The sequence below is a fragment of the Pseudoalteromonas sp. NZS127 genome (genome assembly GCF_015864805.1).
Lineage (GTDB): Bacteria > Pseudomonadota > Gammaproteobacteria > Enterobacterales > Alteromonadaceae > Pseudoalteromonas > Pseudoalteromonas nigrifaciens.
The window spans coordinates 57,672-112,825 of the sequence record NZ_JADYWN010000015.1; the positions used below are offsets into that span (position 1 = coordinate 57,672).

Genomic DNA, 55,154 nt, shown 5'->3' on the forward strand with positions numbered 1-55,154 from the left:
AAATACCAGCACGTGTTGCCATACCAACGCCGTCGCCGGTGTTGATGTGCGCATTAGTAGTTGATGCAAAAATACGACCCGCACCACCTGTTGCTAATACTACTGCTTTAGATTTGAAATAAGTGATTTCACCTGTTTCAATTTCAATTGCAGTACAACCTACTACATCACCATTATCGTTTTTAACTAAATCAAGTGCATACCATTCTGAGAATACATTTGTTTTGTTTTTAACATTTTGTTGATAAAGAAGGTGTAATAGTGCGTGACCAGTACGATCGGCAGCTGCCGCAGTACGTGCAGCTTGTTCACCACCAAAGTTTTTCGATTGACCACCGAAAGGACGTTGGTAAACACGGCCATTTTCAAAGCGAGAAAATGGGAGACCCATGTTTTCTAATTCAGTAATAGCTTCTGGGCCTGTTTGACACATATATTCAATAGCGTCTTGGTCACCGATAAAATCGGAGCCCTTAACGGTATCGTACATGTGCCATTCCCAGTTATCTTCGTGCGAGTTACCAAGCGCTACTGTAATACCACCCTGTGCTGATACAGTGTGTGAGCGAGTTGGAAATACTTTAGAGATTAAAGCACACGTTTTGCCAGACTCAGTAATAGCTAAAGCAGCGCGCATACCTGCACCACCGGCACCGATTACTACGGCGTCAAATTCACGAACAGAATATTTCACTTATACACCCCATAATACGATTAGACCAATAGCTACGTAAGCAAAGGCCATTAGGTTTAGTACAAAGCCTAAAACAGCACGAAGCTTAGCGCACTTAACATAGTCTGTTAGAACTTGCCAAAGGCCAATGCGGGTATGAACCATAATGCAAACCAGGGCAATTAAAGTAAACCCTTTCATTGCTAGGTTAGAGAAGAGGCCTGTCCAGGCTTCGAAAGTGACTTCTGGCGTTGCTAAAAAATAGCCGATAATAAAAATCGCATACGCGCTTATTATTAATGCCGTGGTACGTAAAGATACGAAATCTTGTACACCATCACGTTTAAGAGTTGCTTGATTTAAAACCATATCCACACCCCTGCCAATACGGCAAACACAACGCCAAGAGCCATTGCAATTTTAGCGCTGAGGTTACCTGATTCAAGTTCTTCCCAATGTCCCATATCCATAATCATATGGCGAATACCACCAATAAGGTGATAACCCAATACAGACACGGTGCCCCAAGCAATAAATTTGGCAATGAATCCGTTAAACAGACCCTTGACGAATTCAAAACCTTCAGCAGAAGAAAGAGACTCTGACCAAGCCCAAATGACAAACGTTAAAGCAAAAAATAATGCAACACCGGTGACGCGGTGGAAAATTGACGCTTTAGCCGTTGCCGGCATAGATATAGTTGTTAGATCTAGATTTACAGGTCTTTGCTTTTTCACAGTTACTTGCCCATCTTGCCCACAGTGGGGCTCATCTACTTGTTTTTCTAAAACCCACCAAATATTTCTGATGGAACTATCAAAATAAACGTCTCTTTACAAATAAAGTTCACTATAATGCAAAAATTATAATGTAAAAATATGTTTACCTAAATACAATACGGTTAAAAACCTTCGACAGTATATATAGCCGCAGGCCTTTTTACAATTCTTGTTTAGTTAGAGCCATTTGCAAATTAGCCAATGGTATAATATTCAAACCATACCGAATATTTATTATACGTATACGCATAATGCTTATAAAAATTGACTTTATACCCCTCTTTCACGTTAAAATGAGAAGATGTGCTTAAAACAGATTTTAGAGTATAAAATCAGAATAGTTATCTTAATAGGAGATACATAGATGGCGGATAAGAAAGCCACAGTCCATATTGATGGTCTAGATCCAATCGAACTTCCAATTTATCAAGGTACTGCTGGCCAGGATGTAATTGACGTACGTACATTAGGTTCACATGGTCACTTTACTTACGATCCAGGTTTTATGTCGACTGGCTCTTGTGAATCTACAATTACTTATATTGATGGCGGCAAAGGTGTTCTACTTCATCGTGGTTACCCAATTGAGCAGCTTGCTGAAGACTCTAACTATGTAGAGCTATGTTACTTACTATTAAACGGTGAGTTACCTTCAAAAGAGCAGTATGAAGAATTTGCACAACAAATCACTCGCAGCACTATGCTAGATGAAAAAATTGCAACTTTCTTCCAAGGTTTCCGTTTTGATGCACATCCTATGGCAATGCTATGTGGCGTGGTTGGTGCTTTATCATCTTTTTATCATGAAGATCTTGATATTACAGACGCAAGCCAACGCAAAACAAGTGCAATTAAATTAGTAGCTAAGTTACCTACTATTGCAGCTATGGCTTATAAAACAAACATTGGCCAACCATTTGTATACCCACGTAACGATTTAAGCTACGCCGAAAACTTCTTACATATGATGTTCTCTGTACCTGCTGAAGAGTATAAAGTTAACCCTGTAACGGCTAAAGCTATGGATAAAATATTCATGCTTCATGCTGATCATGAACAAAACGCATCAACGTCTACTGTACGTCTTGCAGGTTCATCTGGTGCTAACCCATATGCTTGTATTGCTGCTGGTATCGCATCTCTTTGGGGCCCTGCACACGGCGGCGCTAACGAAGCATGTTTAAACATGTTAGAAGAAATTGGTTCTGTTGATCGCATTGACGAATACGTAGCTAAAGCAAAAGATAAGTCAGACCCGTTCCGTCTTATGGGCTTTGGTCACCGTGTTTACAAAAACTTTGATCCACGTGCAACGGTAATGCGTCAAACGTGTCACGAAGTACTTGCTGAGCTAAATATTCAAGATCCATTGCTTGATATTGCAATGAAGCTTGAGCAAATTGCGCTTGAAGACCCGTACTTTGTTGAGAAGAAACTCTACCCTAACGTAGATTTTTACTCAGGTATTATCTTAAAAGCGATCGGTATTCCAACAAGCATGTTCACTGTAATTTTTGCAATGGCACGTACTGTTGGTTGGATCACTCACTGGGATGAGATGCTATCTCAACCTGGTCATAAGATCAGCCGCCCACGTCAGCTTTACACGGGTTACACACAACGTGACTACAAAGCAACTGACAAGCGTTAATTCGCTGTAATATTGCTTAAGTATTTTAAAGGTCGCTATTGCGGCCTTTTTTGTTACTCAGCACTTGAGAATTATCTTAAACAGATTACAATTCTCGGCCTAAATTGACTAATTAAATGAGCTTATGTCTGTTTCCACGTTTGATATCACTAAAATACGTAATGATTTCCCTATCCTAAATCAAACGATTAATAGCCAAACTTTAACTTATTTAGACTCTGGGGCAACCACACAAAAGCCACAATGCGTTATTGATACCACGGCACAGTTTTATGCAGCGCAAAACGCGAACGTACATCGTGGACGCCATACCCTCAGTGAGCAGGCTACTTATCGTTATGAGCAAGTACGCGATAAAGCTGCAGAATTTTTTGGTGTTAATAGTAATGAAATTGTATGGACTAAAGGGGCAACTGAAGCTATAAACTTAGTCGCTAATGGCTTAAAAAATCAAATAAAAGCCAGCGATACCATCATTATTACGCCTATTGAGCATCATGCTAATATTGTACCTTGGCAGGTTTTGTCTCAGCAAACTGGTGCTAAGCTTGCTATTTTACCGCTTAACGACGATGCCACCTTTGATATACCTGCATGCTGTGAATTTATAAAGCAGCATAAACCTAAGTTATTGGCCATTAGCCAAGCCTCTAATGCGCTTGGTAATATCACTAATTTAGCGCCGTTAATTGCCAGTGCGAAAGCGGTAGGCGCATTAGTACTGGTTGATGGCGCACAAGGAGCAATGCATTTAAAAGCTAATTTAAGCACACTTAATTGTGATTTTTACGTTTTTTCTGCCCATAAAATGCTGGGGCCAACCGGTTTAGGTGGCTTATATGGCCGCTACGAGCAATTAAATGCCCTCACCCCATACCAAACCGGGGGAGAAATGATCCAAACCGTAACCTTAACGCACAGCACTTATCGCGATGCACCGGCAAAGTTTGAATCGGGGACGCCAAATATTGCCGGCGTATTAGGCTTTGGTGCAGCACTTGAGTATATAAATGCATTAAATCACCCTGCTTTAATTGAATATGAACAAACGCTATTTAATTATGCAGCCAATAAACTACAGCAAATTGATGGCATCACCCTATTTAGTGACCTTAAGCATAATATTGGCACTTTATGTTTTAACTATAAAGATGAGCATCCATACGATTTGGCAACTTTACTTGACGGATATGGGGTTGCACTGCGCAGTGGCCATCATTGCACTCAGCCTTTAATGGCGCATTTAGGGGTCAATGGCACCCTTAGAGCAAGCTTAGCTTTCTATAATAACCATACAGATGTAGATAATTTTATTGATGCACTACAAAAATGCATTGCTCTATTAGACTAATGTTGGATAAGAATATGACAAATACTTTTAATAAAGCAGCCCAAGGGATAAAAAATGCACCTGCATGGCAGCAAAAATACCGAGAAATAATGTTACTTGGTAAAACATTACCAGTACTTGCTGACGTTTTGAAAATAGACAGCGCATTAGTTCCTGGCTGCGAAAGTAAAGTGTGGCTATTTGTGGAGTTTGATTTAACCGAAAATACACTCGTGGTGATAGGTGATTCTGATACCCGTATTGTAAAGGGCTTACTTGCCTTAATATTAGCGCTATACAATGGCCTTACCCCAGAGCAAGTACTGGAGATAAACGCCTATCAAGAGTTTGAAAAACTAGGGTTAATTAGCCACTTAAGTCCATCTAGAGGGAATGGTATTAAAGCCATGGTAGAGACGATTCAAACCATGGCTAAACAAAAAATAAGTTAAATTAACCCAAGATCAGGTTAAGTTATAAGCAGCGTTATGCTTGGGAGCTAAGTAAACGCTGTTTTTTATCTAAATATTTACGAACGGCTTTTGCAGCTACAAAAAAGCCAAAGCTGCCAGTGATCATAGTCACTGAGCCAAAGCCATTATTACAATCCATATTCATACTACCATCGGCATTTTGCTTAGCATGGCAAACACTGCCATCACTGCCTGGGTATACCAGCTGCTCTGTTGAATATACGCAATCAATATTAAACTTACGCTTAGGGTTATTACTAAAATTATATTGCTTGCGTAAAATATAACGCACTTTAGCTAAGAGTGGATCTTGGGTAGTTTTAGCCACATCGCCAAACGTAATTTGCCCCGGATCAGTTTGCCCACCTGCGCCGCCGGTAGTAATTACAGCTAGTTTATTGCGTTTACAATGCGCAATTAATGCCGCTTTTTCTTTCACTGCGTCAATACAATCAATAACATAATCAAAGCCCTGAATATGCTCATGAATGTTATCTAAAGTAATAAAGTCATCAATCACCTGCATTTCACATTGTGGGTTAATTAACTCACAACGCGCTTTCATCGCCTCCACTTTAGCTTGGCCAATGGTGCCGGTAAGTGCGTGTATTTGTCTATTTACATTAGTGGCACAAATATCATCTAAATCTATTAGGGTTAATTTGCCAACCCCAGTGCGCGCCAATGCTTCTGCGGCCCAACTACCAACACCACCAATGCCAACAACACAAAAATGTGCCTGCTGTAACCAGTCAAACTGTTGTTGTCCGTATAAACGTTTGATCCCGCCAAAACGTATGTCTGTTACTTTTTCAGTCATTTACCAATCCAGTTGCCATGGTGTTTTCCATGCTTGAAAATCTTGATGTTTAATTAATTGTGTAAACTCATCCCCATTATCGGGTAAAAGAGTAAATTGTATTTGCTGCTCATTCCATAAGAAATCAAGCGCAAATGCATGCAAGTAAGTACGTGCGCTATGCGCACCTGCATAAGAGGTATCACCTAATATAGGTGCGCCTATACTTTTTAGCGCTACTCTTAATTGGTGCGTTTTACCTGAGTAAGGTTTTAAAATATACCCCCTAAAACCGGGTTTATAACTTACAGAATAAAAACGACTAATAGCAGGATTAGCTGTTGTTGTAAGTAACTTAAAAGTACCACGGCGTGATTTTGCCATATCGCCTTTTATCCAACCCTGCTTTTTTTTAGGCTTGGCGTCGCTAATAGCCAAGTAAAACTTATTAATTGTGTGCTCAGTAAACATTTGCGTAAATTTAGCGGCGGCGAGTTTATTGCGCGCTAAAATAAGCAAGCCTGAGGTCACTTTATCGAGGCGGTGTACTGCAAAGAGTTTTTCATTTAATTGCTGCTCTGCTAATACCACAAAACCTGCGGCGTCTTCTGAATGAAAATTCAGCCCTGCAGGTTTTGCTAAAATATAAAAGTCGCTATGACTATACACAACTTTTAAATAGGCTTTATTCGTAATGCTCACGCGTGTTTACTTTGCAAATAGCTAATTACTTTAGCTAAATCTTCTGGCGTATCGACACCCGCTTGTGGAGTAATATGCGCTTGCTCTATTTTAATATTGTAGCCATGGTAAAGCACACGTAATTGTTCTAGTGATTCTAGCTGCTCTAGCGGCGACACACTTAGCTCAATATATTGCTTAATAAAACCAGCTCGGTAGGCATAAATACCCACATGGCGTTGAAACGGCGTTAAATCCAGCGTGCTCTGCTCGCCCATCATGGCGCTACGATCAAACGGAATACTGGCACGCGAAAAATACAATGCATTTTTATTAATATCGCTAACGACTTTAACTGCATTAGGATTAAAAACGTCTTCTTGCTCTTCTATCGCTACACTTAAAGTGGCCATAGGTGCAGTTGATTCATTTAATAACGTGGCAACTTGAGATACATTTTCTGGTGCCAATAATGGCTCATCACCTTGCACATTAACTACAATAGTGTTGTTATCAAGCTTAAGTAAATCAACAACCTCTGCTAAACGTTCCGTGCCTGACTGATGATCTTCACGCGTCATTAATACATCACTTGTAAAGGTACTCACAGCATCAAATACTTTTTGATGATCGGTCGCAATAACAACTTTACTCGCACCCGATAAACAGGCTTTTTCGTAAACATGCTGGATCATTGGCTTACCACAAATATCGGCTAGTGGTTTGCCTGGTAAACGGCTAGAAGCGTAACGCGCAGGAATAACAACTACGAATTCCACTTTTGTACCTCATCAAGTGACAATTCACGCGCTTCATTTTCAAGCAATACTGGAATGTCATCGATAACCGGATACGCCAACTTAGCGGCTGTACTTATTAGTTCGCTGTTTTCTTTATCAAAACGTAATTTACCCTTACATACTGGGCAGGCGATAATTTCGAGTAATTTTGTATCAAAGGCCATTGAGGATCCCTTTATCTTTTAATAATGAATTTAATTTGTTTATAACGCTATCGGTAGGTTGAGCATCCACTGGTAAGTAATACCAATTTTGTTTTGCAAAAGCACTACACTTTACAGCATCTTTTTCGGTCATTAACACATTTTCATCACCAAACTGAGTAAAATCATCAGCAGTGTATGCATAATGGTCTCGATAATGATGGGTTGATACTAAGGTAATGCCTTGTGCTTGTAATGACTGCTCAAAACGCAGCGGATTACCAATAGCACTCACAGCGTGGGCTGTTAATATAGGCTCTGTTAGCATACTATTATTGAGCACAGATTTTAAAGCTGCAGGCTGCAAATTATAACGTTGTGGGTTGTTGCCGCCATTTTCTATCACTAAATCAACGCTCTTTAAACGCTTTTTAGTTTCGCGAAGCGGGCCTGCTGGCATTAACAAACCGTTGCCAAATTGACGTGCACTATCAACAATACAGCATTCAATACTACGTGCCATTTTATAATGTTGCATGCCATCGTCAGATATAATTACATCAATAGCAGAGGTTTGTTCAAGTAATTCTATATTTTGTTGTCTGTTTGGGCCAACCGCTATGGGGCACTGCAAACGATGATATAAAAGTATCGGTTCATCGCCCGCCTCAAGCGTAGTACTGTTATGATCAACAAGCAATGGATATTGCTTAGCATGCCCGCCGTAGCCTCGGCTAATAATACCTACAGATAAACCTTGCTGAGTTAAATGAGCGTGTAGCCACAGTACAAATGGCGTTTTACCATTGCCGCCAACACTAATATTACCCACTACAATTACAGGTGTTTTGCTACTAAATTGCGTTAGTATACCGCATGTATAAAGCCATTTACGTAATGTTGATATTAGCCAAAACAGTGCAGCTAAAGGCAGTAATAATATAGTAATTAAACTGACAGGCTGATACCAGCTTTGTTCAATTTTGCTCACCCTTGCTCACCAAATTGCATTTTGCATAATGCTGAATAAGTGCCATTATTTGCCAGTAAACTTAAATGATCGCCACTTTCAATAACACTACCATTATCTATAACATAAATTCGGTCGCTATTTTCTATCGTCGATAAGCGATGCGCAATTACAATCGAGGTTTTGTCTTTCATTAATGCCTCGAGTGCTTGCTGAATTAGTTTTTCTGATTCAGTATCGAGCGCAGATGTTGCTTCATCAAGGATTAAAATAGGCGCATCTTTTAATATTGCACGAGCAATAGCAATACGTTGGCGTTGACCACCAGAGAGCATTACCCCATTTTCGCCAACCATAGTATTTAGCTGCTCTGGTAAGTCTTTTACAAACTCCCATACATGCGCTTGCTTGGCTACTTTTTCCAGTTCTTGCTGCGATATTTCACGCTGTAAACCGTAACAAATATTATTGGCAATGGAGTCGTTAAATAACACCACTTGTTGCGACACTAGCGCAAACTGACGACGTAAATCGGTTAGCTTATAATCATGCAGTGCAATGCCATCGAGTAAAATTTCACTAGGCGCTTCTAAATCATAATAACGTGGCAATAGGTTAGAAATAGTTGATTTACCTGAGCCCGAACGCCCAACTAAAGCAATGCTTTCACCCGCTTTAATCGTTAACGATAAATTGTTTAATACCGGCTCATCTTTAGTTGGGTATTTAAAGGTGACATTTTTAACTTCAATCAAGCCTTTTACTTTATCTACGCTTACAGTACCTGTGTCTTTTTCTACTTCCTCGTCGAGTATTAAAAACACACTTTGCGCGGCTGAAACTCCTCGCTGCATATCACTGTTTACATTAGCTAGCTGTTTAAGCGGGCGAAGTAACATCATCATTGATGAAATTAATACTACAAAGTCGCCTGAGCTTATGGTGTCAATCATCGAAGGCATTGACACAACCCATAAAATAACCGCCATAGCGCTGGCAGCCAATACTTGAATGATTGATACACTCAAGGCTTTAGTTGCGTCCATTTTAATTCGTTGCTGACGATTATGATTATTTACTTTTGAAAACTGATCTATTTCTTGATTTTGGCCACCAAAACCATGGATCACTTTATGACCGCTTAGCATTTGCTCTGAGCTACGAGTAACTTGCCCCATAGCTGATTGAATACTTTTAGAAATGTGTCTAAAGCGCTTTGACACCACAGTGACTATGACAGCAACTAAAGGAATAATAACTAAAAATATCAGCGATAATTGCCAACTGGTATAAAACATAACTGCGAGTAAAAACACCACAAAAGCGCCTTCACGCACTACAATTAATAATGCCTTGGTAATAGCTTGTTGTACTTGTTCGGTATCAAAGGTTATTTTGGAAATAAGATCGCCGGTGGAATTTTTATCATGAAACGATACCGGTAAATGTAGAATATGTTCAAACAACTCTTGGCGCAGCGAGCGTACAACTTGTGAGCCTACATAACTCAAACAATAAGACGACATAAAGTTAAATACACCACGCCCTATTACCAAGGCAATAACTACAAATGGTGCATATTTTAGTACATCAGCATTGCGCTCATTAAGACCTTCGTCAATAAACGGCTTCATAAGCTGAATAAATAAAGCATCCATACCTGAATACCCTATCATGCCAATAATAGCGACGATGGCGACTGTTCTGTACGCACCAACGTAAGAAATAAGACGTTTATAAATTTGTGTAGTACTTTGATCCATAACACTCTCTTTATACAGTTACAGCCCCTATTGTATCCTCAGGGAGGCTAAAACAAAACGTCAATCTTTAATAAACCAATAACTTTCACACTCTCTGGCCGTTTCAACATGCAGATTAGTACTATAAAATTTAATTCTAATTTGTCCTTGCTGCCCAGTAATATATTGCGCAGCGCCAATTTTGTTAAACCGCGCAACCACTTCATCATTAGGAAAATGCCATTGCCCTTTGTAAGCACTCGAATGCACCACAACTTTAGGGTTAACAGCCGCAATAAACTCACTACTTGATGAAGTACCACTACCATGATGCGGGCTTATTAATACATTGCTTGCTAAATTATATCCTGCGGCAATTAGTGCGTGCTCTCGTTGCTTAGAAATATCACCAGTAAAAAGTACACTGTGTTGCGCGCTACTAATTTTAACTACGCAGGAGTCATCGTTGTTATTGTTAAAAGTAATTGAACTAAACGTTTGTATTTTAAGCCCATAAAAATCCATAGTCATGGTTTTACATAAACTCGGTATACCATTTGGATGAAAAGCACTAAGAGTCGATTCAAAGCCTGCCTCAATAAAATGTTTAACTCCTCCTGCATGGTCGTTATCTTGATGGCTTAAAATAGCGGTCGCAACATTCAGGTTATTAGCTTTTATATACGGCAGTAAAATACTACGTGTACGGCTAAAGCGGTTAAAATAACTAGGGCCAAAATCATAAATTAATGCATTGTTATCTTTTTCTAACAACACCATCAAACCATGGCCAACATCAAATATGTTTACTTGCCAATCACTTTTGGAAGTAAAGTAACTATCAACCAGCAATACACTTAACGGGATACAAGCAAGCCATTTAAATTTCACTAAATACAGTAGTAGCATGGTTACATAACTAAACATTACTATATCTAAAGTAATTGTTCCTACATTAAACCAACGCCAGCCGGGCGGTATTGCCATTAATTGTTGATACAAAAAATACAATACGGGGTCAAATAACGACACTATCAGGCTCATATCAAGAATACTGCTCAATATCGCAACCACTAATAATAATGGCATAATGATAAAGGCGAGCAACGGAATAGCGATTAAGTTCAAGACTAACCCTGCCAAACTCACACCATTAAAAAAGTATAAAGACAAAGGCAATAAGCCTATAAATAGTGCCCCTTGTATAGCACATAACATGCCTACTTTAGCGATAACAGAGGCCCCCTTAAAGGGTACTTTTGTAATAACAATAAAGATGATAACCACAGCTAAAAATGAAAAATACAAACCAGGATTTAATACATTAAAAGGGTTAATCATTAAAACTAAAACCAAGGCGTATAAAATACTGCGCCAACGTAGCGATTGTTTAGCTAGGTAATACAATAATAAGTAGCACCCTAACATTATTAAAGCCCGGGTCGCAGAAACAATAAAATCGCTTAAATATACATAAACAAAAGCCGCTATAAAGCCCATTAAGCTATAACAAGTTGCAAGGTTAATTGTTTGTTTTATTCTAATTCTGGCGTGGCTTACAAGTGAGCGTGTTACAAAAAAAGCAAAGCCAAAAACTAACGAAATATGCAACCCAGAAATTGCCAGTAAATGGCTTAACCCCAGCGTTTGCATGGTCAGCTTTTGTTCAAAGTTCATTAAGGACTTGTCGCCCGTCAGCAGCGTATAATAAAGCCAGTTAAGCTTAGACTCTTTAAATATGTGTTTAATATAGTGGCGATAAGCTATAACGTGTTGGTTTCTTTTTGTATCAGTAATAATTAAATTTTTATTGAGTACTTTGCCTTTAAAAAATATTTTTTGTGTAAATGCATAAAGTTGATTGTCAAAAACAGTAAAATTTTTTGTGCTTCTAAAGTTTTTTAAATGTGCGTGAGCACTGAAGGTTGCGCCTACTTCTAATATTTGCGCTGAATCAACACTTAACATAGCACTGGGGGCAGTAAAATAAGCGTAATCTTGCTCATCAAGCTTAATAATTTTTGCTTTTATATATTGCGGAGCATTAGCTGATACAACGTCTTCAACAACTAACTTTACTGAATATGCATACTTTTCACCCTGCGCTGGTAGCTCAAACGAGTAAAAAAGTGTGAAATGCACTAAGATAGCAAAAATAGCGCAAATAAAGCCTAACAAAACATTTGAAAACGGCTTAAAATAAGCACTCGCAATTAGGATTGAAATTGTGATGAGTATAAATTCGAGGGTTTGAAAATAAAATACGGTTGCAATACTTCCGCACACAAATCCAAGACTAATCCACATTGATGTAAATGGTTGCTTTAAATGGCTAAAAAAACGATCCAACGATTTTTACCCGATCCAAATAAAATTAGGCATCACAAATCACTTAAAATATTTGGCCGTTTGTTACAAGACGCGAACCTTTGGCATTTAAATAGACGCTCTGCGCGTGGTGCATTTGCTGTCGGGTTATTTTTTGCGTTCATCCCTGTTCCTTTTCAAATGGTCCTAGCTGCAGCAACCGCTATAGTGTTTAGGGTAAACCTGCCCATTTCAGTGGCCTTAGTGTGGATAACTAACCCCGTTACCATGCCACCTATTTTTTACTGCTCTTATCTTATTGGCACCCTAGTACTAAACCAGCCAGAACAACATTTTTCCTTTGAAGCAAGCTGGCCTTGGTTTATCGAAAGCTTAACGACTATTGGTCCAGCATTTTTAGTTGGCTCCTTGGTGTCGGCATCAGTTGCCGCGATTATCGGCTATTTTGGAATAGATATTGTTTGGCGGCGTTCAGTTAGAAAAGCATGGTTAATACGTAACAAGTAGCCAATAGTTATAATGACTATAGACAAAAAAAGCCCAACTTAACAAGTTTGGGCTTTTTTAGTTTCTCGGCTTAAATTTTCGATTTAAATTCTATTAAAATCTAAATACTCGTCTAAACGCAATCAGTGGTAATAATAATAATCCATACCAAGAGAAGCTTGCAGAGCGACGCTCATACACTTCGGCATCAGGTGGTGCGCAATCCTCTATCGTGCCATTAGGTATTGGCGAAAGCTTTACTGCTACAGCAACACTTTCATATTCAGTTTTACCGTTAACATCGGTTACAACTTCACCTAATGAGTTACGCTTTTCAACAGTTTTAGTGGCCACACCAAATATTTCATTGTTTTCGTTAATCACTTTAGCTTCACTCATGCTATAGCCATAACTACTTGTACCGTCCATGTCGTAACACGGCAATAAGTCATTTAAATTAGTGATTTTATCATCACCTATTTTATAAATGAACGCAGCTGATCGACGTGAACTATCAGAAATACCAACCTCACCTTCGCCAACAATATAACCTTGATTATTTATACTGTTACCGTATGAGCTTGAGCTCGTAAAATAGCTATCTGGATAAACGGTAGTACCTGTTGCTATATCATGATAGAAAAACTTATTACGTAAAGCACCATCAACACGTCTTGTGGCATAACCTGTCACAATATTATTATCGTTAATTGCTAAAGATTTACCGCCTTGCCAACCGTCTGGTTGATTTATAAATTCAACCGCTTTGCCATCTTTAAAATACACCGGCATGGTTATAATAGTAGTATCTTTATCATAATAACGCGTGTTCGATACACCTGCTGCAATACCGTTCTTATTAACCGCAAATGCATTACTAATAAACGCAAAGTCAACTTCGTCTTCATAAGGAGTAAAGGCTAAACCTAGTACCTCGGTAGACGTGATATTAAATGCGTTATCAAGCGTCCATTTAGTTGCTTGCTTATTAAATATCCCACGGGTTGTTTGATTATTAATAACTTCAATACAGGTTGAAAATGGCTGATATTTATCATCACAGTTATCAGTAATATTGGTTTGACGCGTTTGCGGTATACCAAGTGACATATTACCAACAACAATATAACCATCTGCGGTTTTTACAATATCAGAGGCTTGGCTAGTACCACCATATTCACTAAATTGGGGTACTAAAGGAACTTCCATACCGCTTTCAGATATAACAATACCGCGCTCTATAAAGTCACGGGTAAACCACGGTTTAGGATCAGTTTCGTCCTCTATAGTAAACTCTATTTTATCAAAAGGAGCACTACCCCAACCAACTGTAGTGCCATCTTCTGCAACAGCGTTGTAAAAGTTAGTCACAGAGCGGGTAACGCCTGGGTAATCAGGCGAGTTTATATCAAACAAAGTTTGCTCAACAGCAGCGCCGCTATCATATTTTATTGCCGTTAGAGAGCTTAACTTTTGAAACTGATAATTAGCCGACACATTAGCTAAAAAACGGATCATGAAGCTATGCGCATCTGCATTAGTTGCTACAGCATTGTTTTTTTCTATGTCTTCTAACGTAAAAGTAATCTCTTTATCACTAAGCTCAAATGCATTAACTTCATTAGTGTAAGCGTTTTGAATTAAACTCAGTGAAAAATCAATATGCTCAATATCTACAGGTAAATTATATAAGCCATTAGCTATACCTATAATATGACCACTTTCACTTACATCGGTAACATAAGAATATTTCGCGCCTTCAAGTGCACCCAATTCCGTTAATTGATAAGTCGCACTTAATGCTGAAGTACTCATTGTTGCTAAAATACTGGCAGCGAGTAATTTATATTTCATTTTAGTCCTTACTACTGATTTTTTAATTCTTCAAGTTCTTCCCAGCGCGAAAACGCGGCCTCAAGGTCTGACTCAAGTTTTGCCAAATGGTTCAATGCCTTAGCCGTTATATCACTGTCTTGCTTAAAAAAATCAACATCACTAACTATGGCTTGTTGAATTTCAACATCGGCTTCGAGTTGTTCCATTTTATTAGGCAGTTGCTCTAATTCAAGTTTTAATTTGTAAGAGAGTTTATTACCTTTAGCCTCTGCTTTAACTACTGGCGCAGCAGGTGCTTTTTCAACTTTTTTAGTTGCTTGCTGTGGTTGATTTTTTTGTTGCTCTGCTAAGTAATTAACATAGGCTTCGTAATCACTGTAGCCGCCAACAATATCAGTAATTTTGCCATTACCTTCAAATGCCCAAACACTAGAGCAGGTATTATCAATAAACTCACGGTCATGGCTTACTATTAATACTGTGCCTTGATACTGGTTAATAATATCTTCCAAAAGCTCTAATGTTTCTATATCCAAATCATTAGTTGGCTCATCGAGTACCAATATGTTTGACGGTTTTAAAAACAGTTTCGCCAATAACAAGCGGTTTTTTTCACCACCCGAAAGCGCTTTAACTGGTGTACGGGCACGTGCTGGCGGGAACAAAAAGTCTTGTAAGTAACCTAATACATGGCGCGAGCGACCACCCATCATTACTTCTTGCTTACCTTCAGCAACGTTGTCTTGTACTGTTGCTTCTTCATCTAATTTTTCACGGTATTGGTCAAAGTAAGCAAATTCTAAATTAACACCTTGCTTAGTTTCACCGCTATCTGGGGCTAGGCTACCAAACATTAATTTTAATAACGTTGTTTTACCAATGCCATTAGGACCAACTAAACCAATACGATCGCCGCGCATAACCAAGGTTGAAAAATCATCTGCAATCACTTTATCTTTAAATGCATGACAAAGATGCTTAGCTTCAAATACCAATTTACCCGAACGATCTGCGGTTTCAATATTAAAGTCTGTTTTACCTACTTGGTCAACACGTTGTTTACGCTCGTTACGTAGTTGCTTAAGTTCACGTACGCGCCCTTCATTACGGGTTCTTCGTGCTTTAACACCTTGGCGTATCCACGTTTCTTCTTCGGCTAAACGCTTATCAAATAAAGCATTTTGGCTTTCTTCAACTTTTAAGTCGTGGGCTTTTTGCTCTAAATAAGTAGCATAGTCGCCAGGGTATGATATTAATTTACCACGGTCTAAATCTAAAATACGCGTTGCAACAGCACGAATAAAGGCACGGTCATGCGATATAAATACAATGCCGCCTTTAAATTCTTTTAAAAATTGCTCAAGCCACATAACACTTGCCATATCTAAGTGGTTAGTAGGCTCATCTAGTAATAATAAGTCTGGCTCACTAACCAGTGCACGAGCAAGTGCAACTTTACGTAACCAACCACCTGAAAGTGACTCAAGCTTAGCATCAGGTGTTAACTCTAATTGGGTTAAAACAACTTGAATGCGACTGTCAAAACGCCAGCCATCAACCGCTTCTAATTGGTTTGATAAACGCTCAAGTTTATTTAATAACTTATCGGTACATACGGTTTGTAGCTCTGTACTCACATGATGAAAATCAATCAGTAAGTTGGCAATTTCAGGCATACCTTGAGCAACATAATCAAATACAGTGCCGCTTGCGCCTTTTGGTGGATCTTGTTCTAAACGAGAAATTCTTATACCGCCAAGCTGGTTTATTTCGCCATCATCTAATAAAACCTCACCATCGAGTACTTTTAATAACGTTGACTTACCAGCACCATTTCGACCTACAACACACACACGCTCGCCACTTTCAATCACTGCATCTGCTTTATTAAGCAATGCATGAGTACCAAAGGCCAGTTGTGCTTTTAAAATTCTAATTAAATCCATAATTCTTCTTTGCTCTTATTCTGCTTGCGCTAAAAATTCACGCACGTCTAGTGCAGTAAAAGGCCAAAATAATTGTTGGCCTTGCTCACTTTTAAATACCGGAATACTAACCTGATAATCAGCAATAAGCTGATCATCAGTCATAATATCTACTAGCAATAATTCATTGTGGCTATTAACTAATCCCTTAATTAATTGCTCAGCTTGTTCACACAAATGACAACCATCTGTGTGATATAAAATCCACTTAGCCATGGGTAATTAACCAGCTATTATGAATTTTTTTATTACGCTTAAAATCAGGCGATAAGGTTTTGTCAGAAATATTAACCGCTTTTAAGCCCAAGCCAATTAAACCCACTTCATCCATAACAAAGCCACGTTTATTATTAGAAAAAATAAGCGTACCCGACGGGCTTAATATTTTTTTAACCCAAGTTAATAACTTAATATGATCGCTCTGCACATCAAATGCATCTTTCATACGCTTAGAGTTTGAAAACGTCGGGGGATCTAAAAAGATTAAATCGTACTGCGCCGTCGCATGCTCTAGCCACTTTAAGCAATCTGCTTGCTCAAAACGGTAGCGAGTATTACTAATATTATTTAAATCAAAGTTGTCTTGGCCCCATTTTAAATAGGTTTTTGACAAGTCAACCGTGGTAATTGCTTTAGCGCCACCAAGTGCTGCATGTACTGACGCTGTACCTGTGTAGGCAAATAAGTTTAAAAAGCGCTTATCTTTGGCGTTTTCTTGAATATAACGACGCATTAAACGGTGATCTAAAAACAAGCCAGTGTCTAAGTAATCAAATAAATTCACTTTAAACTTAGCGCCAAACTCTTCAACCACCATAGTGCGGTTTTGTTTAGCCATTGGCGTGTATTGCTCTTCGCCTTTTTGCTTTTTACGTACTTTTACAGCAATATTCTCTGGTGCTATTTTGAGTTGTTCAGCGGTTAAGCTGATCACATCTTGTAAGCGTTTTTCAGACGTTTTTTCATCAATTTCTTTCGGGGCTGCGTATTCAAAAATAACCGCTGAGTCACCGTAAATATCTACAGCAACGTTGTACTCAGGAATATCAGCTTCGTATACACGGTATGCTGTAATTTCGTTTTGCTTAAGCCAGTTTTTTAAACCCTGCTTGTTCTTTTTCAATCGATTAGCAAAAGACATTGAACCTTCAAAATTCAGCGCTTTTTTATCATCGGTTGTCAGGCTTACTTGTTTGTCATCAAGTTGATACAAGTTAAGTTCAACATCTAACGGGCCATTTTTAAATTTATAACGTTTCAGCCTAACCAACTTTAACAGCTTAAATAAGCTCTCATCCATACCCAGTAAAGCAAGCTTCCAATGATTGAAGTGCTTTTTAAAGCCCACACCTAAATTACGATGTAAATCTACAAGCTCAGCCATAGAACCAATACGCTCACCATAAGGTAAGTTAGATATAACTACGCCAGGTAATTTAGCCACTGCGGTTAGTTTAGTTGCATCACTTTGTTTAAACTTAATAATATCGTCTAGCTCAGCACGTTTTGCGTTATCAATTGCCTTACCTAATACTTGAGCGTCGTAATCGTGGCCAATGAGCCATAATTTAGGGTCTATAATATTGCCCAGCAATTCTTCTTTTAGCTCTTTAAATTTCGCAGCTCTAAAACTTGGTAAGCGCTCAAATGCAAAGCCTTCGCGAAATAAGCCGGGAGCTTCGTTGCGCGCCATACCGGCAGCTTCAATTAAAATAGTACCTGCACCACAACATGGGTCAAACAAAGGCTGATTTACATTTTCAAGCCAGCCGCTGCGTTTGATTAATGCCGCTGCTAAATGCTCTTTTATAGGTGCTTTACCTTGGCCCTGTCGGTAACCACGCTCAGATAAACGCGGGCCAGAGTAATCTATATACATAGATACGCCATAACGATTTAAACGCGCAACCACACGCACATTAGCGTCTTGTTTATCAACATTAGGGCGCTGCTCGAATAAGTCGTTAAAGTAATCAACTATGGCATCTTTTATAACTAAACCAGAAAACTGCGTATTTTTTAATGAGTCGTTGGTGCCATTAAAGTCGACAGCAAACGTTTGTGTAGGCCCAAACCATTCTTGCCATGGTTGTGAGCGAGCAAAGTTATACAGGCTATTTTTGTCATCTACGCCTTCTTTTTCTTCAATAAGCATAAGCACGCGCGTAGCAAAACGAGTCGATAAACACACCTTTTGCGCCAATAATGAGTCTGCCTCAAAGCGAACAGAACCAACAGTTTGCTTAGACACAGTTGCGCCAAGTTCTGTTAGTTCATCAACCAATAAATTTTCGATTCCGATAGAAGTAAGTGCGATAAATTGCAAAGTAGTAACCCTTAATAGCTAATTGCGCAGGATTATAACATAGGTTTGCATACAAACACGCCATAAACACGGGCTGAAAATAAAATTAGATTAAGCTATTTTGCTATGAATATGCTGATTTAAGAGAGGATGTACACGATTGTTTAAAACGCGAATGGCTTCAAACTGTACTAATGATAAATTATCATCTAATTGAAAATTTTCACTTAGGTTAATACACACAGATGCATCACTGCTGTGCTCTACAATTAAAAACTCTCCCGACTGCGCTTTAGAGGTTAAATTAATAACGGCTTCAGTACTTGGAGTGTTTCCTGTGTATTGCTCAAAAAACCAACTTTTAGCAAGTACTGGCTTTAATTGAAATTTCACTGCGGTTGCATTGAGTGATATTTGACATAATTGCGCTGGATTCCACAGCTTAAATTGCACAAGATATTGATAAACTTGTTCATAAAAAGCGGCATCTTCTAAGCTAAAATAAGGGTTTTTAAATGTGCTGTCAGTAAGTTGTCTTAACTTATAAGGAGTGCAGAGCTGCATATCTTCATTTAAATCAAGTAATAAGCGGTTTTTTTTGGCGCAAGATATCCACTGCCATTGCTTTGATGCTTGTAACATATCCCCTCCACGCTTAGCATTTAAATATAATAAAAACAATAAGCACAAAGTATAGCCGCTTTTAATCATTTTTAAAATGTTTTATTAGAACATTTATTGAACGATCAAAAGCTTAGAGGGCAAGTTAGCCTTTTAGTGTTAAAACAAACTTAACTTTTAAGGCTAAGTAGCCCTATTTTTTATAAACTATCAACTATCGATTTAATTAATTGTGGGCCTTTATAAATAAAGCCAGTATAAATTTGTACTAAATCGGCACCTGCGTTTATTTTTTCTTTCGCCGATGACACATCGTCAATACCGCCTACACCTATAATAGGTAACTGCCCATTAGTTAAGCGCTTTAGCTCGCTAACTACATGCGTCGCACGCTCCCTAACTGGCTGCCCCGATAAACCACCGGCTTCGTCAGCATATTGCTGACCCGCAACCATGCTACGCTCAAGTGTAGTATTGGTAGCAATTACCCCATCTATTTTATTGCTTAGTAAAGATTCACTTACTTGAGCAATTTGGATTGGATCTAAATCTGGCGCAATTTTTACCAGCATAGGTACCTGTTTACCATGTTTAGCAACAAGATCAAGCTGCTCGTTTTTCAAACTTTGTAGTAAATCATCAAGGGCTGCACCGTATTGTAAATCACGAAGCCCTGGGGTATTTGGCGATGAAATATTAACAGTTATATACGAGGCATGTTCAAACACCTTGCGCATGCAATGTATGTAATCGTCTTTGCCTTGCTCATTCGGTGTGTCTTTATTTTTACCAATGTTAATACCTAAAATACCGGTATAGTTGGCTGCTTTAACGTTATTAACTAAATTATCAACGCCTTTGTTATTAAATCCCATGCGATTGATAATGGCATTTGACTGCGGCAATCTAAACATACGTGGTTTATCGTTACCAGCTTGTGGGCGCGGAGTAACTGTACCCACTTCAACAAAACCAAAGCCCATTTGTGCAAATGCAGTAATACACTCTGCATTTTTATCAAGCCCTGCAGCAAGACCAACGGGGTTTTTAAGTTCTAAGCCTAAAAAATTAACTGGTTTATTCACAATATTTTGTGACCAAGCAGCGCTTAATGGTGTATTGGCAAAACGACTTAAATTATTAAGAGCGAACTCATGCGCCCACTCCGCATCACGGGTAAACATAAAACGGCGAGCTAAATCGTAAAACATGAATATAATCCTCTTAAAATGCAGACAAAAAAATACCTCAGACTAGGCCGAGGTATTGTATAACAATTTTAACCATTAACTCATTATTTTCACCAAGGAAAATAATGAGTAGGCATTAATTATGGTTTTTATTCTATTACACGCAGTTATGGCTTAATAACATGAGTTCACGTAGTGCTACTGAAAACTTAGCAAAATCGTGAGTTTGTGATGTTCTAAACTCTGCAAGCATTTGCTTCCAACGTTGTAATAATAACTCTTGGCTATCCATCCATTGCTCAATTTGGCCATTAACATCTTTGTTATCATCGGCAAAACCGTTTAATACCACTTCTGCTAATGTACGTTGTTGCCAATCAAGCTCTTCGCGGTACGATGCACGCGCTAATGCCTGCCAATGGTTTGCTACTGGTTGCTTAGTAATTTGCTCTAAGAACCAATGTAAGCCCATGTTTGCACCAAGCTTGAAGTAAGTATGCGATACAGTATCGATACTTTGTTTCGAACTTGCTGAGATTTCAGCTAAGTCCATAGCAGAAAACAAGCTAGATAAACCAGTAATGCGATTAGCTAGTTCTGCAGGCACACCACTTTGTGTTAACTCTTGGGCAGCTGCAACTAAAAGCTCGCCTTCTTTATCAACCATATACGTTGTTAAATTAGCACTTAAATCTGCAAATGTTGGCGCAAAAAATTCAACTGTTTGGGTAATTGTTTGTGCTTTGTTGCGATGACGTAAGAACCAACGTGTTACACGACGAACCGTGCGACGTAATTGGTATAGCATTTCGGTTTGTACAGCAGCCGGAATTTTATTATCAAGTGCAACAACCGAGGCCCACGTATCGCTCATTTGGAACAACTCGCTGGCAATTGAATAACATAAAGCAATTTCAGCTTCATTTGCACCGGTTTCTTCATGCATACGCACCATGAAGTTAAGGCCCATATCGTTAACAATTTGATTAGCCAGTTTAGTGGCAATAATTTCTTTACGAAGTGGGTGGTTATCCATCGCTTCGTTAAACTTCTCACGCAGTGGTAACGGGAACGAATTAACTAACAATTGACGGTAATATGGATTTTCCGTAATTTCATCTGTAACAAATGACTCTTTAAGTACCATTTTAGAGTACGACACTAAAATCGCTAACTCTGGACGTGTTAAGTCTTTGCCAGCTGCTGCACGTTCTGCTAATTCTTCATCACTTGGGATAAACTCAATCGCACGATTTAGCTTGCCTTCTTTTTCAAGAGCATGAATAAAGCGAATTTTCTCTTTAAGCGTTGATGAGCCTTTAGATTGAGTAATTGAAATAGTGTGTGTTTGACGATAACAATCATTCAATACCAGCTTAGACACTTCGTCTGTCATAGCGTATAAAAGTTCATCGCGTTGCTTGCGCGTTAAGTCACCTGAGGTAACTAAACCATTAAGTAAAATCTTAATATTAACTTCGTTATCTGAACAAGTAACGCCACCTACGTTATCAATAAAGTCAGTATTAACACGGCCGCCTTTCGCTGCAAATTCAATACGTCCTAACTGAGTTGCACCTAAGTTACCGCCCTCGCCAAATACTTTAGCACCTAGCTCGCCACCGTTAATACGCAGTGCATCGTTTGCACGATCCCCTACATCGGCGTCAGTTTCTTTGCTGCTCTTAACATAAGTACCAATACCACCATTCCACAATAGATCGTAATCCATCATTAGCGCAGCTTTGATCAGTTCAGTTGGTGTCATGCTTGCTTTTTTAGTGCCTAACATTTTTTTCATTTCTGGGCTTAGTGTAATCGACTTAGCCGCACGAGAGAAAACACCACCACCGGCAGAAATTAAATCTTTATTAAAGTCTTCCCACGATGAACGCGGTAATTTAAATAAACGTTCACGCTCAGGATACGTTGCTGCTGCATCTGGTGTTGGGTCAATAAAAATATGCATATGGTTAAATGCAACTTGTAAACGAGTATGTTTAGATAACAACATACCATTACCAAATACATCCCCTGCCATATCGCCAATAGCTACCACGGTAAAATCGGTTGTTTGACAATCAATATCCATTTCGCGGAAATGACGTTTAACTGATTCCCACGCGCCACGTGCTGTAATACCCATTTTCTTATGGTCATAACCCACTGAGCCACCTGATGCAAACGCATCACCTAGCCAAAAGTTATATTCATTTGCAATGCCATTAGCAATATCAGAGAAAGTTGCAGTACCTTTATCGGCTGCTACAACTAAATAAGCATCATCGCCATCGTGGCGAGTTACATCTACAGGCGCAACAATTTCACCTTGTACAATATTATCTGTGATATCTAACAAACCACGAATAAAGATTTTGTAACACTCTTGGCCTTCTTTTAAGAATGCTTCACGCTCAGTTGGCAATTGTTTACAAACAAAACCGCCTTTAGAACCTACTGGCACAATTACCGCATTTTTCACTTGTTGTGCTTTAACTAAGCCAAGTACTTCAGTACGGAAATCTTCACGGCGATCTGACCAACGCAAGCCACCACGGGCAACACTACCGTATCGTAAATGCACACCTTCAATACGCGGAGAATATACAAAAATTTCAAACGCCGGTAATGGTAATGGTACGCCAGGAATTAAGCTTGGCTTAATTTTAAACGATACATACGATTTAAATTGGCCATTGCCATCTTTTTGAAAGAAGCTAGTACGCAGTGTTGCCACTATCATATCAACGTATAAACGTATAATACGGTCATCATCAAGATTGGCTACGTTTTCAAGTTCTAAATATATTTCTGTACTAAGCTTTTCAAGTGTTTTTTCACTTGCAGGGCTTTTAACTGAGAACTTTTTAGTAAACAAGTTAACAATTTTTGCTGCAATGTGTGGATAATTTGCAAAAGTGCCTTCAATGTAAGCTTGCGAGAAGGTAACCCCAATTTGGCGCATGTATTTAGCGTACGCACGTAATATTGACGCTTCACGCCCAGTAAGACCACCCATTAATACTAAACGGTTAAAACCGTCGTTTTCTAAGCGGTTATTCCAAACACTGGTTAACGCAGCGCGAAAACGTGCTGAAATTTTATCAAAATCTGCCATCCCTTTGCTATCAATTAGCATAGAGAAATCCATGATCCAATTAATGCTACCATCGCTAGTTTTAACTGAATAAGGTGTTTCGCCAACGACACGTAAGCCAAAGTTTTCTAGCATCGGCATCACATCAGATAAGTGAATAGGCTCATCTTTATGAAATAAGCTTAAACGCACAACATTGCTGTTAGCTTCTTCTTGCGGGCGATAAAATAACATTTCAAGTTTGTTTTCATCGTTAAGCATTTCTAGCTTTTCAATATCAACAACAGCTGCACTTGGTAATACTTCATCTTTATATGAGCGAGCAAATGCTTGAGCATACTTACGGTTTAATTCATTACCGCGTGCTTCGCCAGCTTGCTCTAGTAAGGCTGATTGTAATTTATCTTCCCAAGTACGGGCCGCTTCAACTAAATTGTTTTCAATGTCTTTCACTTTATACTCTATATTATTATCAGTCACACGCACGGTATAATGAGTACGTGCTAGTGTTGACTCAGAGAAATAGGTTGTAAATTCGACTTTTTCGTCAGAATTAAATGCATTTGCTAAAATATTTTGCGTTTCATGACGCAGTGCCGTGTTATAGCGCTCACGTGGTACATAAACCATACATGAGAAAAAACGTCCATAGGCATCTTTACGTACAAACAAGCGACACATATCACGCTCTTGTACTTGCAACACGCCCATTGCAACTTCTAGCAATTCGCTTTCGCGGGCTTGTACAAGTTCATCTCGCGGGTAGGTTTCTAAAATATTAAGCACCGCTTTATAAGCATGGGTGCCTTTGGCAAAATCACACATTTGCATAATACGGTCAATTTTACTTTTAAGAACCGGTACGTCTGCCGCACTGTAGTTATAAAAGTTTGACGAGAACAAGCCAATAAAGCGATCCTCACCAATAACATTGCCTTTGTCATCAAAACGTTTTACACCAACATAGTCGATATAAGCCGGACGATGTACGCGTGATAATGAGTTAGTTTTAGTTAAAATTAGTAAGTTACTACTACGCGCATCTTGGCGAGCAGCTTCTGGTAATTCAGAAAGTAGACGAGTGTGTTCTACACCGGCATTTTTCATCAAACCTAAACTGGTTTCCATTACGCCTTTTAACTCGTAATCACCCTGTATTGGCGATAACTCATATTGGCGATAGCCCATTAGGGTAAAGTTGTCTTTAACTAACCAGTCTAAAAACTCAACCGTTTCATCTACTTCAGCATTATTTTTGCCAGCACGACGTTTTGGTAGCTCTTTACTAACTGCAATTAGCTTTTCGCGAATTGGCTGCCAGTCTTCTACCGCTACCGACACATCTGTAAGCACAGACTCTAACTCTTGTTTGAAAGACTCAATCACAGCTGAATCTGTTTGACGGTCAATTTCAATAAAGAATACTGTTTTGGTCGAGGTTGATTCTTGCTCTGCTTTTAAACCAGATAAACCTGAGATTTTGTCATTTTCATCTCGTTGGATTTTAAGCGGGCTATGTAGTAATAAGTGAGAGGCAATATTTTCACGAGTCATGGCCATACGTACTGAATCAACTAAAAACGGCATGTCTTTAGCTATAATCTCAACAATGGTATGCGATGACTGCCAGCCATCTTTTGCCACTTCTGGGTTGAAAACGCGAATAACCGCGTCATCAGACGTGTTCTTTTCTAGCGAATTCCAAAGGCTTAGTGCAGCACCATATAAGTCACTATCGTTACGATTAGCCAAATCCTCTTTAGACATATTGCTGTACAAGGCTTTGGCGAATTTTTCAACGAGTAACACATTATCAGCGCGAACTTTTTTGTGGATAAGCTTACAAACATTATCTAAAATAACTGAGGCTTGACCTTCATTTCGTGTCATTGTTTATTCCTTAAATCTATTACTGCTTAATAGCAGAATATTTGTACAGCATTTATTAGCGTGGAGTCGAACAAATTCTAACTCGTTTACAACTAATAAACAGCCTTTTACGATGAAAACATTTTTAGCTTTTCAGCTATTTGGTCATCTATTCACAAATTATAGATATAAATGGCCTTTACAGGCCATTTAGGAGCAAACTTATTCACTTTATTTTTTCTGGTCAGTCCAGAGCAAGCTACCAATTGCTGGTAAAAGCAGCACTGCACCCAGCATATTTACTAAAAACATGAAGGTAAGCAAAATTCCCATATCAACTTGAAATTTCAAATCAGAGAAAATCCAAGTACTCACGCCAATAGCAAGTGTAATACCGGTAAATAATACTGCACTACCGCGCTCAATTAACGCATTTCGATAAGCCACACTCAGCGGTACATTTTGTTTTAACTGTCCCATCATCGACGACAATATATAAATACCATAATCAACGCCTATACCCACACCTAATGCAATAACTGGCAGTGTAGATACGGTTAAGCCAATTTCCAGCTGTACCATTAGTGCTTGTGCAAGAGTAGATACCACATACAGAGGCAACACTACTGCAATGGTTGCTTTTACGCTTCTAAAGCTTAGTAAACACAAAACAATTACAGCGCCGTAAACATACAGCATCATCGGAATTTGCGCCGCTGACACTGACTCGTTTGTGGCTGCCATTACACCTACTGGGCCTGATGCGAGTTTAAACGCAACTTTATCTGTACCCTCTTCTTGTGCAAAGCGTTTAACACTTTCAATTACAAGATCAATTGTTTGCGCTTTATGATCATCTAAAAAGATAATCACTGGCATCACTGAGCAATCGCCGTTGAGTAATCCCGTGCTGGTTTCTACCCGCGAGGTAGATTGTACTAAGCTTGCAGAGTTACGTGGCAGGCTTTGCCATTTAAGGTTACCTTCGTTATAACCGGCATTTACCGACTGCGCTACCGAGCTTAAGCTTACCGCTGATTGCACACCGGCCACATTCTCTACTTTGTACTGAAAGCGGCTAATACGCTGCATCACATCATGCTCAGTACATGCTGCAGGATACGCTTCTACAATTACCTTTAAGATATCAGACGAAATGGTGTATTTGTCCGAGATTAAAAATGTGTCTTGGTTATAGCGTGCATCTTGGTGCAATGAAGGTGCGCCAGCATGTAAGTCCCCAATACGCATTTTATCTGCTTGCCAATAACCAAGTGCAAATAACACTAAAGTAAAAGCAATTATCATTTTAGCAATTTTAGGATCGGTGGCTTTAACCAATAAATCTCTAATTGCATCAAGCATATTTGGTTTTTTAGCATCACCCGATTGAATATGTACACTATTTTCAAAGTGCATATACGACGCCCATACAGGGAGTAAAATTAGGTTAGTAAATATAATTACCGCAACACCTAAACTAGCAGTTATAGCAAGCTCTCTAATAATACCAATGTCAATGGTTAGCAGAGTTAAAAAGCCAACCGTATCCGATAACAACGCAATGCCGCCTGGGATCAATAATGCTCTAAAGCTTGACTGACAACATTCTCGCGTACTTTTACCCTCGCCTACTTTTTTACCTATCGCGTTAATCATCTGCACACCATGGCTCACACCAATTGCAAATACTAAAAAAGGTACCAAAATAGACATAGGATCTAAGCCAAAGCCTAAACTCGACAGTAGCCCTAATTGCCAAATTACAGCAATGATCGAACACATTATAGGTAAAATAGTCAGCTTTAAACTGCCACAAAATAGCCAAACCATAATAAAAGTAAAGGCAATCGCGATGGCAAAAAATACCACCACACCTTTTGCACCTTCGGCTATATCACCGGCCATTTTAGCAAAACCAATTATATGAATACTCACCTTGTCGGTGCTTAGCGGTTCACGTAGTTGTGTTTCGAGTTTTTGCGCAAATGCTAAAGTATCGAGCTTTTCTTGGGTTTGCGGATCGGTTTCCATTAATTGCGCTGTCACCATCGCACACGAATAATCACTGGCAATCATGCGCCCAACTACTTTCGCTTTTTCGATATTTTCTTTAACGACCCCTAAACCCTGTTTATCGGCTTTAAAATTAGCAGGAATTATTGGCCCGCCGGCAAAACCATCTTCAACTACTTCAACAAATCGAGCGCTGGGTGAAAATATTGAATTTACTAAAGGTCGATTAACACCAGGGATAAAATATAGCTGGTCGTGTACCGCTTTTAATTGGGTAAAAAATTCAGGATTAAAAATATCGCCGCTGTCGTCACACACCGAAATTAAAATACTGTTAGCGCCACCAAACTGCTTTTCATGTTTGGTGTATACCTTCATATAATCGTGGTTTAACGGAATGTTTTTATTAAACGAGGCATCAAGTTGAATTTGTGTCGCTTTAAATGCCAATAAACAGGTTATAAGCACAAAACTTATAAGCATAATTAAGCGATGTTTAAATATCGCATTTTCTATAAAGTCTAAAATCTTATGCATTAAGGGGTCAACTCCTTCACTTTAATGCCATCTTCTGTTGCCATGATTAGTTTATTATTTAAAATCACACCATCTAGAATTGCTTTACCGTCGGCCAACTGCTCATGTGTAAGCTCAGCGTTTTGCAAATGAAAAATCACGCCGCTATTGGCCAACATTAGCCATTGTTCATTGTTATAATTTATGATGTTGTTAATCGTTGCTGTTTTTTTATTATCAAGGTGCTGCCAATTTTGATCACCTTGCTGGCGAGTAAAAACATTGCCTCGTAATCCTGCCACTACCTCTTGCTGCGCATTGGCGCTAAATGCAAAAAATGATCCTGGGTAAATTTCGTCAACTCGCTGCCATGTTAAGCCTGCATCGGTACTTTTTGCCATTAAGCCCATTTCACCCACTAACATTAAACCGTCTGGAGTTTGCTCAATGCGGTTAAAGTGCGGCAAAATTGAGGCTGTTTCTGCTTCATAACCTTCTGGGTCGTGTTCTTTTAAATCACTCAAATATTCTCTATCGTCACTAAATAATAGCGAGTCTAAAAAACGTTTTTGCCAGTGCTTACCACCGTCACTGGTTTGATAAAACATGCCATAAGCCCCCACAGCATAACCATGTAGCTCATCTTTAAATAAAATATCTAAACACGGTTTATCTATCTCTGGCTTAGCTTGTTGTAAATGCCACGTTTTACCACCATTTGTAGTATTTATAATTGTTGCATCGTGCCCACAGGCCCAGCCATTGTTTTCATTAGTAAAATCAACCGCAGTTAACAATATTTGAGTTGGCACCGATTCTGCTTGTTGCCAATCAATACCATTAATACTTGTAATTACAGTGCCATGCTTACCAACAGCCACTAAACCCGCTTTAGTTTGGGTAATATCAGTCAATAACGTTTTATCGGCGTTTATTGCACTAATAGCAAATTGAGGAGCTTCTTGTGCAACACTCGCACCGCTGAGGATCAGGCTGGCATATACCAAATACTTCATAAATTTAAATCGCCTTGAACTGGGGAATTGTTTGTCTATTTAGGTGAGGAAAAGCCCTGCGCGTCAAAAAGACAAACGCGATGAGAAAGGAAAAAAGGCACCTAACCAATCGGTTAGGTGCCTACTATTAACTATCTACCTTCGCGACGTAATGCGCTTGATGTAAACTCATTGTCGTTAAACGACTGAGAAAAATCATACATTTTGTGCTGGTTATCTAAACCAATTGCTAAGTAACGACGAGAGTTTAAATCATGATAAACCTCTAACGTACTCCACTGCGTTGGTACTTCATAGTAGTTAAGGCCATAAGCCATAGCTACACGGTAAAGTTGGTCACGGTTATCGTAAATATCGGTAACCTGTACTTGCCAGCTATCTTCATCAATATAAAACACACGTTTTTTATAAATATGGCGCGTATCATCTTTTAAGTTAGCTTCAACCACCCACACACGGTGCTTTTCGTAGCGTGTATGCTCAGGGTTAATATGTCCTGGCATTAATATTTCGTCATAGCTTAGTTTATCGCTATGGAGCTTATAACTATTGTATGGAATATAAAGCTCTTGCTTACCTTTTAATGTCCAGGTGTAACGGTTTGGTGACCCGTTAAACATGTCAAAGTCATCAGTGGTACGTAAGCTGTCAGCTGCTGTACCTGGTGCATCATAAGCAACGTTAGGTGCACGACGAACACGACGTTGACCACTGTTGTAGGTCCATGCTTGGCGTGGCGTTAATATTTGGTCCATGGTTTCATGCACTAATAACGCAGTACCCGCTAGGCGTGCCGGCTCGGTTACTTTTTGTTTAAACTTAAACAAAATATTTGAGTCTTGCAGTTGCGCAGGTGTAGCACTTGGATCTGAGTATTTAACTAGTAGTTGCTCATCAAAACCAACATAGTTATACGAACCCGAAGCGGTAGGTGCTGCTTGGCCGCCAAAACGCTCAATAGACTGACCACGGTAACGTAGCAAGTGATTCCAAATTGCCTCTAAACCAGTTTTAGGAATAGGAAATGGAATACCAATTGCTGTACTTTTAATCCCATTACCGCCTTCTATTAGCTCTGCAGTGGGTGCAAATTGCTTAGTTGCATCATATACAAATTGCGGGAACGAAGCAGAGCGACGAGTTGCATATACTGGCATTTTAAAGGTATCAGGATACGCTTCAAATAACGCAATTTGGCCAGGGCTTAAGTTCGCTTTATATTTTTCAATATTGCTTTTATCAATAGTAAACAACACTTTATCCGTATTAAACGGGTCTAAGTGATGCATACCTGCTTTATAACCTGCCGGTGCTGCGGTAATACCACCATTCCACGCAGGAATAGAACCATCTGCATTGCCTGCTTTTTGAGCGCCTAGTGGCGTTAAGTCTGCACCTAAGCGCGCAACTTCTTCGCTGCTAATTTTAGCTAAAGCAGCGTGACTTGCAAACAAGCTACAAAATGCAGTAGCAATGAGGGTAGGTTTTTTAATCATAATAATATTACCCCTAAATAGAATATTTTAAGTTAAATGAAATGTAATCGCGATCAGAGAAGGTATTAATGTCGCCGCCACCCCAAAATGAGTTGTAGCTAACATCTAATGACCACGCATTTTGATAGTTAAAGTTCATGGTTGCACCTAACGATTTACGATCCTCTATAAACAAAAACATAGGATCTGGCGTGCTACCATTTACGTCATGAGAAAATACAAAACGTGGCGAAAAGTTAATACCGTTATACAGGTTATAATAATCACCTTTAGCAATTAAGCGATAACCCCACGATGTAGCCGTAGCAAATTGTTTTTGCTCTGCTCCATTTGATAACGCCATATGTAGCGCAGAATAATCAGAACTGCCTGGGCCGGTCATAATGCCACTACGCCCAGTACCAGAAACGTTTAAACGCATTTCATCGTACTCCGGCATACTATGAATACGCACGCCACCAACCTCACCTACCACAGCCCAGCTATCTGCACCCAAAGATGGGCCAAATAAATGCGTCGCGGTAAATTGTAATTGACTGGTATTACGCTCTATATAACCTTTTGCTAGCTCGCCTGGGCCAACAACACTGACAGCATTGCCTTGGCTCATTTGTGAAATACCTGCAAATTCAGGGCGTAAACCTGCCACTGCTAATTGCTCTGGCATTGCAGCGTAAAGTAGCTCTACGTCATCAATTTGTAGTGGTTCATCTTCGCGAAAAGTAAACTCACCGGCAAACGCAGTTTCACCTAAAGATGTGTTGAAGCTCAAACCATAGAGTTTAATGTCTTCTGGGTATTCATTTTTTGCTAAAGAGAAAGCTCTTAAATTATGAATATTATCTTCAGTGATTTCAGTCGTTGTAATCATTGCTAAATCTTGGGCAAGTGAAGCTTGAGTAAAATTAGACACTCGACCAGATACTAACGGGCGACGGCTATGATAATTCACATGATAAAATGCCACTTCCGTGTCATTAAATTCAGGTAAAAACACGCCTAAACGTAAACCGTATTGGCCGCCGTCATCCGGCTCTACTTTACCTTCATCGCCTTTACCTTTTAGTGCTACCTTAGTTGGATAGGCTAAATACATTTCGGCCAGTAGCGCTTTGCCTTGAGCACTTGAAGGATCAACGCCTTTGAGTGAGGCTGCTAGGGCAAAGTCAGAGGTTAAATTATTTAAACTGTCGGTTAAAAATGCTAAATCAATATCAGGATTTGAAGTAAAACCTAACTGCACATTTTGCTGATAACCATTTTCAGAGGCAAAGTCATTGGTAGAAAAATACGTTCCCGTTGCTGGTAAGCGTGTTTCTTGCCATTGGTATTGATAAAAACCCTCTAAGGTTACGTTATCAGTAATACCTAACGACGCCCATAACATACCAACAGGTATAAAGGCTTCTTTAAGCTCTGCACCAGGCGCTTTTAAACGGTCTATGTCAACTGGGTTAACGTTAATACCATGCGATATTAATGTACTTTCACCCCAATTTATTACTTGTTGACCAACGCGAATTGATAGTGGGTTTTTTCCTTCATTTAAATCAAAGCTTGCCCATACATACGCATCTAATAAACGGATGTCAGCACAGCTTTGTGCTTTTGTATCTTTGTCATCACATGGATCGACGCCTTGGCCTGAGGTAGGGTTTACATAAGCACGATCGCCATCCATTAACTCAAAGTCATAAAAATACATAAATCGAGTAAACAAACCATAATTATCTTTACTGATAGATAGATCATGGGTGCCCTTTAATAGTTTTGAAAACGAATCACCACTATCAAAGTTTAAATCGCCTGCATCACCATTGTTTGAATATGATCCTGGTTGCGCCCACACATCTTGCGATGAGTAAACGGTATTGTTTAAGGCTGGGTTATAACCCGTCCAATCGAATGAAGGGTTGTTACTTTTACCTATTAAGCCAAAGTCTCGGTCTTCTACACGAATACTTTGCCCATAAGAAAAAGTGGAGTCGAAAGTTATATCAAAACCTCCGGCTTCAAAAACTGCCGCTTGTGCAGTCATTGCAGATAACCCTAAGCTTGCGGCTGCTAAACCTATAGCGATTTTATTTTTAACAAAAAGCGATCTTCTTATCATTTTGGTTTCCCCCCTGTCGCGGGTCATTTTGTGTGATCAAGTTATTGTTTTTAGTGTAATCGTAACGATAGAAGCGAATTAAACAAATTACAAACAGTCGCCTTCAATCAGTCATAATCTTTTTTTATTCACTGACGTTTACGCAATGGTAAGACGTCATACCAGTAATTTATACACGCAAATTAACAATAGGACAAATCGAAATTAACAAAAAGGCAATATTTATGTATATCTATAACATAAATACAAGCGCTTAGGCTACTCGTTCGAGGCGGATAAACTTATTTTCGGGGGTAAGTATCAATCTAAACCTACCTCGCACCCCTAAACTAGAAATGTAGGGGCGCAGGTAGTTTGCGGCAAATCGAATGGTTTTACCGCTGTCATCTACAACTTGTACTGAGCTATAACGTCCATGGTAGTAATCCATGCATTCGTTGTAGCTCAAATTTAATCTAAAATAATATTCAATCATGATTTAATTTAAGGCTTTTTCAACCTTCTCAAATAAATCGTCGCTCAGCGTATCTAAATCAGCTAAACGCTGCAGTTGTGTTTTCATTGCTGCAGAACGTACTTTATCGTAACGTTTCCACGACATAAAAGGAGTTAACATGCGTGATGCATTTTGCGGATTAATAGTATTGAGCTTAATGAGTAAATCACCAAGCAAAGCATAACCTTGACCATCTAGGCGATGAAATTGCGCGGTATTAAAGTGACTAAAACTGCCAATTAAAGCACGCACTCGGTTAGGGTTTGAAAAGTCAAAACAAGGATGTTCATACAGTGCTTTAATATTGTCAATTGCATCATCACCCGACTGCATGGCTTGCAGTGCAAACCATTTGTCCATTACTAATACGTCGTGTCGCCATTGGCTATCAAAATGTGCAAGCAAGGTGTCACTTAATGTATGCGACGCTTTTATAGCACCACTGAGCGCACCGAGCACATTGGTCATATTAGTTGAGCTTGCAGCATCTTTTATAAATTCAGCCGCTGATAAACTGTCTGTTTTTGCTAGGTAATACAAACATTGTTGTTTTAATGAACGTATTGCCACAGCAGCCGCATTAACACTGCCATCGTCTTCAAGTGCTTGGTAACAATTAATAAATTCTTGTTCAAGGGTATCGGCTATTTGCTGTTCAAACTGCTGTGTAATATTAAGAATGGCATCAACTGGGATCGTCTCAAACTCAGCTGCTAAGGTATCAAAGCTAGGGAGTTTTAACAGTTCAGCAAGTAATGCCAAGTCACCTGCTCTACTGGCTATTAATACCTGTAATGCTGCTATTATTTCATTACTTAATGGTTCAGGTTTTTTGCTTGCAATACCACGCTTAACCGCATTAATAAATAGCTGTTGCTGTGCATCCCAACGCGAAAAATCGCTACGCGCAAAGCGCATTATGTGCAATAGGTCTTGATCGTTACTGTGCTGCTTTAATATACACGGGGCTGAAAAGTCTTCCAATAAAACGGCAACAGGTTGCTCTGCTAGCTGATCAAAATTAAATGTTTGCGTTGCTTTAGTTACATCAAGCACATGATCAACGCTCTGACCTTTATATTGTAACGGTACACTTTTTCCCTTGCTATCTAACAGCTCAATTGCAAAAGGAATATGCAAAGTATCGTTTTGTGGCTGATTAATTGGCGCAGCCTGCTCAATGGTAAGGCTAAACGTTTGCGTCTCGCTATGGTAACTTTGTTGTACATTTAAACGAGGAGTACCCGATTGGCTATACCAACGTTTAAATTGCTCTAAGTTAATATTAGATGCATCACTCATAGCACTTACAAAATCGTCACAGGTAACCGCTTGGCCATCGTGGCGTTCAAAGTAAAGTGTCATGCCCTTTTGAAAGTTAGTTTCACCAAGCAAGGTGTGCATCATACGTATAACTTCAGCACCTTTGTCGTATACAGTCACAGTGTAAAAGTTATTCATTTCAATTACTTTTTCTGGACGAATAGGATGCGCCATAGGCCCTGCATCTTCACTAAACTGGTGAGTACGCATTACTTTAACGGCATCAATACGGTTTAGCGCTCGCGAGCCCAAATCACTGCTAAATTCTTGATCTCTAAATACTGTTAAACCTTCTTTTAACGATAACTGAAACCAATCTCTACAGGTTACGCGGTTGCCGGTCCAGTTATGAAAGTATTCATGCCCAACAATAGATTCAATGGTGTGATAGTCTTTATCGGTAGCGGTTTCTTGATTTGCCAAAACGCACTTACTATTAAAAATATTAAGCCCTTTATTTTCCATCGCTCCCATGTTGAAAAAATCAACGGCAACAATCATATAAATATCAAGGTCATATTCTAAATTAAAGCGTGTTTCATCCCACTGCATCGCTTTTTTAAGTGAGCTCATTGCATGCGGTGTTTTTGACAAGTTACCTTTATCTACAAATAAGGCTAAATCGACATTCTTACCACTTTTTGTAGTATAGCTGTCATTTAATACATCAAAGTCACCCGCCACTAACGCAAATAAGTAACTTGGCTTTTTAAACGGATCTTGCCACTTAGCAAAATGACGACCGTCTTGCGTTTCACCGCTATCTACCATGTTGCCATTAGAGAGTAACTGCGGGTATTTTTTGTCTGCTATTATGGTTACATCGAATGTTGATAAAACATCTGGACGGTCCATATAGTAAGTTATTTTTCTAAAACCCTGCGCTTCACACTGAGTACAATAAGCCCCACCCGATAAATAAAGTCCTTCTAGAGAAGTATTTGTTTGCGGAGAAATTTCGGTCACTATACTAAGTTGGCAGTGATCTGGTAAATTATTAATAATGAGTTGCTCACCCACTATTTTATAATCGCTAATATCATGAGTATCTATTGAAAGCGACACTAAGCGTAAATCAATGCCATCGAGTACTAAAGGTGCCGTTTTAGCGCCCACGCGGCTCAATGTAAGTAGCGCAGTGACTCTTGTTGTTAATGGCTGTAAATCAAAGTTAAGCTCGGTGTGATTAATTAAAAAGTCTGGCGCTTGGTAATCTTTTAAATATTGTGTTTGCGGTTTTTGTGCGGCAGTCATAAATACTCCAAAAAAAGCCCCTTTTATGTTTAAAAGAGGCTGTTTAAATTAAGCAGTCTGTTTTGGTTTAATACGTAATATTTTAATACCTAAATAAGCATAAATAATTGCCAATACAGGGTTAATTAAATTAAAGAAAGCATACAGTGCATAGTCAAATGGATTGATCAGTAACACGCTTTGCATATAGGCACCACAGGTATTCCATGGGATCAGCGGGCTGGTAATTGTGCCGCCATCTTCTAAGGTACGCGATAAATTAACCGGTTTTAAACCACGGTTTGCATATTCTTCTTTAAACATCCGCCCCGGTACCACAATAGCAATATATTGATCCGCCGCAATGACGTTTGTACCAATACAAGTCGCTATAGTTGCAGTGATTAACGAACCTGTGCTTTTTGCGATTTTAAGAATACTCTTAACAAACACATCTAACAGCCCCGTTTTTTCCATAATAGCGCCAAACATCAGTGCCGTCATAATTAGCCAGGTTGTTGTAAGCATACCTGACATACCGCCCCCACTGAGGAGTGCATCCATATTGTCGTCTTGGGTACTAATACTAAAACCATCAAAAAAAGTGGTCCAAATTAATTTAAAGTAGCCTATTAGCTGGCCTTGGCTTATATCTATTTGGCTGGCAATTAAATCAGATTGAAACAACACAGCCCACACAGCGCCAAGTACCGCGCCTATCGATATAGCAGGAAACGCTGGCATTTTGCGTATCGCAAGTACTAAAAGTACAATTAAAGGCACTAGCATTTCTAAACCAATATTAAAGTTTTGCTGCAAAATAGCAGTAATTTCATCAATACGCCCTGCTTCACTCGATGCAGTCGCGTTAAACCCCATAAATATAAAGATTATTAAGGCAATTACAAAGCTCGGTACTGTAGTCCATAGCATATGCTGAATATGTTCAAATAAATCTGCCCCCACAACCGCAGGCGCTAAATTAGTAGTCTCTGATAGTGGACTAAGCTTATCGCCAAAATACGCGCCCGATATAACCGCACCAGCCGTTACTGTTTGCTCTAACCCTAAGCCTGTAGCAACGCCTAATAAAGCCACACCTATTGTAGCCGCTGTGGTCCACGAACTACCAATGCTCATTGCTACAATGCCACAAATTAAACAACTAGCTGCATAAAACCAACTCGGATTAATAACCTGTAAGCCATAGTAAATTAGCGTAGGTACTGTGCCCGAAAGCAACCAAGTGCCTATTAACGCACCTACCATAAGTAAAATTAAGATAGCACCTAACGACAAGGTGATCCCTTCAATCATCGCATCTTCTAGTTTTTTCCAATTGTAGCCATTTTTTAGACCTATTAATGCTGCTGCAAAAGTAGCAAATAACAAAGCTATTTGATTTGGCCCAGAAGAGGAATTATCACCAAATAGATAAACAGCCGCACCAAGTAAACAAATGAGAACTGAGATTGGAATGAGTGCATCAAAAAACGAGGCGGGTTTTATTGGTTTTTCTTCTAATGACTTCAAGATAAAGACTCCTACACACATCTAATGCATGTTAATTATTCTTCTTAGCACATACAGCGCATTAATCGAGCAACATTGATCTAGCTCAACTTTGTGTAATCAGCGATTATAACAATCTTGTAAATTATGGGTAGCAAAAAAGGCGCAATTGCGCCTTTTTTTATAGAGGTAAACCAATTATTACTTTTTGGCTATACGCCCGTATTTAATATAGTCTTGAGTGATCAGGGCTGCTTCCTCTAAAAATGGATCCAGCTTTTCAATTACTTCCGGCACATCATCTAGGTTTTCGATTGGTTTTTCACCTAAACGCGCTAAACGCTCATTAGTACGCACTAAAGCGCGTGCTTCATTTTCATCTTTTTCTTTAATACGCTGAGCTTCTACTAACGAAATAGTTTTGCGGTCTTTCTCTTCGTTGTAGCGAGTAATGTCTTCAAATACATAATTAAACTCTGGCTCTGACTGAATACGCTGCGCATGTTGCTTATCTAAATACGTAATAATCGGTTTTAAGTCACCCATTTCTTGGTATCTAGCGCGTACTATGCTATCCCACGGCAGTGCATTATCTTGTTTGCTTTCTCCCCACTCTGCGGGATCGATTGCAGATGGAAACGAAATATCAGGAATAACGCCTTTGTGTTGTGTGCTACCACCATTTATGCGGTAAAACTTAGCAATTGTATACTGCACACTGCCAAGCTCGTTGTCGTACAGGTCGTACGCTCGCCCTAAGCCTTTGTGCTGTTGTACAGTGCCTTTACCAAAGGTTTGCTCGCCAATCACAATACCGCGACCATAATCTTGTATCGCTGCTGCAAAAATTTCAGAAGCAGATGCACTGTATCTGTCTACTAGAACAGTTAACGGGCCATCGTAGTACGTAATACCATCGCGGTCTTTCTGCTCTTCAATACGATTATTAAGAGTGTGAATTTGTACCACAGGACCTTGGTCGAAAAACAATCCAGAAAGCTGTGTTGCCTCGTATAAAGAACCACCACCATTTTGACGTAAATCTATAATAACACCGTCTACTTTAGCTTCTTTTAGTTTAGCTAGTTCAACTTTTACATCTTGCGACAAGTTATTATAAAAGCCAGGTATTTCAATAACGCCTATTTTACTGGTTAAATCGGAATACTGTGCTTCAAACACTTCAGATTTGGCTGCTCTGTCTTCTAGGCGTATTTTATCTCGGGTTATTTCAACTATTTTAGGCGTACCGTGCGCATCAGCGCCTTTTAGATACTGTAAACGTACTTTTGTACCTTTAGGGCCTTTAATTAAATCAACCACGTCATCTAAGCGCCAACCTATCACATCAACAAACTCTTTACCGTCTTGGGCAACGCCAATAATGCGGTCATCGGCTTTAATTTGTTGTGATTTATCGGCAGGACCACCCGGTACTAAACTGCGAATAACGGTATAGTCTTCGTCTGGGCTTAATACTGCACCTATGCCTTCAAGCTCTAGGTCCATATCCATTTTAAATTGCTCTGCACGGCGCGGCGATAAATAAGAGGTATGCGCCTCTATACTGCGTGCAAGCGAATTCATTACTATTTGAAAGGCATCTTCGGATTTTGATTGTACTAAACGCTTTTGTGCATTTTTATAGCGCTTTACAAGTACATCCTTTATACCTTCCCAATCTTTACCGGTCATTTTTAAGCGTAGTGCGTCATATTTAACGCGCTCACGCCATATTTCATCAAGTTCGTCTTGGGTGGTTACCCAATCAGCATCTTCTCGATCAAAAAAGTATTCATCTTGTTTATCAAACGTCATCTCATTTTCAAGTAATGAAAGCGAGTAATCATAACGCTCAAAGCGACGTTTAAGGCTTAGGTTAAAAATATCAAACGTAAAGCCTAACTTGCCGGTTACCAATGCGTTATCAAAGCCATTACGATATTGCTCAAATGACGCAATATCGCTGGCTAAGAATACACTTTTATTAAAATCAAGGGATTCGATATAACGATCGTACACTTTACTTGAAAGCTCATCGTTAAATCGAACCGGTGTATAGTGTGAACGAGTAAATAAGTTAACCACTCGTTTGCTGGCTGTAGCATGTTGACTTTCTTGCTTGAGCAACGGTAAGTCTTTTAACGTAACGGCTTCAACGGCAGCAAATAATGAACCTGAAAACAGGGCAGCAACTAACGGAATGAGCGTAAACTTTTTACTCATACACAACTCCTTAATTTATTTTCAGCTTAAATAATGTATAAGCTGTCAGCTTTGGTTTTAACTTGCATACCAGTCACTAATTCAACATGAACGTCGTCTTTGTTCACTTCAGTGATTATTGCATTAACAAGTGCTTGGCCAAGTTTAACCTTAACCTTATTATTAACCTTGACCTCACTTGCTGGTAAAGGTTCAATTTTTCCTGAACGCTTAACCGGTGCGGCTTTAGCTGTTTTATCTGCTGAAGTAGCATTTTTAGCGGCATGAGCAGGTTTCTTTTTGAAAGATTTTGCATCTGCATCTGGACGCGGACGTTGCTGCTTTTTGCGTTTAGCCATTTTCGCGCGGCTTTCTTCCAATGCTTTTTGTGCATGGTCGATATGCTCTTGCTCAACTTTTTCAGCTTGATTACCATCAAGATCAATACGAAACTCTGACTTAGTCACAGCTTCTAAATAACGCCAGTTAGACGTGTATTTTCTAAGCGCTTGGCGCACTTGAGTCTTGCTTACTTTTTCAGACCCTTCAATACGCTCAGCAATATCTTTAAAAATACCGACTTTAAGCGGTTTGATACCGTCTTTTTGTTTAAAACACTGCGGGAATTCTTGATATAAAAATTCCAACACTTCGTTCATATCTTTTAGCTTGTTTGTGGTTTCCATTTTAGAACCTATTTTTCACATCTTTTCATCAAGGGACGAATCAACATAGTGTATTACCCAGTCGACCAATTCTTCGAAGTCGGCCTCAATTACAGCCATATCACCACGAAGGTGTTCCCAAATACCATTAATTGTTTCATCGATAAATTCACACTCGGCTTCGTCTGGTAGACGATCCCAAGCAATATGAATCAAATCATTGAGCGTTTCCGCTACATGTTCTTCATCGCCTTCCCAATCGCCCACATCTTGTACGGCAAAAAGGTAGTCTTGAACATTTAGCAAGTCTTTCATTATAGGCTTGCCTCTAAGCATTTTACTAATGCTTCAAGACCCGCTTGATCGTCAGTATCAAATCGGCTAATACTTGGGCTATCTATATCAAGTACAGCAAATACTTTACCAGCTTTCATAATAGGTACAACTACTTCAGAATTTGACGCTGCATCACAGGCTATATGCCCATCAAAAGCGTGAACATCTTCTATTAATTGTGTTTGTCCGGTTGCAGCGGCGGTTCCACATACACCCTTTCCTACCGGAATTCGAATGCAAGCTGGGTTACCTTGAAACGGACCAAGCACTAATTCGGTAGGTGAATCCATAAAATAAAAGCCCGCCCAATTTACATCATCTAATGAAGTAAATAACAGCGCGCTTATATTTGCCATATTAGCAATTACATTCGATTCACCGCCTATCAGCGATTGCGTTTGCTTAACTAATGACTGGTAAAAATCGTGCTTTTGCATACCAAACTACTTCTTATTAAACATACAGTAGCTAAAGGTACTCTTTGTCGTGAAAAATTGAAACCTTTTGCGGCTAAAAAAAAGGAAAATGCACGCTTTATCAGCATGCTTGCTTAATAATGCTACGATTATTTTTTTGCGGTTTTACGCAGCCCAAACAAAAACAGCCCTGCAGCAAACCCAGACATCACACTATTTATTAAAAATATCTCGCCCGTAGTAGCACTAAGTAAGTAACTAAAAATAGCGCCGCCTAATAAACCAAGCGTTAAAACCCCTGAATAATTTACTTTAGCGTACTTAAACATAAGTAAGTAACCTGGCACTACAAATGCGGCCATCGTTAACCCTACAATATGTGCGTTTGCTATTGCCGTCATCAATAATTGAAAAAATATTGATAAAAAGTCGCCACTCATAGCAAGGCCATAATAAACACCCAACATACCACCAATAATGATTGGGGAGAGTAATGAAAGCCCGACACTTTTTGCAAGTTGATGTTTCATCGTAAAATCCTTAAATATACAAACATAAGCCTCAATAATATAAGCATGCCCTAAGCGAGGTAGCTTATAAATAGAGACTATGGTCGTAATTTAAACTTACAAAACAAACGCGTTATTTTATATGAGGTACAAAAAAGCCCGCTAATTAAGCGGGCTGTTTTGTTATATGGTGGAGAGATAGGGATTTGAACCCTAGATGGGCTATAAACCCATGCCGGTTTTCAAGACCGGTGCATTCGACCACTCTGCCATCTCTCCGATACTGCTATAGTTAAAAATAAGAGTGTATTTTAAACTATTTTAAATAAATGCTTATTATTGATTTTAAAAACCAAAACACCATTTATTTGTTAAATAAGTGGTGGAGAGATAGGGATTTGAACCCTAGATGGGCTATAAACCCATGCCGGTTTTCAAGACCGGTGCATTCGACCACTCTGCCATCTCTCCGCACGGCCTGAATAATAGGGAAAGCGCAGAGGTTTGTGAAGCTTTATTTTAAATTAATTGTTTAAGTGATTAAAAAACAACTAATTTGTTTAAAGTTAAAGCAAAAGTGGCCTGTATTAATTGTAATTGAACTTTTATTTAAATATTTCACTCTATTGAACTACAAAGGTTTGCCCAAACATATAAGAGTTGTTAATCTAAATTTAGTTAAATTATCGGAACTACTCAGTTTCAACCACAGGAGCTCTACAATGGCGTTTAATCAATCGTACAATACCGCTAAACCGGTAATGTCTACCATTGAAACAAACAAGGTGCTTAAAAACACCTACCTATTACTTGCTATGACACTCGCATTTAGCGCTGTTACAGCGGGTATTTCAATGGCACTACAGTTACCATACTTTATGGGATTAGTGTTCACACTTGTCTCGTTCGGCTTATTATTTGTAGTAAATAAAAAAGCAGAAACTGCATCTGGTGTATTTTGGGTATTTGCTTTTACCGGCTTAATGGGCGCAGGCCTTGGCCCAATGCTTAACCACTATGCAGAAATGCCTAATGGCCCTATGCTAATTATGCAAGCGCTGGGCTCTACCGCGCTGATATTTTTTGGTTTATCGGCTTATGCACTTAACACTAAAAAAGACTTCTCATTTATGGGTGGCTTTTTAACGGTTGGTTTAATCGTTGTTATTGTGGCAAGCATTGTTAATATTTTCATCGGTAGTTCACTGATGTTTATGGTACTTAATGCTGCTGTGGTATTAATTATGTCTGGTTTAATTTTATTTGATACCAGCCGTATTATTAACGGTGGCGAAACAAATTATATTCGCGCAACTGTGTCACTTTACCTAAGTGTATATAACTTATTTACTTCATTACTTGCTCTGCTTGGCGCAAATAATGACTAATTAAAAAGTTCTGTTAAAATAGCCCCTTAATTGGGGCTTTTTTTTGGAATAATTTTGTCGCGTTTCGTCTTGTCTTTACATACTCCACCCTCTGATCACGATACTACGCAGCGTTTAGTTAAATTTGCGCACGCTTGCTTAGCGCAAGGACACACCATAGACGCTATATTTTTATATCAGCAAGGGGTTTATCATGCATCAAACCACTTTGATCTTCCCACTGATGAGCTACAAATTCCGATGTTATGGCAGCAATTAGCCGATCAAAAAATTAATTTAATGTTATGTGTAACCGCCGCTGAAAAACGGGGGTTAGACATTAAACACACCAATGTGTTTAATGTTGCTGGGCTTGCTGAATTTGCCATGCTTGCTAGTGATGCCGACAAATGGATACAGTTTAAATGATTAACGTACTCGTAATGAGCCAATGCAGCCCTTTTGATGACTTGCATATTCGCGACGCCCTAGACATGACCCTCATATTTGCAGCTGTCGATCAGAATATCAGTTGGCTATTTAGTGGCCCAGCTGTACTGGCATTAAAAAAGCAACAACAACCAAATATGCTGGGTATAAAAGATTTTTTTAAAAACATTAAAACATTAGAAATTTATGACGTTGAAAATATTTACGTCTGCGAAAAGTCACTGCTCGATTATGGCCTAAACAAAAATGATTTATTGTTAGATGTGCAAGCACTAAACTTTGATCAGCAAAAAACGCTAATTAAAACCCAGCAACATGTGGTGAACCTATGAGTAACCTACAAACTAATGCTTTGAGCACCTTACATATATTTTCTAAACCCCTTAGCTACTACAGCGCAAATCGATTAGAAAACCTAATTCAAGCAACCGATATTGTACTTCTAGTTGGGGATGCCTGTTATGCAGTAAAACAGTATCGACAATTTGCCGACTCATTGTTTATTTTAGCGCCTGATGCGAATGCCCGCGCTATTAAACTTAATGATAACGATAAAGTAATTAGCTATGACGAATTTGTAACCCTTAGCTTATCAACCAATCAATCTATTACCTGGTAACTTATGCTTGAAATTAACAACCAACAGCTTGAAACAGACAAACAAGGTTATTTACTTGACCATACTTTATGGTCAAAAGAATTAGCGCCCATTATTGCACAGCAAGAAAACATTAATTTAACTGAGCAGCATTGGGAAGTAATTAACTTTGTGCGCAACTTTTACCTTGAATACAACACCAGCCCCGCTATCAGAATGCTGGTAAAAGCGATGGCTAAAGCGCTCGGTGAAGATAAAGGTAATAGCCTATATTTATATAAATTATTTCCTAAAGGCCCGGCAAAACAAGCGACTAAAATTGCCGGCTTACCAAAACCTGCCAGGTGCATATAATGAATAATAAGTCAGCTAATAAGCAAGACCACACAGCTAAACCCAAACGTAATACTGGCAGAACCTATTCTCGCAGCGCGCTAAAAAGCGTCGCTTCAAAAAGAGAAATAAAACCAGCAATAGCTGCGCAAGATATAAAAATAGTCTTATTTAATAAGCCTTTCGACGTTTTATGTCAATTTACTGATGATGCCAACAGAAAAACCCTTGCTGAATTTATTCCTATAAAAGAAGTTTACGCTGCAGGCAGACTCGACAGAGACAGTGAAGGTTTATTACTGCTCACCAATTGCGGTAAATTACAAAACACCCTAACCGCACCGGGTAAAAAAACCAGTAAAACTTACTGGGTTCAGGTAGAAGGTGAGCCAAGCTCAGAGTCAATTGCTGCATTATGTAAAGGCGTAGAATTAAAAGATGGCCTTACATTACCCGCTAAAGTGAGCATCATCAGTGAGCCAACAGTATGGGCGCGTAATCCGCCAGTAAGAGAGCGAAAATTAATACCTACAACTTGGCTCAGCATAACAATAAGTGAAGGGCGTAACCGCCAAGTTAGGCGCATGACAGCTCATATTGGCCACCCTACTTTGCGCTTAATTCGCTATAGTATTGGTAAATATACCCTAGATGGCATTAATAACGGCGAGTATAAAGTGCTTACAGGTATAGAGCATACCTAACTGATGTAAACCAACCTACAATCGCTAATTTATAAGCCATTATTAACTTTAAATTAGCGTTTACACTATTTTCCTGGGCTTAGCGCAATACAATTACGCCCTTGGTTTTTTGCATAGTAAAGAGCATCATCGGCAGCTTGAATAAATGTTAAATGATCATCACACTGATGATGATTAACAGTATTAATTCCCATGCTTACTGATAAATATCCTGTAAAGCTATCTTCATGCACAATTGCCAGCATTTCAATTGCTTTTTGAATTTGTTCAGCCACAAATAACGCCCCTTGTTTATCTGTTTGAGGAAGTAATACAACAAACTCTTCGCCCCCATAACGGGCAACAAAATCCTCTGGTCGGCTCACTGTATCGGCAATTTTTTGTGCCACAGCGTGTAGGCAATTATCGCCTGCAATGTGCCCGTAACGGTCGTTAAAGTTTTTGAAGTTATCAATATCAATTATAATGAGTGAAAGCTGACAGTTTGCTAATTTAACACGAGAGTATTCATCAACAATTTTTTCATCAAAGCGGCGCCTATTGGCAATTTTGGTTAACGAATCTAAAAACGCCATTTCGCTTAAAATCTCATGCGCTTTAATCCGCTCAGTGGCGTCGTTATAAACAATCAAAAACTCGTTACCAATACTAATACCCGATACCTGCATAACGACTTGTTCACCATTTTTGCAGGTTATTTGGTAGTCGTTTGCAGGAATATCGCCTTTATTACTTTCGGCTTGTGCAAGCGATGCGTTCCATAATGCCCGAGCGGTATTTCTTTTATCTATATCTGGGTAGGCTTTTTCCCACCAGGTATCTACATTGGGCGTATCATTTATAGTAAAACCAAATACATCAATATATCGCTGGTTAACTTTTAATATATCACCCGTTTCAACGCACACATTACAAATAGGCATAGGAAGCACTGTAAATAATTTTGCATAATGGCTCAGCTCGTGATTACGCATAGGATGATGCGTGTGAGCAATTAAATATTTTTGTTGTGGGTCGTTATGTTCGTTAAGTAATTTGGCATTCATAGTCGCTACAAAGTGCCATTCAACCCACCATGTTTCTAAATGCTCTAATAATGCTTTTTCTACTTTTAGATTAGGGCTCAACGACTGTTCAATTAATTTAAATAACTCAACAATAGGATGCGGCTCTTGAAAAAAAATAGGGGGGGTTATTGTGATCAATTCATCAAACAAATAATAAGCTGTTTCTTTAAGTTCACTCAACGGGTTGTTGAGCAACTCACTTATATCGGTTTTTTTTGAGTAATCTACAATAAAAGATTTTACTCTATTAACGTGAGAGGCATAATTCATATATTCATTCCTTTGACTATATTTATAATAATTCTAATTACCATATAATATTAAAACTTAGCAAATACACAATAACTAGCAATGTAAATATAGCACTAACTTACTACGTAAAGCTATAAGCTATAATCCTCTTAAAACTTAACATTCATTTTTATATATTTTACTTTCGCCTTTGTCATACGTTCTAACTGCTAAATAAGTTTAGTCTAAATAAAAAATAACTACAAAAGCACTGCATTACAGCTAAGCCTCTTTAAGCGCTGCTTAAATACATGCTATAATCGCGGCCTTTCCAAGATGTTATTAATAACAGTAATCTGTATAAGCGAAATTATTCATGAGCGAAAATAGTCACATTAAAGTCATCGTAGGTATGTCCGGCGGTGTTGATTCTTCTGTATCTGCATATTTGTTAAAGCAACAAGGCTATCAGGTAGAAGGCCTGTTTATGAAGAACTGGGAAGAAGACGACAATGATGAATATTGCGCCGCAGCTGATGATTTAAAAGACGCCCAAGCAGTTTGCGATAAACTCGGTATTGAACTGCATACAGTTAACTTTGCTGCTGAGTATTGGGATAACGTATTTGAGTACTTTTTAGCTGAATACAAAGCTGGTCGCACCCCTAATCCAGATATAATGTGCAATAAAGAAATTAAGTTTAAAGCCTTTTTAGAATTTGCTGCCCAAGCATTAGGCGCCGACTTTATTGCCACCGGCCACTATGTGCGCCGCGAACTACGCGATGACAAATACGTTATGTGCCGCGGGTTAGATGATAATAAAGATCAAAGTTACTTTTTATACACGCTTAGCCACGAACATATTGGCCAAACATTATTCCCTGTTGGCGATATTGCTAAGCCAGAAGTGCGCCGCATAGCTGAAGAGCAAGACTTAATTACTCACGATAAAAAAGACAGCACAGGTATATGTTTTATTGGTGAGCGCAAATTTAAAGACTTTTTACAAAAGTTTTTACCTGCCCAACCCGGTGTTATCGAAGACACTGATGGTAACAATGTAGGCGAGCACGAAGGATTAATGTACCACACCCTAGGCCAACGCAAAGGCTTACTTATTGGTGGTATGAAAGAAGGCTCAGGCGAGCCATGGTATGTAGTAGATAAAGACCTTGAGCGAAATGTACTTATTGTTGGCCAAGGTAAAGATCACCCTCGTCTATACAGTAATGGCCTTAATGCTAACCAATTGCACTGGGTTGACCGAATTGGCCCTAAAGGCACTACTCGCTGCACAGTTAAAACCCGTTACCGCCAAGAAGACTTAAGCTGTACGCTACTTGTGGGCGAAGACGGCATGGCACGCGTATTATTCGACGAGCCACAAAAAGCCGTTACTCCAGGTCAATCTGCCGTATTTTACGCAGAAGATGTGTGTTTAGGTGGTGGTATTATTGATTCGGTGATTAAGTAATGAATGAACACCAAGTCATGGCGCTTGCCGCCATGTGCCAAGTTGCTAAACAAGTTCAAAAAGTTGCTCAATACGGCAATAATAATGAACACGATTTAGAAATACTACTTTCGAGTATTATTCAAACCTCACCGGCATCGCCAGAGGATGTATACCAAGGCACAGATAACCTACGCGATGGCTACAAAACATTGTTGGCACAGCTAAGTGCTGGCGCGCAAAAAGATGTTGAAATTGTAAAATACGTCGGTGGTTTAATGCAGCTAGAACGTGCCTTGAGTGCAAACGACAAAAGCTTAAACGAATTAGGTAAACGTATTGATGACATTCATCGACGTTTAGATCATTTTGCTATAACCGACGAGAGCGTTGTCGCCGGTTTAGCGGATATATACTCAACGGTGCTAAGCCCCCTTGGGCACCGTATACAGGTTTATGGTAAACCTGAGTTACTAAAGCAGCAGCTCACTCAAAATAAAATCCGCGCATTATTATTAGCCGGCATTAGAAGTGCAGTTTTATGGCGACAGATGGGCGGTAAACGCCGTCACTTTTTCTTTGCAAAAAGAAAAATAATCGCCATTGCTAAAGCAAAAATTTAATTATCGTTCAAACTAAAATTTAGGAGTTATTATGGAGCTTTCAGCGTTAACGGCTATCTCTCCAGTGGATGGTCGCTACGGCAGCAAAACCACTGAACTACGCAGTATTTTCAGCGAATTTGGCCTAATCAAATACCGCGTAACCGTTGAAGTGCGTTGGTTGCAAGCGTTAGCTGCAGCGAGCGATATTAAAGAAGTCCCTGCATTTAGCGAACAAGCTAATGCATTACTAAACGCCATTGTTGATAACTTCAGCGAAGCTGATGCACAGCGCGTTAAAGATATTGAACGCACAACAAATCACGACGTTAAAGCGGTTGAATACCTTCTAAAAGAAAAAGTAGCCGATAACGCAGAGCTTCATGCAATTAACGAATTTATTCATTTTGCATGTACCTCAGAAGACATTAACAACCTATCGCATGGTTTAATGCTAACTGAAGCACGCAATAATGTATTACTACCATATTGCGATCAGTTACTTAGCGCAATTAAAGAAAAAGCGATTGAGTACAAAACAATCCCTATGATGACACGTACGCACGGGCAACCTGCTACACCGTCTACTATGGGTAAAGAGTTTGCTAACGTTTACATGCGTTTAAAGCGCCAACGCGACCAAATCGCACAAGTAGAAATGCTAGGTAAAGTTAACGGTGCTGTAGGTAACTACAACGCTCACCTTAGTGCATACCCAGATTACGATTGGCACACACATGCAGACAAATTTGTATCAAGCCTAGGTTTAACTCTAAACCCGTTTACTACACAAATTGAACCGCATGACTACATTGCTGAGCTTTTTGATGCTATTGCCCGTTTTAACACAATACTGCTCGATTTTGACCGTGACATGTGGGGTTACATTGCCCTTAATCACTTTAAGCAAAAAACCATTGCTGGCGAAATTGGCTCATCAACAATGCCACATAAAGTTAACCCTATTGATTTTGAAAACTCAGAAGGTAACTTAGGTTTAGCAAATGCTATTTTTTCTCACCTTGCACAAAAGCTGCCTGTTTCTCGCTGGCAACGTGATCTTACCGACTCAACGGTATTACGTAACTTAGGTGTAGGTATGGGTTATGCACTTATTGCATACCAATCAACACTTAAAGGTGTAAGTAAGCTTGAAGTAAACGAGCAACGTTTATTAGAAGAGCTTGATCAAAACTGGGAACTGCTAGCAGAGCCAATTCAAACAGTTATGCGTAAGTACGGTATCGAAAAGCCATACGAAAAGCTTAAAGACTTAACCCGTGGCAAACGTGTAAACCAAGAAATAATGGCAGACTTCATCGATGGTTTAGACCTTCCTGAACACGCTAAAGTAGAAATGAAAAAACTAACACCTGCTAATTATATTGGCCGCGCTGTTGAGTTTATTGATGATTTAGTTTAATAACTAAACTAAAATCAATGAAAAAGCGAAAGGTCTCCTTTCGCTTTTTTTGTTTTAATACCACTTGCACTAATTTGTAGGGCCACTGTATGTATCAATTAAAAATAAATGACTTATCAGAGCAAGAGTTTTTAACTCAGTTCTGGCAAAAAAAACCACTCTTAATTAAACAAGGTTTTAGTAATTTTCAGGACCCGCTTGATGCGAATGAACTTGCAGGCCTTGCAATGGAAGACAGCATAGAGTCGCGTATTGTTACTAATCATAATAATGAATGGCAATCGCACCAAGGGCCGTTTGAAGACTTTGAACAGCTTACAGAGCAACACTCTACTTTATTAGTACAAGCGGTTGATCATTGGCATAACGATGCAGCACAGCTGCTAGAGCCGTTTCGATTTATCCCAAACTGGCGCATAGATGATTTAATGATCAGCTATTCAACGCCTGGCGGTGGTGTTGGCCCGCATTTAGATCAATACGATGTATTTATTATTCAAGGTGAAGGCAAACGCCATTGGCGAGTAGGCCTGCCAGATCCTAGCCTTAAACAATTCACCCAAAATAAAACATTATTGCAAGTAGAAGCGTTTACTGCGGTTATTGATTGTATTTTAGAACCCGGCGATATTTTATATATTCCACCAGGTTGCCCGCACGAAGGTTATGCCGTAGAAAACGCCCTTAATTATTCGGTGGGTTTTAGAGCGCCAAATCAACAAGATTTACTCTCTAGCTTTGCCGATCATATTATTGATACCGAAAGCGGACAAAAGCGTTACACCGACCACAACCTTACATTAAGAGAGTCTAAGGGCGAGCTGAGCGATACTGAGGTTGATAAAGTAAAAGTGCTAATGCAGGCATTACTAAACGACCACACCTTATTTAAACAATGGCTTGGCACAACTTTAAGCCAACCAAAGCACGATATGGACTTAATGCCTGTTGAGCAACCGTTTAATGCGGCGCAAATAGCCGATGCAATAAACAGTGACGACATAAGCTTTGAACGCCTAGGTGGAACGCGTGCTATATATCAGCAAACAGCTGATGAATTATTAGTAAGTGTTAACGGAGAAAACTACTCTGTACCAAATAGTGACTTGAATGCTGTTAAGTTACTTACTGATTTTACAGGTTTTAATGCGCAACAGCTAAAAAACACGGCCCCAAGCCTAGTTTTTATTGAAATATTCACTACACTAATTAATGAGGGTATTTGGTTCAATTAGAGGTGTATTATGGACTACCGGGTAGAACAGGTCGATTGGCACAGCCAAAAAGCGCTACTGCAGCAAATAAGAGAGCGTGTATTTGTTTATGAGTTACATATTCCTAAACATATTGAATTTGACAACCTAGACCCACTTGCCCAACATATTCTTGTCACCTGTATTACCAACGACACACAGTCTCCTGTAGCCACAGGCAGGCTGTGTAGCGATGGCCTTATAGGCCGTATAGCTGTATTACCCGCCCACCGCAATCGCAATGTTTACAAATCCCTACTTAACTTTATTGTTTCACTTGCTGCAGAGCAAAATATTGAAGTACTGAGTATTAACTGCATTTTAGAAGAAGTTGAATTATTTAAACAAAATGGCTTTAGCCAACAAGGCAATGTATTCATGGAGGCTGGCATTGCAAAGCTACGAATGCAATGCCCTGTTACCAGCTTTGAAACTCGTCCATTTACGTTAACGCATTAAAAAGCGAGCTACAATAAATAAAGTAGCTCGCTTTTTAATTTGTTATACAAACATATTAAACTTATTTAGGCTCGTTAGCCCACAGTTGTTCATTTTCGTGCATTTCGTATAAACCATGGGCACGATTGATCAGTAAATTGGCAAAATCAACCTTGGTTTTTTCACTCGCCCCTGTTTGCATTATTTGATCAGCTTTTAACTGCCATTGCAGTGAAAAATAACGTATTGCATCGCGAGCATCTTTTGCAGCACTCACTTCAGCATGATCAGTTGGTAAACGACCGGTAATTACCCAATAGTTTTTACCGTTTTGCGCCTTAAATTTCCATAGAGCACAAAATGGGGCTAAAAAACGACTGTCTTTTTCAATCAACGTTTTAGGCATAATGCCTTTTTCAGCTAAATGCTTTTGTGCGTTTTGAAAACATTCACGCTGCCATAATATATTTTGCTGCTCTACTTGAGCTTGTTCTTGTGCTGTTAACGGTTTTTTTTCTTGTTGTGTCATTATTAATAACCTTTTACTTCTTTTTTAACACTTTAAGGGCTTAACAAATAAGGTGCAAGTACAAAAATAGTATTTTTTGGCCTCAAACCCGCTGTTTGCTTGGTTTTTAGCCAAATTCATAAGCTTTACTTAACTATTTTAATATTATGATCGAATGAGCCCACATCCCCCGGAAATACCACCGGCGACTCAATCCCTTCTTTATTAATGGCTGCAACACCAAAATAGTAATTATCAATTACTACATTGTTAAGTGTAGCTTGAGTAACCTTACCCACGGTTTTACTAAACTGCCATTGTGGCTCGCTGGTATAACGCCAATAAATACGATAACCGGTTATATTATTGTCTTTAGATGCCTGCCACGACAAACGCGTATTAGCCGTTACCGCACCCGCGATTTTCACGTCTTTAGGAGGGGCTGGTGCCCACGCCATCGACGCTAAACTTACAGCATTAAGTGCGGTTAATTTGGCCGCATAGTCAAAATCAACGCCTTTGATCGTATCGCCATATTCAATGCCGTTTTCAATGCGTAAGTCTTGATGCTGGCGATCGTAATGCTCGTTTGTTTCCATAATGCGCACTGCAGCAAAGCCCGCGTCATTAAAAGGTCTATGGTGCCCACCTCTACCAAATCGGTCTAACCGATAAACTAACATAGTATTTAAATTAGCAATGTATCTGTCGGCAATGGTATCTATGTAACGCGCCAAGTTACGACTAGCTGAGTCAACCTCGCCCCCCGTAAAGCGCCGCGTTCGTGCTTGCTCTTTAGTTTCTATTACGCGCGTACCTTCAGAAAATATCCGCGCTGTGGTGTTATCGGTTACGCCATTAACCCCGGTAATATTGCCTATCATGTCGTTGTTTAGTACTGCGTGTACTTGCCAGTCGTGTTTTTGCGCATAAGCGGTTAAAATTTTACCACCAAATAAACCCTGCTCCTCGCCCGACAGCGCCGCGTACACCACAGAGCCATTAAATTTATGTTTACTCAATACACGCGCCGCCTCTATTACGCCCGCCACACCAGAGGCGTTATCGTTAGCCCCCGGCGAGTCGCTAGTAAAATCCATCACATCGCTTACGCGTGAGTCTATATCGCCCGACATTATTACCATACGGTTAGGCTCGCTTATACCGCGCTGAATAGCGACAATATTAACCACTTCGGTTGCATCAGGAATTCGTTTTTCGCCCGATATAGTGTCTTTTACTTCAATAATCTCTAGGCATCCGCCGCATTGTGCTGATATTTTTTCGAACTCTTGTTTTATCCAGCGCCTTGCTGCACCAATGCCACGGGTTTCCGATTTAGTGTCTGATAATGTATGGCGCGTACCAAAATCCACCAGCGTTTGAATATCGCCACCAATACGCTGCGCTGAAATATCACCGGCTATAGCATGCAATTTTTGTTGATCAGTGTATTTAATCTCGCCCGCTGCCAATGCTTGCGAAGTTAAACCCACAAAACAAGCAGCTGTAAGGGTACTCACGCTAAGTAATTTTGTTGTTATTTTAAAAGGTGTTTTAAGCATTTATAGCTCCTTATTTTTATTATAATCACCATTACGCAAGTAAGCTTATTGCGCAATACTTTTGCGGTAGGCACCACAAAAAAGTAAGCTAGAGTACAGGTTAAAGGTTTAATTAAGCCAAATAATTAGCAACTACAATATTTAGTAATATAGTTATTTTATTTATGTCACACTAGCTTCTTTATGTATTAAAAACTTTATGCGCCAATTAAAAAACGATACCAAGCTTAGTAATCAAATCTATCATGCCGACAGTAAGTTTGGTCCGGTACGCGTTTATCAAAATAAAGATTATAGATGGCTCACTTTTAATAACGATCCGCCGCTAGGCTCTACCCTTCAAGGAGTAATGAGCAAAGCCCGGCCTGAACTATTATGTGTACCAATATATCAAAGCATGTTGTTATTTTTATTAGCCCCGGTTAGTGAGCTACGTATTTTAAATTTGGGCTTAGGCACTGCAGCAATAGAGCGCGCACTTAAACACATTGAATCTAGCCGCCGTAATTTAATTGATACGTTTGAAAGTGTAGAAATAAACCCTGATGTTATAAGTATCGCTAAGCAATTTTTTAAATTACCCAGTGATCATACTGTGCACCAGCAATGTGCTCAGCAATTTATTAGTCAATGCACTCAACAATACGACCTAATTTACATAGATATATTTAGTGGCGAGCACCACCAAACGTTTATTCAAAGCGAGTCGTTTTGGCACGCCATTAACCACTGCATTAATAAAAGCGGCCAGGCAATCATTAACCTAAACTCCAAAACAGGGCAAGAATTACAAACCACTTTAGTATTGTTACGCCATTACTTTAACTGTATTGCACTTATAGAGTTTAATGAGTACAAAAACATTGTACTTATACTAAGTAACCTTTCGTTAAAGCATATAACGGTAGAGGCAATACAAGCCTCAACAGTAATGCAAAGCATAGCGCCAAACTTGCATAGCAATATAAATACTATTTACCATATAGAAGCAAAATAAAACTTAACGGCCAGGTTCAAATGTATCGTAACAAGGTAAGCTCGTTTCTAGCAGTTCCCAATTAGCCCTAGAAGTCACAAAATTATGTGATAATGGCTTTTCTGTAATCGTTGAATCTATAAGACCTAAGCGAATTCTATACCGAGATTTATCATCCGCATTAGCACTATAAATAGGTGAACCACAACACTTACAGAAATAACGCGTACGCCCTGCTTTAAAAGAATACTCACTTAGTAAATTATTACCTGTTGAAATTGAAAATTCATGCACGTTTATAAACCCGTTAGTTGCAAAAGCGGTTCCGCTATTTTTTCTGCAAAGTGAACAATGACAATGGATAATACTCGTAATAGCACCCGTTATTTTTACTGTAACCTCACCACATAAACATGAACCTGTGTACATACAACTTCCTTATAATTAAATTACGCGGATTCAAATCTGAAGTGCATAACGTTTAGGCGGCTTTAGCCGCCAAGTGATCCTGCATCAATTTTGCAGGCGTTTCAAATCCAAGTGTCTTCCTCGGACGATTATTAAGTTGCTCAA

General features: G+C 39.2%; 49 protein-coding genes and 2 tRNA genes (1 of these 51 only partly in view). 16 read left to right on the plus strand and 35 right to left on the minus strand.

Features of this window, described 5'->3' with window-relative positions; translation table 11 throughout:
• The 3 genes in view from sdhA to sdhC are tightly spaced (each overlapping or abutting the next) and all read right to left on the minus strand, a layout consistent with a single transcriptional unit that may run on beyond the window.
• On the minus strand, positions 1-694 hold the 5' portion of the coding sequence (gene sdhA, locus I6E78_RS13595; protein ID WP_011328327.1) for a succinate dehydrogenase flavoprotein subunit. Its footprint begins 1,079 nt before the window's first position; the window shows 694 of its 1,773 coding nt (coding positions 1-694); it begins with the start codon at positions 692-694; the stop codon falls past the left edge of the window.
• Complete coding sequence (sdhD, locus tag I6E78_RS13600) at positions 695-1,042, minus strand: succinate dehydrogenase, hydrophobic membrane anchor protein (protein ID WP_011328328.1); 348 nt, start codon at positions 1,040-1,042, stop codon at positions 695-697. It lies immediately after the preceding gene.
• The gene (gene sdhC / locus I6E78_RS13605; protein ID WP_011328329.1) at positions 1,033-1,410 is read right to left on the minus strand and encodes a succinate dehydrogenase, cytochrome b556 subunit; all 378 of its coding nucleotides are present in this window, start codon (positions 1,408-1,410) and stop codon (positions 1,033-1,035) included. The genes sdhD and sdhC overlap by 10 nt, the downstream gene beginning before the upstream one ends.
• Positions 1,411-1,816: 406 nt before the next feature.
• Between sdhC and I6E78_RS13610 the strand changes: the two genes are divergently transcribed.
• From I6E78_RS13610 to I6E78_RS13620, 3 genes are all read left to right on the plus strand, one after another.
• Positions 1,817-3,103: a citrate synthase gene (locus tag I6E78_RS13610; RefSeq protein ID WP_011328331.1), complete on the plus strand. Its 1,287-nt coding sequence runs from the start codon at positions 1,817-1,819 to the stop codon at positions 3,101-3,103.
• Positions 3,104-3,227: 124 nt separating this feature from the next.
• Entirely contained in the window at positions 3,228-4,454 is a 1,227-nt protein-coding gene (locus I6E78_RS13615) for an aminotransferase class V-fold PLP-dependent enzyme (protein ID WP_086998567.1), read from the plus strand.
• Between the two features lie 14 nt (positions 4,455-4,468).
• Positions 4,469-4,885 carry a SufE family protein gene (locus tag I6E78_RS13620; protein ID WP_011328333.1) on the plus strand — a complete coding sequence of 139 codons (417 nt, stop codon included), beginning with the start codon at positions 4,469-4,471 and terminating at the stop codon, positions 4,883-4,885.
• 34 nt (positions 4,886-4,919) lie between these two features.
• On the opposite strand, the gene tcdA is transcribed toward I6E78_RS13620, so the two are convergent.
• The 7 genes from tcdA to I6E78_RS13655 are packed head-to-tail and all read right to left on the minus strand — an operon-like array spanning position 4,920 to position 12,390.
• A complete protein-coding gene (tcdA, locus tag I6E78_RS13625; protein WP_197182705.1) occupies positions 4,920-5,726 on the minus strand; it encodes a tRNA cyclic N6-threonylcarbamoyladenosine(37) synthase TcdA in 807 nt (268 codons plus the stop codon).
• A complete protein-coding gene (locus I6E78_RS13630) occupies positions 5,727-6,407 on the minus strand; it encodes a TIGR01621 family pseudouridine synthase (RefSeq protein WP_197182706.1) in 681 nt (226 codons plus the stop codon).
• Positions 6,404-7,165, minus strand: coding sequence for a 3-deoxy-manno-octulosonate cytidylyltransferase (gene kdsB / locus I6E78_RS13635; RefSeq protein WP_011328336.1), 762 nt, complete (start codon positions 7,163-7,165; stop codon positions 6,404-6,406). Before kdsB ends, I6E78_RS13630 begins: the two co-directional genes overlap by 4 nt.
• The gene (locus tag I6E78_RS13640) at positions 7,153-7,350 is read right to left on the minus strand and encodes a Trm112 family protein (RefSeq protein WP_011328337.1); all 198 of its coding nucleotides are present in this window, start codon (positions 7,348-7,350) and stop codon (positions 7,153-7,155) included. The genes kdsB and I6E78_RS13640 overlap by 13 nt, the downstream gene beginning before the upstream one ends.
• Positions 7,340-8,320: a tetraacyldisaccharide 4'-kinase gene (gene lpxK / locus I6E78_RS13645; protein WP_089368349.1), complete on the minus strand. Its 981-nt coding sequence runs from the start codon at positions 8,318-8,320 to the stop codon at positions 7,340-7,342. The genes I6E78_RS13640 and lpxK overlap by 11 nt, the downstream gene beginning before the upstream one ends.
• Positions 8,317-10,062 carry a lipid A export permease/ATP-binding protein MsbA gene (gene msbA / locus I6E78_RS13650; RefSeq protein ID WP_011328339.1) on the minus strand — a complete coding sequence of 582 codons (1,746 nt, stop codon included), beginning with the start codon at positions 10,060-10,062 and terminating at the stop codon, positions 8,317-8,319. Before msbA ends, lpxK begins: the two co-directional genes overlap by 4 nt.
• Before the next feature lie 60 nt (positions 10,063-10,122).
• Complete coding sequence (locus I6E78_RS13655) at positions 10,123-12,390, minus strand: DNA internalization-related competence protein ComEC/Rec2 (protein WP_197182707.1); 2,268 nt, start codon at positions 12,388-12,390, stop codon at positions 10,123-10,125.
• Here I6E78_RS13655 and I6E78_RS13660 point away from each other — a divergent pair.
• Entirely contained in the window at positions 12,370-12,876 is a 507-nt protein-coding gene (locus I6E78_RS13660; protein WP_011328341.1) for a DUF2062 domain-containing protein, read from the plus strand. The two genes, I6E78_RS13655 and I6E78_RS13660, sit on opposite strands and share 21 nt — an antisense overlap.
• Positions 12,877-12,969: 93 nt before the next feature.
• Here the strand turns inward: I6E78_RS13660 and I6E78_RS13665 are convergent, their stop codons facing one another.
• The 21 genes from I6E78_RS13665 to I6E78_RS13765 form a co-directional block, all read right to left on the minus strand.
• The gene (locus I6E78_RS13665; protein WP_182683468.1) at positions 12,970-14,709 is read right to left on the minus strand and encodes a DUF3466 family protein; all 1,740 of its coding nucleotides are present in this window, start codon (positions 14,707-14,709) and stop codon (positions 12,970-12,972) included.
• A gap of 11 nt (positions 14,710-14,720) precedes the next feature.
• Positions 14,721-16,637, minus strand: a complete 1,917-nt coding sequence (uup, locus tag I6E78_RS13670; protein WP_011328343.1) for an ATP-binding cassette ATPase Uup — start codon at positions 16,635-16,637, stop codon at positions 14,721-14,723.
• Between the two features lie 15 nt (positions 16,638-16,652).
• Positions 16,653-16,892, minus strand: a complete 240-nt coding sequence (locus tag I6E78_RS13675; RefSeq protein WP_041454446.1) for a glutaredoxin family protein — start codon at positions 16,890-16,892, stop codon at positions 16,653-16,655.
• Positions 16,885-19,002: a bifunctional 23S rRNA (guanine(2069)-N(7))-methyltransferase RlmK/23S rRNA (guanine(2445)-N(2))-methyltransferase RlmL gene (rlmKL, locus tag I6E78_RS13680; RefSeq protein ID WP_011328345.1), complete on the minus strand. Its 2,118-nt coding sequence runs from the start codon at positions 19,000-19,002 to the stop codon at positions 16,885-16,887. Before rlmKL ends, I6E78_RS13675 begins: the two co-directional genes overlap by 8 nt.
• A gap of 90 nt (positions 19,003-19,092) precedes the next feature.
• Positions 19,093-19,623: a cell division protein ZapC gene (locus I6E78_RS13685; protein ID WP_197182708.1), complete on the minus strand. Its 531-nt coding sequence runs from the start codon at positions 19,621-19,623 to the stop codon at positions 19,093-19,095.
• 179 nt (positions 19,624-19,802) lie between these two features.
• A complete protein-coding gene (gene pyrD, locus I6E78_RS13690; RefSeq protein WP_011328347.1) occupies positions 19,803-20,813 on the minus strand; it encodes a quinone-dependent dihydroorotate dehydrogenase in 1,011 nt (336 codons plus the stop codon).
• Between the two features lie 136 nt (positions 20,814-20,949).
• Positions 20,950-25,779, minus strand: coding sequence for an NAD-glutamate dehydrogenase (locus I6E78_RS13695; protein ID WP_011328348.1), 4,830 nt, complete (start codon positions 25,777-25,779; stop codon positions 20,950-20,952).
• A gap of 210 nt (positions 25,780-25,989) precedes the next feature.
• Positions 25,990-28,311 carry an efflux RND transporter permease subunit gene (locus I6E78_RS13700; protein WP_011328349.1) on the minus strand — a complete coding sequence of 774 codons (2,322 nt, stop codon included), beginning with the start codon at positions 28,309-28,311 and terminating at the stop codon, positions 25,990-25,992.
• Positions 28,311-29,306 carry a YCF48-related protein gene (locus tag I6E78_RS13705; protein WP_193038629.1) on the minus strand — a complete coding sequence of 332 codons (996 nt, stop codon included), beginning with the start codon at positions 29,304-29,306 and terminating at the stop codon, positions 28,311-28,313. The genes I6E78_RS13700 and I6E78_RS13705 overlap by 1 nt, the downstream gene beginning before the upstream one ends.
• A 131-nt stretch (positions 29,307-29,437) precedes the next feature.
• Positions 29,438-30,802, minus strand: coding sequence for a DUF1329 domain-containing protein (locus I6E78_RS13710; RefSeq protein WP_011328351.1), 1,365 nt, complete (start codon positions 30,800-30,802; stop codon positions 29,438-29,440).
• Positions 30,803-30,815: 13 nt separating this feature from the next.
• Positions 30,816-32,915 (minus strand): DUF1302 domain-containing protein, encoded by a 2,100-nt coding sequence (locus I6E78_RS13715; RefSeq protein WP_011328352.1) that lies wholly within the window; start codon positions 32,913-32,915, stop codon positions 30,816-30,818.
• Between the two features lie 253 nt (positions 32,916-33,168).
• Positions 33,169-33,390 carry a DUF2835 domain-containing protein gene (locus I6E78_RS13720; protein ID WP_086998601.1) on the minus strand — a complete coding sequence of 74 codons (222 nt, stop codon included), beginning with the start codon at positions 33,388-33,390 and terminating at the stop codon, positions 33,169-33,171.
• Between the two features lie 3 nt (positions 33,391-33,393).
• Positions 33,394-35,988: an aminopeptidase N gene (pepN, locus tag I6E78_RS13725; RefSeq protein ID WP_197182709.1), complete on the minus strand. Its 2,595-nt coding sequence runs from the start codon at positions 35,986-35,988 to the stop codon at positions 33,394-33,396.
• A gap of 48 nt (positions 35,989-36,036) precedes the next feature.
• Positions 36,037-37,521: a Na+/H+ antiporter NhaC gene (gene nhaC / locus I6E78_RS13730; protein WP_011328355.1), complete on the minus strand. Its 1,485-nt coding sequence runs from the start codon at positions 37,519-37,521 to the stop codon at positions 36,037-36,039.
• Positions 37,522-37,680: 159 nt separating this feature from the next.
• Positions 37,681-39,705, minus strand: coding sequence for a carboxy terminal-processing peptidase (gene prc, locus I6E78_RS13735; RefSeq protein ID WP_011328356.1), 2,025 nt, complete (start codon positions 39,703-39,705; stop codon positions 37,681-37,683).
• A 26-nt stretch (positions 39,706-39,731) separates the two neighbouring features.
• A complete protein-coding gene (gene proQ, locus I6E78_RS13740) occupies positions 39,732-40,370 on the minus strand; it encodes an RNA chaperone ProQ (protein WP_086998613.1) in 639 nt (212 codons plus the stop codon).
• A gap of 15 nt (positions 40,371-40,385) precedes the next feature.
• On the minus strand, positions 40,386-40,664 hold the full coding sequence (locus tag I6E78_RS13745; protein WP_011328358.1) for a hypothetical protein: 279 nt from the start codon (positions 40,662-40,664) through the stop codon (positions 40,386-40,388).
• Positions 40,664-41,122 (minus strand): GAF domain-containing protein, encoded by a 459-nt coding sequence (locus I6E78_RS13750; protein WP_011328359.1) that lies wholly within the window; start codon positions 41,120-41,122, stop codon positions 40,664-40,666. Before I6E78_RS13750 ends, I6E78_RS13745 begins: the two co-directional genes overlap by 1 nt.
• 128 nt (positions 41,123-41,250) lie before the next feature.
• Positions 41,251-41,631, minus strand: coding sequence for a hypothetical protein (locus I6E78_RS13755; RefSeq protein ID WP_011328360.1), 381 nt, complete (start codon positions 41,629-41,631; stop codon positions 41,251-41,253).
• Between the two features lie 167 nt (positions 41,632-41,798).
• Positions 41,799-41,889: transfer RNA gene (locus I6E78_RS13760), tRNA-Ser, on the minus strand.
• A 101-nt stretch (positions 41,890-41,990) separates the two neighbouring features.
• Positions 41,991-42,081, minus strand: a tRNA-Ser gene (locus tag I6E78_RS13765).
• 251 nt (positions 42,082-42,332) lie between these two features.
• On the opposite strand from I6E78_RS13765, the gene I6E78_RS13770 reads away from it, so the two are divergent.
• The 6 genes from I6E78_RS13770 to I6E78_RS13795 are packed head-to-tail and all read left to right on the plus strand — an operon-like array spanning position 42,333 to position 45,062.
• The gene (locus I6E78_RS13770; protein ID WP_041454448.1) at positions 42,333-42,998 is read left to right on the plus strand and encodes a Bax inhibitor-1/YccA family protein; all 666 of its coding nucleotides are present in this window, start codon (positions 42,333-42,335) and stop codon (positions 42,996-42,998) included.
• Positions 42,999-43,052: 54 nt separating this feature from the next.
• Positions 43,053-43,406, plus strand: coding sequence for a sulfurtransferase complex subunit TusD (gene tusD / locus I6E78_RS13775; protein ID WP_011328362.1), 354 nt, complete (start codon positions 43,053-43,055; stop codon positions 43,404-43,406).
• The gene (gene tusC / locus I6E78_RS13780; RefSeq protein ID WP_058373512.1) at positions 43,403-43,759 is read left to right on the plus strand and encodes a sulfurtransferase complex subunit TusC; all 357 of its coding nucleotides are present in this window, start codon (positions 43,403-43,405) and stop codon (positions 43,757-43,759) included. The genes tusD and tusC overlap by 4 nt, the downstream gene beginning before the upstream one ends.
• Before the next feature lie 20 nt (positions 43,760-43,779).
• On the plus strand, positions 43,780-44,046 hold the full coding sequence (gene tusB / locus I6E78_RS13785) for a sulfurtransferase complex subunit TusB (protein WP_197182716.1): 267 nt from the start codon (positions 43,780-43,782) through the stop codon (positions 44,044-44,046).
• A gap of 3 nt (positions 44,047-44,049) precedes the next feature.
• Complete coding sequence (locus I6E78_RS13790) at positions 44,050-44,379, plus strand: TusE/DsrC/DsvC family sulfur relay protein (protein WP_058373513.1); 330 nt, start codon at positions 44,050-44,052, stop codon at positions 44,377-44,379.
• Positions 44,379-45,062: a pseudouridine synthase gene (locus I6E78_RS13795; protein ID WP_197182710.1), complete on the plus strand. Its 684-nt coding sequence runs from the start codon at positions 44,379-44,381 to the stop codon at positions 45,060-45,062. Before I6E78_RS13790 ends, I6E78_RS13795 begins: the two co-directional genes overlap by 1 nt.
• A 65-nt stretch (positions 45,063-45,127) precedes the next feature.
• Here the strand turns inward: I6E78_RS13795 and I6E78_RS13800 are convergent, their stop codons facing one another.
• Complete coding sequence (locus I6E78_RS13800; RefSeq protein WP_197182711.1) at positions 45,128-46,399, minus strand: sensor domain-containing diguanylate cyclase; 1,272 nt, start codon at positions 46,397-46,399, stop codon at positions 45,128-45,130.
• A 337-nt stretch (positions 46,400-46,736) separates the two neighbouring features.
• Between I6E78_RS13800 and mnmA the strand changes: the two genes are divergently transcribed.
• The 5 genes from mnmA to I6E78_RS13825 all read left to right on the plus strand — a co-directional run bounded on the left by mnmA (position 46,737) and on the right by I6E78_RS13825 (position 51,553).
• A complete protein-coding gene (gene mnmA, locus I6E78_RS13805) occupies positions 46,737-47,837 on the plus strand; it encodes a tRNA 2-thiouridine(34) synthase MnmA (protein WP_011328368.1) in 1,101 nt (366 codons plus the stop codon).
• Positions 47,837-48,439: a high frequency lysogenization protein HflD gene (hflD, locus tag I6E78_RS13810; protein WP_058373517.1), complete on the plus strand. Its 603-nt coding sequence runs from the start codon at positions 47,837-47,839 to the stop codon at positions 48,437-48,439. Before mnmA ends, hflD begins: the two co-directional genes overlap by 1 nt.
• A 31-nt stretch (positions 48,440-48,470) precedes the next feature.
• Complete coding sequence (purB, locus tag I6E78_RS13815; RefSeq protein WP_011328370.1) at positions 48,471-49,841, plus strand: adenylosuccinate lyase; 1,371 nt, start codon at positions 48,471-48,473, stop codon at positions 49,839-49,841.
• Positions 49,842-49,930: 89 nt separating this feature from the next.
• Positions 49,931-51,076 carry a cupin domain-containing protein gene (locus I6E78_RS13820; RefSeq protein WP_011328371.1) on the plus strand — a complete coding sequence of 382 codons (1,146 nt, stop codon included), beginning with the start codon at positions 49,931-49,933 and terminating at the stop codon, positions 51,074-51,076.
• A gap of 9 nt (positions 51,077-51,085) precedes the next feature.
• On the plus strand, positions 51,086-51,553 hold the full coding sequence (locus tag I6E78_RS13825) for a GNAT family N-acetyltransferase (protein ID WP_197182712.1): 468 nt from the start codon (positions 51,086-51,088) through the stop codon (positions 51,551-51,553).
• 61 nt (positions 51,554-51,614) lie between these two features.
• Here the strand turns inward: I6E78_RS13825 and I6E78_RS13830 are convergent, their stop codons facing one another.
• Together I6E78_RS13830 and I6E78_RS13835 are read right to left on the minus strand one after the other, a co-directional pair.
• A complete protein-coding gene (locus I6E78_RS13830; protein ID WP_086998633.1) occupies positions 51,615-52,061 on the minus strand; it encodes a DUF4826 family protein in 447 nt (148 codons plus the stop codon).
• Positions 52,062-52,186: 125 nt separating this feature from the next.
• Entirely contained in the window at positions 52,187-53,605 is a 1,419-nt protein-coding gene (locus tag I6E78_RS13835; RefSeq protein WP_086998636.1) for a M28 family metallopeptidase, read from the minus strand.
• Positions 53,606-53,804: 199 nt separating this feature from the next.
• Here I6E78_RS13835 and I6E78_RS13840 point away from each other — a divergent pair, with 199 nt between their 5' ends.
• Positions 53,805-54,602: a spermidine synthase gene (locus tag I6E78_RS13840; protein WP_197182713.1), complete on the plus strand. Its 798-nt coding sequence runs from the start codon at positions 53,805-53,807 to the stop codon at positions 54,600-54,602.
• A gap of 3 nt (positions 54,603-54,605) precedes the next feature.
• On the opposite strand, the gene I6E78_RS13845 is transcribed toward I6E78_RS13840, so the two are convergent.
• On the minus strand, positions 54,606-55,010 hold the full coding sequence (locus I6E78_RS13845; protein WP_197182714.1) for a GFA family protein: 405 nt from the start codon (positions 55,008-55,010) through the stop codon (positions 54,606-54,608).
• Between the last annotated feature and the right edge of the window lie 144 nt (positions 55,011-55,154).

Bases quoted from the DNA above. Each gene is read 5' to 3' on its own strand.
- sdhD (WP_011328328.1), bottom strand. From the start codon at position 1,042: ATGGTTTTAAATCAAGCAACTCTTAAACGTGATGGTGTACAAGATTTC.
- I6E78_RS13610 (WP_011328331.1), top strand. From the start codon at position 1,817: ATGGCGGATAAGAAAGCCACAGTCCATATTGATGGTCTAGATCCAATC.
- I6E78_RS13615 (WP_086998567.1), top strand. From the start codon at position 3,228: ATGTCTGTTTCCACGTTTGATATCACTAAAATACGTAATGATTTCCCT.
- I6E78_RS13620 (WP_011328333.1), top strand. From the start codon at position 4,469: ATGACAAATACTTTTAATAAAGCAGCCCAAGGGATAAAAAATGCACCT.
- tcdA (WP_197182705.1), bottom strand. From the start codon at position 5,726: ATGACTGAAAAAGTAACAGACATACGTTTTGGCGGGATCAAACGTTTA.
- I6E78_RS13640 (WP_011328337.1), bottom strand. From the start codon at position 7,350: ATGGCCTTTGATACAAAATTACTCGAAATTATCGCCTGCCCAGTATGT.
- msbA (WP_011328339.1), bottom strand. From the start codon at position 10,062: ATGGATCAAAGTACTACACAAATTTATAAACGTCTTATTTCTTACGTT.
- I6E78_RS13660 (WP_011328341.1), top strand. From the start codon at position 12,370: ATGGCTAAAAAAACGATCCAACGATTTTTACCCGATCCAAATAAAATT.
- I6E78_RS13665 (WP_182683468.1), bottom strand. From the start codon at position 14,709: ATGAAATATAAATTACTCGCTGCCAGTATTTTAGCAACAATGAGTACT.
- uup (WP_011328343.1), bottom strand. From the start codon at position 16,637: ATGGATTTAATTAGAATTTTAAAAGCACAACTGGCCTTTGGTACTCAT.
- I6E78_RS13675 (WP_041454446.1), bottom strand. From the start codon at position 16,892: ATGGCTAAGTGGATTTTATATCACACAGATGGTTGTCATTTGTGTGAA.
- I6E78_RS13685 (WP_197182708.1), bottom strand. From the start codon at position 19,623: ATGTTACAAGCATCAAAGCAATGGCAGTGGATATCTTGCGCCAAAAAA.
- pyrD (WP_011328347.1), bottom strand. From the start codon at position 20,813: ATGTTTTACGATTTAGCTCGCCGTTTTATGTTTACCCGTGATGCGGAG.
- I6E78_RS13695 (WP_011328348.1), bottom strand. From the start codon at position 25,779: ATGACACGAAATGAAGGTCAAGCCTCAGTTATTTTAGATAATGTTTGT.
- I6E78_RS13700 (WP_011328349.1), bottom strand. From the start codon at position 28,311: ATGCATAAGATTTTAGACTTTATAGAAAATGCGATATTTAAACATCGC.
- I6E78_RS13705 (WP_193038629.1), bottom strand. From the start codon at position 29,306: ATGAAGTATTTGGTATATGCCAGCCTGATCCTCAGCGGTGCGAGTGTT.
- I6E78_RS13710 (WP_011328351.1), bottom strand. From the start codon at position 30,802: ATGATTAAAAAACCTACCCTCATTGCTACTGCATTTTGTAGCTTGTTT.
- I6E78_RS13715 (WP_011328352.1), bottom strand. From the start codon at position 32,915: ATGATAAGAAGATCGCTTTTTGTTAAAAATAAAATCGCTATAGGTTTA.
- I6E78_RS13720 (WP_086998601.1), bottom strand. From the start codon at position 33,390: ATGATTGAATATTATTTTAGATTAAATTTGAGCTACAACGAATGCATG.
- pepN (WP_197182709.1), bottom strand. From the start codon at position 35,988: ATGACTGCCGCACAAAAACCGCAAACACAATATTTAAAAGATTACCAA.
- nhaC (WP_011328355.1), bottom strand. From the start codon at position 37,521: ATGTGTGTAGGAGTCTTTATCTTGAAGTCATTAGAAGAAAAACCAATA.
- prc (WP_011328356.1), bottom strand. From the start codon at position 39,705: ATGAGTAAAAAGTTTACGCTCATTCCGTTAGTTGCTGCCCTGTTTTCA.
- proQ (WP_086998613.1), bottom strand. From the start codon at position 40,370: ATGGAAACCACAAACAAGCTAAAAGATATGAACGAAGTGTTGGAATTT.
- I6E78_RS13745 (WP_011328358.1), bottom strand. From the start codon at position 40,664: ATGAAAGACTTGCTAAATGTTCAAGACTACCTTTTTGCCGTACAAGAT.
- I6E78_RS13750 (WP_011328359.1), bottom strand. From the start codon at position 41,122: ATGCAAAAGCACGATTTTTACCAGTCATTAGTTAAGCAAACGCAATCG.
- I6E78_RS13755 (WP_011328360.1), bottom strand. From the start codon at position 41,631: ATGAAACATCAACTTGCAAAAAGTGTCGGGCTTTCATTACTCTCCCCA.
- I6E78_RS13770 (WP_041454448.1), top strand. From the start codon at position 42,333: ATGGCGTTTAATCAATCGTACAATACCGCTAAACCGGTAATGTCTACC.
- tusC (WP_058373512.1), top strand. From the start codon at position 43,403: ATGATTAACGTACTCGTAATGAGCCAATGCAGCCCTTTTGATGACTTG.
- I6E78_RS13790 (WP_058373513.1), top strand. From the start codon at position 44,050: ATGCTTGAAATTAACAACCAACAGCTTGAAACAGACAAACAAGGTTAT.
- I6E78_RS13795 (WP_197182710.1), top strand. From the start codon at position 44,379: ATGAATAATAAGTCAGCTAATAAGCAAGACCACACAGCTAAACCCAAA.
- I6E78_RS13800 (WP_197182711.1), bottom strand. From the start codon at position 46,399: ATGAATTATGCCTCTCACGTTAATAGAGTAAAATCTTTTATTGTAGAT.
- mnmA (WP_011328368.1), top strand. From the start codon at position 46,737: ATGAGCGAAAATAGTCACATTAAAGTCATCGTAGGTATGTCCGGCGGT.
- hflD (WP_058373517.1), top strand. From the start codon at position 47,837: ATGAATGAACACCAAGTCATGGCGCTTGCCGCCATGTGCCAAGTTGCT.
- purB (WP_011328370.1), top strand. From the start codon at position 48,471: ATGGAGCTTTCAGCGTTAACGGCTATCTCTCCAGTGGATGGTCGCTAC.
- I6E78_RS13820 (WP_011328371.1), top strand. From the start codon at position 49,931: ATGTATCAATTAAAAATAAATGACTTATCAGAGCAAGAGTTTTTAACT.
- I6E78_RS13825 (WP_197182712.1), top strand. From the start codon at position 51,086: ATGGACTACCGGGTAGAACAGGTCGATTGGCACAGCCAAAAAGCGCTA.
- I6E78_RS13830 (WP_086998633.1), bottom strand. From the start codon at position 52,061: ATGACACAACAAGAAAAAAAACCGTTAACAGCACAAGAACAAGCTCAA.
- I6E78_RS13835 (WP_086998636.1), bottom strand. From the start codon at position 53,605: ATGCTTAAAACACCTTTTAAAATAACAACAAAATTACTTAGCGTGAGT.
- I6E78_RS13840 (WP_197182713.1), top strand. From the start codon at position 53,805: ATGCGCCAATTAAAAAACGATACCAAGCTTAGTAATCAAATCTATCAT.
- I6E78_RS13845 (WP_197182714.1), bottom strand. From the start codon at position 55,010: ATGTACACAGGTTCATGTTTATGTGGTGAGGTTACAGTAAAAATAACG.